Here is a 41,317-nt window from a genome sequence, read left to right as displayed (position 1 = left end):
GGGGAACGTGTCCCGCCCGCGCCAGGTGCACGAGCCGTGGGTACGGGGGGAACCCCGGCTCAGTGCGACGGCCGATGACCAGTCGGCTCACTCAGTACTGCGTCCCGGGCTCCGAAAACGTCACACCTTGCGCGAAGAAATTTTCGCGAACCACGAAACCGCAGGTCAGAGGTGTTTGTCCGAGGCCGGCTTCGGGGCTGGAACGGACACGGCGGCGTCACCGTGCCGGGCCGTGGCACCGGCACCGCCCTTGCCGGGGTGACCGCCGCCACCCTTGCCCGGATGACCGGGGCGACCCCGGCCGGGGTGGCCGTCGTCGTCGCCCGCGCCCTTGTCCTGGCCCCCGCCCTTGCCCCCGCCGCCGGTCTTCGCGCCGCCCCGGCCGGTGCCCTCGGCCTTCCCGCTGTCGCCGCTTTTCGAGCCGTCGGCCAGGTCGGCGACGGACAGGACGACCTTGCAGTACCGGCTCACCCGTGCGCTGCCGCCCGCGAGGTTCTCCAGCGCGCGCCGGCGGCCGGCCTCCAGTTGCCTGCCGTCCCGGAGGTCCCGGCAGGCAGCGGCCGCGTCCTTCCACCGGCGCCCTGGGGTGCCGGAGGGCTCACCGGTGCCCGGGGCGTGGCTCCCGCCCGTGCGGTCGTGCGGTCCCGCGGCCTCGCTGGAGCCGCCGCCCGGGTGCGCGCCCTGGCTGCCGCCCGGCGCGCCCGGACCCTGAGTCGTGCGCGAGGTGCCCGGATCCGGGACCGGGGCGAAGGGCGACGCGGAGGTCGCGTCGGCGGAGACGGAGACGGCGGGGCCGTGCTTCTCGGGCCCGAACGGCGTACGCAGCATCCCGCTCCCGGCGGCCATGGCGACACCCCCGAGCGTGCCCGCGGCCACCACGGCGGCGAGCGCCAGGCGCACCGGGCGGCCCCAGCGGGGCCGGCGGGCCGGGGTTCCGGTACGGCCCGGGGTGCCGATGCGGATGAGGCCCGCGTCGGCGCCGGGCACGGGCCGGCGGGAGATGGCGCCGGCGGTGGTGGGGGCGGTCCGTTCGGCCCCGGCGGCCTCGCGGACCTTGCGGAACGCGGCCAGGGCGGCCTGTTCGCCGGGGAGCTCACCGGTGGCGGGAGCCGCCTCCGCGGCCAGCGCGCCGAGTGCCCGGGAGAGACGTTCGGCCTGGTCACGGGCGGAGGCGTCGACGGCTTCCAGGGACTCACCGCGCAGCAGGCGTTCCGCGGTCTCACGGTTCAGCCACTTGTCCTGCTCGTCGGCCATCACATGTCCTTCTGCGTCCGCGCACGCGTATGCGTCACAGTTGCGGACGACACCGCGCGGCCGCGCGGTTCTCGCTGGGGCGGGAGCGCGTCGAGCACGCCCGCCGATTCCGGATCCTCGCCGAGCAGCTCCGCGAGCCGCTTCAGGCCGCGGTGCGCCGCGGTGCGCACGGCACCGGCGCGTTTGCCGAGGGTCTCGGCGGCGCTCTTCGCGTCGAGGCCGACGACGACCCGCAGGACGACCGCCTCGGCCTGGTCCTGCGGGAGCCGTGCGATGAGGGAGAGGGTGCTGTCGGTGGCCAGGGCCTCGATGGCCTCGCCGGCCGTGTCGGCCTCGGCGGCCCGGCCGGTCAGCTCCGTCTCGTCGCCGCCTATGGCGGGGCGGCGGCCGCGCATGCGTATGTGGTCCAGAGCCCGGTTACGGGCGATCCGCGCGGCCCAGCCGCGGAAACGGTCGGCGTCCCCGCTGAACCGGTCCAGGTCGCGGGCGATCTGCAGCCAGGCCTCGGACGCGACGTCCTCGGCGTCCGGATCCCCGACCAGTGTCCGTACGTATCCGAGCAGCCGTGGCTGCACGGAGCGGTACACCGTACGGAACGCGGTCTCGTCTCCGTCCTGTGCCGCACGCACCGCGGCGGTCAGTTCCGCGTCGTCCCCCAGCACCGTACTCCCTTTACGCCTTGTTGCCGGTCGGCGCGAAAGGCACGTTACGGCGTGAAACCGCTCCTCGTCCATGTCGATAGAAGATGCAACTAACTCGTGACCGAGTGCGGATGTGCGCAGGGTGAGGGTGGACGGGGGCGGGGTGTGACAGAAAACCCACTCCCGGCGCTGTAGGAAGTACGGGCCGCGCGCGGTCCGTTCGCGCGACGGCCGGGGCCTCTCCTGTGGGGGGTGGCGGCCCCGGCCGTTCGCTCCGGCACACCTCGTGACCCACGGCGACGCGGGCTGTGCCCAGGCCGGGATCACGCGCTTCCGGCGCGTCGAAGACGGGGCCGGTGGGCGACCTCTGTGCCGTTCTGCTTCTTCCCGGCGGTCTTGCGTACCGAATCGTCGCCGTCGTCGGCGCTTTCGCCGCTCTTCTTCCCCTGGCTCCCCGGACTCCCGTGTTTCTGGGGAGCAGGGGCCACCTGGGCCGCGCAGTAGGCCCCGACCTCGTCCTCGCCGCCCGCCGCCGTGACGAGCCGCTGCCAGGCCGTCGAGTCCAGGGCACCGCCCCGTTCCCCGGCCCGCTCGTAGGTACGGCAGTGGGCCACGGTGTCCCGGGCGGTGGCCGGACGGTCCGGCCGGCCGGGCGGGCCTGCGGACCGCAGGCCGGGGGACCCGGCGGGAGCGGACGGGCCGTGCGAGGTGCTCGTCGTCGGGCGCGGCGACCGCGGGGTGTCCGGGCGGGAGTCCGTGCCGGACCCGGCGGAGCCGATCGCCGCGAAGGCGACACCGCCCAGCGCGAGGCTCGCGAGCGCCACCGAGAGCGTGGCCCTCACCGAGAGCCGCCACCCGCGGCGCGGCGCGGCGGGCCGCCAGTCGTCCCGGCGCCGGGTACGCGGACGGGGCAGCCCCGTCTCGCGGGCGGCGCGGAAGGCGGCCACGGCCCGGCGCTCGGCCTCGGGGTCCGTGCCGCCGGCGCGCAGGACGGCACCGAGCCGTGCCCCGAATCCGGAGTCGGCGAGATGCCCCTCGTCGCGCCGGGGTACGGAGAGGGTGCCGCCGGGGTCCGCGCGCCGGCGCCCGAAGGACCCGTAGCCGTCGTGCCGTTCACCCATGCCTGTTTCCGTCCTCGTCCGGCGCGCCGGAGACCGGCGGCCCCCCGTGGCACGCACGGGCCCCAGGGCCGACGGCTCTCACGTATCCGTACGGCTCACGAACAACGCCGTTCACATCGACCCACCCAGGGTCCGGGGGCCGTCGTCCGTCACTCCCGCGCCGGTCGCACCCCCGGTGCCCAGGTGCCGGGCGAGACGCTTCAGCCCGCGGTGCGCGGCCGTGCGGACGGCGCCGGGGCGCTTGCCGAGGACGCGCGCGGCGGCCGGGCCGTCGAGGCCGACGACCACCCGCAGCAGCACCGCCTCGGCCTGGTCGCGCGGCAGTCCGCGCACCAGCTCCAGCGCCTGTTGCGTGGACAGCGACTCCAGGGCCTCGTCGTGGGTGCTGTGCCGGCCGGGCAGCTCCAGCGCGTCCTGTTCCAGCGGCGTGGCCCGGGGCCGTACCCGTCGCCGGCGCAGCTGGTCGAGGGCGCGGTACCGGGCGATGGTCGCGGTCCAGCCGCGGAAGCCGGCGCCGTCGCCCTTGAACCGGCCGAGGTCGCGGGCTATCTCCAGCCAGGCGTCGGCGGCCACGTCCTCCGCGTCCTCGCCGACGAGGCCGCGGAGATAGCCCAGCAGGCCGGGCTGCACGATCCGGTAGGCCACCGCGAAGGCGGTCTCGTCGCCCTGCTGGGCGCGCGCGACGGCCTCGCCCAGCTCCCCGTCCCGCGGCTGCGGGCGCCGGGGTTGCCCTCCTTGGCCCAAGACATCCTCGTTCGTGCCGAGCTCATGGCCACTGCGTGGCTCGTCCCTCACGGTCCGACACGCTCAGGCCGTGTCTCCGCCCTCCACGATGATCAGCGCCGCGCCGCACAGAAATGTCACAGCGTCCGTGGCACCGGCCGGCCCTCGGTACGCCGACCGGCGCGGCCCCGGGCGCGCATCGACGCCGTGACGCTCCCCGGCCGGGGCCCGCCGCGCGTGCGGGCCCCGGCCGGTCAGCGGGAGCCGGTCGCGTCCCGGCACAGCAGGCGCAGCGAGCCGCTGCCGCCGTAGACGCGGCGGGCCTCGTCGAGGGGGTCCCAGAGCCTGCCGTCAGGGGTCCGCACCCAGTGGTCGCCGCCGGCCGCCCACCACTCGGCGCCGGTCTGGCGGACGATCACCTCACCGGCGTAGGCACCGAAGCCGCGCAGCACGCTCTCGACGGCGGCGTACGGAGGGCCCTCGCGGCTTATCTCCTCGATCATCCGGTCGACCCGCCACAGGCTCTGCGCCGAGTAGTCGAGCCGTACCCGGGCGCCCTCGCGCATCGTCGCCACGGTGTCCGCGGCCCACCGCGCGGGCTTCGCCGCTGCGTGCGGCCTGGTCTCCTGCTGTGCTGTCACGTACTGGGCTGTCACATAGGGAAAAGCGATCCGTCCGGCATCGGCGTCACCGGGTCCGGAGGCGTTTCGCCAACCGTCGCGGAACCGGCCCAGGCCCCCCGCAGGATGCTTACACGACTCACGCAGCCAGGGCGTTTGAGCGCCCGTGCGCAGGGTCGCACCGGACCGTGCGCGCCCGCGGGTCCGCGGTGGCCGCCCGCGTGGTTCCCCGCGCCGCCCGCGGGGCGCTCACGCCCCGGTGCGGGCCCGCCGCGACACCACGGCCCGCAGTACCCGGCGCCCCTCGATCGACAGGTCCAGCGCGCGGCGCAGGCCATGCGGTCCGTGCTCGGCGAGAAGTTCCAGCACCGCCGTCTGCCGGCGCAGCTCCGCCGCGACCAGCGGAGGCAGGTCGGCCGTGTCTCCGGCGCGCCCGGCATCCAGCCCGTCCCCCGCCGCCGTACCGTCCGCCGCCGGATCCAGCAGCCGGTGTATCCGCAGGGAGGCGACCGAGCACGCGTCGGCCCAGGGCCGCACCGCGTCGGTGGTGCGCTCGGCCGGAGCCGCCTGCAGCATCCGGCGGACCAGCCGCGCGACCTCGTCGTCGCCGGCCTCCTCCACGCCGAGCGCCTCCCGGGCCTTCTCCAGGTTCGTATCCCAGCCGGAACCGTCGGCGAGGCTCGCCCACAGGGGCCGCAGCAGCTCGTCGTCGGCGCCGAGCAGAGGCAGGCACCGGTCCAGACAAGCCAGCCCGCTGGCGGCCAGTCCGCGTTCGTCGGCCTGTGCGATCAGTTCCACCAGGCTCATGAAATGTCTCCCTTGCCAGGGCGCCGCCCCATACGGAGCCCGCACTTCCCCTTACTGCGTGCAACGGCGCGGGAGTGTCACAGCAGATGTCCTCAGCCGAGCCGGTCCGCGAGACCGCGGAAGTCGGTCCACGACAGCGCGGGCCTGCCGGGGTCCCACAGCTTCTGCGCGGTGGCCCGCAGCGGCATCCGGATCCCGGCCGCGACCTGCGCCTGCGTCTGCGCGTTCGGGAAGTCGGACCACACCGCGAACGAGCCGCCGAGGATCTGCCCGTCGTAGCTCGCCGGTACCGCGGTCGTACCGCGCAGCACCCGCGGGTTCCACTGCTCGTAGATCCGCTGCCCGGTCGGGTAGACGAAGGTCTGCGGCTGGCCGAGGACGTAGTAGAGGAACTCGTCGTTGTAGTTGAGCACCTTCCGCCCCGCGCTCAGGTACTCCACGGGCTGCCGGGCGCCGATCTCCTTGCCGGTCCAGTAGGCGACCTGGAGGTCCTTCGCGGCCTGTACGGAGGCCTGGCGGTAGAAGCCGTCGTTCCAGGCCCGCATGGTCCTGCCGTGGGCGCGGACGGTGGCGGCGCGGTCGTTCAGCCAGCCGGTGGCGAGGTCGGCGACGGTGCCGCCGGAGCCGTACTTCTGCCGGGCGGCGGCGGCCAGCTGCGGATAGGAGGCCTGCGCGTTCTTCACGGTCAGCGCCTGGTACTCGTCGCCGCCGAGGTGCCACTGGTCACCGGGGAACAGCCCCGCGTACTCGTTCAGCAGATCGTCGACGATCTTCGCGGAAGCCGGCTTGGAGATGTCGATCGCGCCCCTGGTGGCGACCCCGCTCGCGTTGCGCAGCTGCAGGTCGGGGTGGGCGGCGAGGACGGCGCCCAGGTGCCCGGGCGAGTCGATCTCGGGAACGACGGTGACGTGCCGGCTGTTCGCCAGGTCCACGATCCGCTTGACCTGCGCCTTGGTCAGATGGTCCGGGGAGACGATCTCGGGATGGCTGCTGGACTCGATGCGGAAGGCCTGGTCGTCGGAGAAGTGCAGCCCCAGCTCGTTGAACTTCAGGTCCCCCAGCTCCCGTATTCGGTCCTCGATCCAGGACTCCGAGTACGGTTTGCGCGCGATGTCCAGCATGAACCCGCGCCTCGGCTTGGCGGGCTCGTCCCGCACGACCCCCTCCGGCGCCGTACCGCCGCCGTGGACCTCCTGCTTCAGCGTGCGGGTGCCGTAGAAGACACCGGCCTCACCGGGACCGCTGATGTCCACCCGCCCGTCGCGGACGGTCATCGTGTACGACTCCTGGTTCCCGCCCCCGCCGCCGAGCGCGAGCCGGACGTCGCCCGCCCGCACGTCGTCCTTCTGGCCCGCGTAGCCGATCCCCAGCTCCCCGGCTATCAGCCGCCCCTCGTCGGCCAGCGCCCCGTCGCTGATCACCACCCGGTCCGCCTTCCGCGGCTGCCAGCCGGGCCCGCGCGCCGGAGTGTGCGAGCGCACCGCGGGTATCGTGCGCGGCGCCTGCGACAGCGGATAGGACCGGCTGGGCCGCGGACTCGCCGAGGGGGTGGCCGCTGGCCTGGAGGCGCTGCCGGCCACCCGGCCGGACGACGACTGCTGCTGCCGCGCACCCCCTTCCGGCTGCCCGCCGCCCCCGCTGGAGGCCCACACGCCGACGCCCGTGCCGAGCGCGACGGTCCCGAGGAACGCGGCGGCCACCACGGCCCGATTACGTATCACCTGCTGCGCCGAGGCACGGCGCCTGTGCTGGGTCACCCTGCCAACGTACGACCGATCGGGGCTTCCTTCGTCATCGAGGTGTCCTGAAACTCTCCCGTCCGGGTGAATTTCAGGCATCGCAGGGACACACAGTGACCACTCTCGATAACCTGACGACACACCTTTCACAGCATCCCCTGCCACGCCACATGTGACGCGAGGACCCACGCTGCCCGCCCACCGTCTGCCCTGTCTCCCCAGGCCCCTCGACGCCTTCAACGCCGCCCCCGGCGACGAGGCCCGCGCCCTCCTGCTGCACTGCCTGGGCAGCCTGCGCTGGTCCCATCGCATCGCGGACCACCGCCCCTACCCCGACCTGGACTCCCTCCTGGCGGCGGCGGACGAGGCGGCGTACGACCTGTCGCCGGCGGATCTGGCAGAGGCCCTGGCGGGCGAGTCGCTTCCCGACCTGCCCGAGGGCATGTACTCGGCGGCCCACATGGCGCTGAGCGCGGCCCACGCGGCGTACGAGGCCCGATTCGGACATGCGTTCGTCATCTACCTGGGCGACACCCACCCGGACGAGGCCATCGACCGCATCCTGGAGGCGATTCGATCACGATTGACGAACGATCCGGAGGAGGAGCGGGTGATCGCGGCAGAGGAACTCCGGCGCCTCGCCCGAGGCAGGCTGCACACCTGCCTCGGGGGCGCGGGGAACTGCGCGACCAGCTACAACGCACCCGCACACGGCACATAACCGCTCACACCACCCCGGCAGCCGTACGGCCCCTAACCCATCCGGTGCCAGTTTGATCACACCGGGAGGCCCCCCGTAAGGCACAGCGCAGCGTCTCGCTACGATGCTGGGGGCCGGTGGACCGTACCCGGCCGGGCCCGACCGACACCGAAGCCGGCGCGGCCCTAGTCCCCGCTCCCGGAGGGTTCTTCCGTGCCGGCTGGAACGCTGTACCGCGGCCGGGAAGGAATGTGGTCCTGGGTGGCTCACCGAGTCACCGGCGTCCTCATCTTCTTCTTCCTGTTCGTTCACGTGCTGGACACCGCTCTCGTGCGTGTCTCCCCCGAGGACTACGACAAGGTCGTAGCCACGTACAAGACGCCGATCGTCGCGCTGCTGGAGTACGGCCTCGTCGCCGCCATCCTCTTCCACGCGCTCAACGGCCTGCGCGTCATCGCCGTCGACTTCTGGTCGAAGGGCCCGCGCTACCAGAAGCAGATGTTCTGGACCGTGATGGGCGTCTGGATCGTGCTGATGCTCGGCGCCGTCTACCCGGTCCTCGGCCACGCCGCCCGCGTTCTCTTTGGGAGCTGACGCCGATGTCCACCACTGAAACCACCGCGTCCGGCGTCGGCCCCGTCGAGGGCCCCGCGGTCTACGACGTCGACAACCCGGCCCCGCTGATCGAGGCGCCGCGCAAGCGCACCAAGAAGTCCCCGAAGTCGACCCGGGGCAACTTCGAGCTGGCGGCCTGGCTGTTCATGCGCCTGTCCGGCATCGTGCTGGTCGTCCTGGTCCTCGGCCACCTGCTGATCCAGCTCGTGCTGGACGGCGGTGTCTCCAAGATCGGCTTCGCCTTCGTGGCCGGCCGCTGGGCCTCCCCGTGGTGGCAGGTCTGGGACCTGCTGATGCTGTGGCTCGCGATGCTGCACGGCGCCAACGGCCTGCGCACGGTCATCAACGACTACGCGGAGCGCGCCGCCTCCCGCATGTGGCTGAAGGCCCTGCTGTACACCGCCACGGTGTGGACCATCCTGCTGGGCACGCTGGTGATCTTCACCTTCGACCCGAACATCCGCTAGGCACGGGGCTGCGAGAATCATGAAGATCCACAAGTACGACACCGTCATCGTCGGCGCCGGTGGCGCGGGCATGCGCGCCGCCATCGAGGCGACGAAGCGCAGCCGCACCGCCGTGCTGACCAAGCTGTACCCCACCCGCTCCCACACGGGCGCCGCGCAGGGCGGCATGGCCGCCGCGCTGGCCAACGTGGAGGAGGACAACTGGGAGTGGCACACCTTCGACACGGTCAAGGGCGGTGACTACCTGGTCGACCAGGACGCCGCCGAGATCCTGGCGAAGGAGGCCATCGACGCCGTCCTCGACCTGGAGAAGATGGGCCTGCCGTTCAACCGCACCAAGGACGGCACGATCGACCAGCGCCGCTTCGGCGGTCACAGCCGCAACCACGGCGAGGCCCCGGTCCGCCGGTCCTGCTACGCCGCGGACCGCACCGGCCACATGATCCTCCAGACGCTGTACCAGAACTGCGTCAAGGAGGGCGTGGAGTTCTTCAACGAGTTCTACGTCCTGGACCAGCTGATCACCGAGGTCGACGGCGTCAAGCACTCGGCCGGTGTCGTCGCCTACGAGCTGGCCACCGGTGAGATCCACATCTTCCAGGCGAAGGCCGTCATCTACGCCTCCGGCGGCACCGGCAAGTTCTTCAAGGTGACCTCCAACGCGCACACCCTCACCGGTGACGGCCAGGCCGCCGTCTACCGCCGGGGTCTGCCGCTGGAGGACATGGAGTTCTTCCAGTTCCACCCGACCGGCATCTGGCGCATGGGCATCCTGCTCACCGAGGGTGCCCGCGGCGAGGGCGGCATCCTGCGCAACAAGGACGGCGAGCGCTTCATGGAGAAGTACGCTCCCGTCATGAAGGACCTGGCGTCCCGTGACGTCGTGTCCCGCTCCATCTACACCGAGATCCGCGAGGGCCGCGGCTGCGGCCCCGAGGGCGACCACGTCTACCTCGACCTCACCCACCTGCCGCCGGAGCAGCTGGACGCCAAGCTGCCGGACATCACCGAGTTCGCGCGGACCTACCTCGGTATCGAGCCGTACACGGACCCGATCCCGATCCAGCCGACCGCGCACTACGCGATGGGCGGTATCCCGACGAACGTCGAGGGTGAGGTCCTGGCGGACAACACCACCGTCGTCCCGGGTCTGTACGCGGCCGGCGAGGTCGCCTGTGTCTCCGTGCACGGCGCCAACCGCCTCGGCACCAACTCGCTGCTGGACATCAACGTCTTCGGCCGCCGCGCGGGCATCGCCGCCGCCGAGTACTCGGCCAAGGCCGACTTCGTCGAGCTGCCGGAGAACCCGGAGTCCCTGGTCGTCGAGCAGATCGAGCGGCTGCGCACCTCCACCGGCAACGAGCGGGTGGCCACCCTGCGTCGTGAGCTGCAGGAGACCATGGACGCCAACGTCATGGTGTTCCGCACCGAGCAGACGATCAAGACGGCGGTCGAGAAGATCGCCGAGCTGCGCGAGCGCTACAAGAACGTGGCGATCCAGGACAAGGGCAAGCGGTTCAACACGGACCTCCTCGAGGCGATCGAGCTGGGCAACCTGCTCGACCTGGCCGAGGTCATGGCGGTGTCCGCCCTGGCCCGCAAGGAGTCCCGCGGCGGTCACTACCGCGAGGACTACCCGAACCGCGACGACGTCAACTTCATGCGCCACACCATGGCGTACCGCGAGGTCGGCGCCGACGGCTCGGAAACCGTCCGTCTCGACTACAAGCCGGTCGTCCAGACCCGCTACCAGCCGATGGAGCGTAAGTACTGATGGCAACCCCCGTTCTGGACAAGGATGAGGCGGCCGGCCGGCCCGAGCCCGGATTCGCCGACTCCCCCTACATCACGGTCACCTTCCGGGTCCGCCGGTTCAACCCGGAGGTCTCGGCGGAGGCGGCCTGGGAAGACTTCCAGCTGGAGATCGACCCGAAGGAGCGTGTCCTCGACGGCCTCCACAAGATCAAGTGGGACGTCGACGGCACCCTCACCTTCCGCCGCTCGTGCGCGCACGGCATCTGCGGCTCGGACGCGATGCGGATCAACGGCAAGAACCGCCTTGCCTGCAAGACGCTGATCAAGGACATCAACCCCGAGAAGCCGATCACGATCGAGCCCATCAAGGGCCTGACGGTCCTGAAGGACCTGGTCGTGGACATGGAGCCGTTCTTCCAGGCGTACCGGGACGTCATGCCGTTCCTGGTCACCAAGGACACGAACGAGCCGACGCGGGAGCGGCTGCAGTCCGCCGAGGACCGCGAGCGCTTCGACGACACCACCAAGTGCATCCTGTGCGCCGCGTGCACGTCGTCCTGCCCGGTGTTCTGGAACGACGGCCAGTACTTCGGCCCGGCCGCGATCGTGAACGCCCACCGCTTCATCTTCGACAGCCGTGACGAGGCGGGCGAGCAGCGCCTGGAGATCCTCAACGACCGTGACGGCGTGTGGCGTTGCCGTACGACCTTCAACTGCACGGACGCCTGCCCGCGCGGTATCGAGGTCACCAAGGCGATCCAGGAAGTGAAGCGCGCGCTGATCACGCGTCGCTACTGATCCGCCGTTCGCCTGCGGCACCTCGGGCCCCGTCTCCGGTCGCGCACCGGGGCGGGGCCCTCGCCGTACAACTCTCCCGTACCGCCGTGTGTCTCCTGTGTGTACGCGATCAAGGAGATACATGCGCACGTACCGAAGGCTCGCCGTGGCGACGGCCACGGCTCTCTCACTGACCGGCGGGGCGCTCGCGCTCACGGCCGGTTCGGCGGCGGCTGCTCCCGCCAAGTACGCCGACGACTTCAACGGCGACGGCTACCGGGACTACGCGTCCGGCTGGGGCGGTGAGGTCACCGTCACCTACGGCACGGCGACCGGGCCGGGTCCGAAGACGGTCCGGTTCACGCAGGACAGCCCCAACATCCCGGGCAAGGCCGGCGACGCCGGGGGGTACGCCGACGGGTTCGGCGACCAGGTGGCGAACGCCGACTTCAACCTCGACGGATACGCCGACCTCGCCGTCGCCGACCGCAGCGAGAAGGTCGGCACGAAGGCCGGGGCGGGCGCGGTCACCATCCTGTGGGGCGCCAGGGCGGGCCTCGGTGCGAAGGCCACGCGCATCCCGGCCAGGTCCACGACCGCGTTCGGTGCGGCCCTCGCCTCCGGTGACTTCAACGGCGACGGAAAGCCGGACCTGGCCGTCACCGACGTCACGGGCACCCTCTTCGTGTACCGGGGCGGCTTCTCGCAGTCCGGTACGACGGGCGGCGTCACCGGGCTGGAGGTCAGCCCCAGCGGCGCCGAGGTGCTGGAGCCGACCGCGATCGTCGCCGGCAAGGTGAACCAGGACAAGGCCACCGATCTCTATGTGATCGGCCAGGGTTACAAGAACGGCAGGATGACCCAGGCCGCCTGGTTCGTGCAGGGCGGCTCCACCATCAAGCGCGGCACGTACACGACGTACAACGCCTCGCAGGCGGACTTCTCCTCGACCGGGGTGATCGCCGACTTCGACAAGAACGGCTACGGGGACCTGGCCGTCAGCGACAAGCCGTACAACAAGGGCGCCGGGTCCGTGCTGGTGCTGCGTGGCGGTGCGAGCGGCCCGACCACCTCCTACCGCCTGTCCCAGTCCACCCCCGGCGTGGCGACCGCGGCCACCGCGAACGACTGGTTCGGCTACTCCCTCTCCGCCGGCGACACCAACCGCGACGGCTACCCGGACCTCGCTGTCGGCGTGCCCGAGGAGGAGGCCGGCTCGGTCCACAACGCGGGTGGTGTGCACGTCCTGCGGGGCGGCAGGAGTGGTCTGACCGGTACCGGCTCGCAGTGGTTCACCCGGGCCTCGGCGGGCGTGCCGGGCAGCGCCGCGGAGGACGAGCGGGTCGGTCTGTTCGTCCGGCTGCGCGACTTCGACCGGGACGGCGACGCGGACCTGCTGGTGTCCGGCGACCTCTACCGCGCCGGCCTGCTGCTGCGCGCGACCGCGTCCGGCATCACCACCAGCGGCGCGTCGCAGACCGACCTGGACCCGGACTTCCCGCAGTAGACACGGCTGCCGGGTCCACCGCAGAGCCCCATCGGAGTCGCTCCGGTGGGGCTCCTCGCATCCGGGCACCCGGACTCTTAATCTGACGACATGTCAGACGAAGAGTCGTACGAACTGCTCGGCTTCGACAACGTGCTGCTCCCCGTCGGCGACCTCGGCGACGCCGTGGACTTCTACGAGCGGGCCGGGTTCGCCGTGGGGTTCCGGTTCGAGGAGGCCGGAATCGCACTGATGAGGGTCGGCGGGGAGACACCCGGGATCCTGCTGCGCGCCGAGGAGGCCCTGGGACACCGGACGCCGCCGTGGCCCTCGCCGCGGATCTGGCTGGAGGTGCCGGACGCGCGGGCGGCGGCACGGCGGCTGGCCGCGGCCGGTATCGCCCCGCTGGACGAGGTGTTCCGGGTGGCCACCGGCTGGACCGTGGAGATCGCCGACCCCTGGGGCAACGTCCTCGGGTTCACGGACTACACCAAGCGCCCGGAACTGGGCCGCCGTTACTGAGTCCCGCTCGGCTCCACCCTTGAGTTGAACATGTTCAAAAACAGGTCTACAGTCATCCCTGTCAGCGTTTTGAACGCGTTCAAGAAGGGGTGGGGCATGGACCGCACCGTCATCGCCTACGTCATCTACCTGGTCGTCAGCATCGGGCTGACCGTCTGGGTGGCCCGCACGCTCAGCCGTAACGGCCGGGTCTTCCTCGCTGACGTACTGCGCGACGAAAAGCTGGCGGAAGCCGTCAACCACCTCCTGGTCGTCGGCTTCTACCTGGTCAACCTCGGCTTCGTGGCGCTGTACCTGAGCGGGGACAAGACGATCGAGGACACCCGCGGCGTCTTCGAGGCCCTGTCGACCAAGCTGGGCGTGGTCCTGCTGGTCCTCGGCGTCATGCACCTGGGCAACGTGTACGTCCTCAACCGCATCCGCCGGCGCGGGGTCATGGAGCGCGAGCAGCTGCCTCCGGTCACCCTGCAGGAGTGGATCGCCCCCACGGCCGGGGCGTGACCGCCGTGACCGGCACGACCACCGCACAGGACCGGGGCGTCACGGGGGGCGTCCCGGTCCGCGGGCTGACCGTCCTGTACGACGCCGAGTGCGGCCTGTGCACCCATCTGCGCGACTGGCTGGCACGGCAGCCGCAGCTGGTGCCGCTGGAACTGCTGCCGGCGGCCTCGGACCGGGCCCGGGCCCGCTTCCCCGGACTCCACCACCCGGCCGCCCTCGACGAGGTCACCGTCGTCGGCGACTCCGGCCAGGTCTACCGGGGCGCCCGCGCCTGGATCGTCGTCCTGTGGGCCCTGCGCGAGCACCGCCCCCTCGCCCACCGGCTGAGCACCCCGGCCGGCGTCCGGCTCGCCCGCGGGGCCGTGCTCGCGGCGGCGAAGTGGCGCGCCTCGCAGGGAGGTGGCTCGCAGTGGGGCGGGCAGACGTACCGGAGGGCGGACGGCTGGGCGTACCACCCGAGCACGGGGTGGACCCACCACCCGCCGCCCTGCTCCGACGGTTCCTGCGCCACCGGCTAGCGCTTGCGGCGCACTCGTTAGGCTCTTGTACCGTGCCCGCGAAGAACGACGGTCCCCAGACGGCCGGCTCCCCCAGCAGCAAGTCCGAGCAGACCCGCGCGCTGATCCTGGAGACCGCGATGCGGTTGTTCCAGGAGCGCGGGTACGACAAGACCACCATGCGGGCCATCGCCAAGGAGGCCGGGGTCTCCGTCGGCAACGCCTACTACTACTTCGAGGGCAAGGAACACCTGATCCAGGGCTTCTACGACCGGATCGCCGCCGAGCACCAGGCGGCGGTCCGCGAGATCCTGGACCGGGAGACCGACCTGGAGGCGCGGCTCGCCGGCGTGCTGACCCGCTGGCTCGACATCGCCCGGCCGTACCACGAGTTCGCGGTGCAGTTCTTCAAGAACGCCGCCGACCCCGACAGCCCGCTCAGCCCCTTCTCACCGGAGAGCGAGCACGCCCGGGAGCAGGCCATCAGCGTCCACCGGGAGGTGCTGGCCGGCTCCAAGTCCAAGGTCGCCCCCGAACTGCGGGACATCCTCCCGGAGTTGCTGTGGCTCTCCCAGATGGGGCTGGTCCTGTACTGGATCTTCGACCGTACCGAGGGCCGCGAGCGCAGCTACCGGCTGGCCCGCCGCGGCGCCCGGCTGACGGCCCGCGGAGTGGCGCTCGCCCGCTTCCGTGTGCTGCGCCCCCTGGTCCTGGAGGTCCATGAACTGTTCACGGACTTCCTGCCCGGCATGACGAAGGCGCTGCCGGACCCGCGGACCAAAGGGCGCGAGGACGAGGGGTGACCCCGGTGTGAGCCCGGTCAGATCCAGTTCAGGCGCCACAGGCGGAACACGCCCGTGCCGTCGTCCAGGTACTGGCTGCCGCCCACGTCCTCGGTGCCGACCACGTACTCCTTGTGCTGCCACAGCGGGATCAGCGGGACGTCCTGGGCGACGTCCGCCTGGATGTCCTTGAAGTCGCTCGCGGCCCGGCTGCGGTCGGCGTACTGCTGGCTGTCCAGGATGAGATGGTCGACCAGCTTGTTGCTGTACCCGGTGCTCATGGTGGAGCCGGTGCCGACGAGCGCGGCGCCGAAGGTGTCCGGGTCCGGATAGTCGGCCACCCAGCCGACCGCCCACGCGTCCATCCTCCCGGCGGCCCAGCGCTTCTGGAAGTCGGTCCACTCGTACCCCTGGACGTCCACCTTGAACAGGCCGCCCGCCTCCAGCTGCTTCTTCAGCGCCGCGGCCTCCTCCTCGCCCGCGCCCCGGTTCCTGCCGTAGCCGAGGGTGAAGCGCACCGGCAGGCTCACCCCGGCCTGGGTGAGCAGTTCACGCGCCTTCTGCACGCTCTGCTTCGGGTAGTCGTCGAAGAAGGAGGTGGTGTGGCCGGTGATGCCGGTCGGGATCAGCGAGTACAGCGGGTCGACCGTGCCCTCGTAGACCGTCGCGGCCAGCTTCTCGCGGTCGACCAGCCAGGCCATCGCGCGGCGCACCCGTACGTCGTGCAGCGGGGAGGTCGCGCGGGTGTTGAGGTACAGGTTGCGGGTCTCGGAACTGTCGGACTCGGTGACGCGCTGCTTGGGGTCGCTCGGGTTGAGCCGGGAGAGCACGTGCGGCGGCAGGTCCCGGGTGGCGACGTCCACCTCACCCGCCTTCCAGGCGCTGTCGAGTTTCGCCGAGTCGGCGTAGTAGCGCAGCTCGATCGGGCGGCCGGTGCCGCCGAGACAGCCCTTGTACCGCCCGTTCGGCCTCAGGTCGGCCTGCCGGCCCTTGGTGTACGAGGCCAGGGTGTACGGGCCCGTGCCGTCGACCCCGGTGCCGGTGCGCAGGGAGTCGGCCGGGTAGCTGTCCTTGTCCACGATCGACCCGGCGCCCGTGGCGACCTTCAGCGGGAAGGTGGCGTCGGCGGACGTCAGGTGGAAGGTGACGGTCGTCGCGTCGTCGGCGGTCACCGAGGCGAGGGTGGAGAACAGCGACGACGGTCCGACATCGGAGTTGATCTTCTTGACGCGGTCGAAGGAGTACTTCACGTCCTCGGCCGTCATCGCGCGCCCGCTCGGGAAGGTGATCCCGGGCCGCAGTGAGCACTGGTACGTCCGCAGGCCGCTGCCCTGGAAGGCACAGCTCTTCGCCGCGTCCGGGACCGGCTCGACATCGCCCGGCTCGAACGTCAGCAGCGACTGGAAGACATTGCTGAACAGCGCCCAGGAACCGGCGTCGTAGGCACCGGCCGGGTCGAGGTCCGTGACGGCGTCGGTCGTACCGACCGCGATGGTCCTGTCCTCGTCCTGCGACGGCAGCAGCTGCCAGCCGCCGATTCCCACGACCGCGAGCACGATCAGTGCCACGAGAACGCGCATGCGAACAGATCGCATGGTGGTGCCCTCCCCAGGCCCTTCACAAGGCCCTACCCCTGGCCAGCACGATTGCGCCACTCCCCTAAGTGACGCGGCTCACCTAACCACACCTGTTTCAACCGGGGGAAGGGCTTTCTGACCAGATGTGCAAGAACTTACCGAGGCGTTGTTTCCGCCTGGTTTCACAGGGCCTTCACAGGCGTGGGAGCGGTCCCGCCGGCCGGGCGCTATGACGTCCGGCGCAGTGCGCGCAGGCCGCGCAACCCGATGACTCCGACGACCGTCCCCAATACGAAGGAAACGACCGCCAGCAGCAGGTGCACCCAGAAGTACGCGGTCGGGTGGCCGTCGTCGAAGGCGAGCCCGCTGCTGTCCTTGACCAGGTTCTTGACGAAAGTGACCCAGATGACCCAGGACCACACCCCGAAAGCGAGCAGGAACCAGGAGACCGGGCGGCTGAGCTTCATGGCACCAGTATCACCGCCCGCCGTCCGGTTCCCCGTCGGGGGTGACCTGGGTCATGGGACTTCACGGCCGACAAAAGGTACGTTCTCGACCGTGCCCGCACCGAAGAAGACCGGCCGGCGTTCCCTGCTGGTCACCTCCGCCACACTGCTGTCCCTGTCCGCCACCGCCCCCGCCGCTCTCGCCGCCCCGACCCCGTCGACGAGTCCGTCGGCGACACCCCCGGCCCGCATGTCCACCGTGGGCGGGGAGCGGCTCGGGCAGCCCGGCACGCAGGTGAACCTGGCCCCGGGTGTCCCCGTACTGCCGAAGGACCTCACCGCCCGCTCCTGGATCGTCTCCGACGCCGAGTCCGGCGAGGTGCTCGCCGCGCACAACGCGCACTGGCGGCTGCCCCCGGCCAGCACGCTGAAGATGCTGTTCGCGGACACCCTGCTGCCCAGGTTTCCCAGGACCATGGAGCACAAGGTGGCGCCGGCCGACCTCGCGGGCGTGGGCGTCGGCTCCAGCGTGGTCGGCATAGAGGAGAACCACACCTACACCGTCCACGACCTGTGGCTCGGTGTCTTCCTGCGCTCGGGCAACGACGCCGTGCACGTGCTGTCCGCGATGAACGACGGCGTCGCGCAGACCGTCAGGGACATGCAGAACCACGCCGACGAGCTCCAGGCCCTGGACACACACGTCGTCTCCCCGGACGGCTACGACGAGCCGGGACAGCTGTCGTCGGCGTACGACCTGACGCTGTTCGCCCGGTCCGGGCTGCAGAAGAAGGACTTCCGCGACTACTGCTCGACCGTCAGCGCGAAGTTCGAGTCCCGTGAGATCCGCAACACCAACCGGCTGCTGAGCGGCGACACCGACGTGCCCGTCTACCAGGGCATCGCCGGCGTGAAGAACGGCAACACCACCAACGCGGGCGCCACGTTCACCGGCGTCGCCGAGCGGAACGGCAAGGTGCTGCTGGTCACGGTGATGAATCCGCAGAAGCACGAGCACAACGAGGTCTACAAGGAAGCCGCACGTCTGTTCGACTGGGGCTTCCAGGCGGCGGGCAAGGTCAACGCGGTGGGTGAGCTGGTGCCGCCGAAGGCCGCCGTGCCGAGCCCCGCGCCGTCCGGCGCCTCCGCCGGACCGTCCACGGGGACCGGCGGCTCCGGCACCAGGCCGGTGGCCGGTGCCAGCGCGGGCTCCCGCGGCGTCGGCACCGCCGTGGCCCTCACGGGCGGAGCGCTGGTGCTGCTCGCGGGCGCGGCGTTCCTGATCAACCGCCGGTGGCCACTGCCGGACCTGATGCGCCGCCGCACCCGTCCGTGACCTCGGCGGGTTCGGCCTCCGCACTCCGCGTCGCCGTCCAGGAGGCGCAGAACAGGACGAGTCTCGCGGTGAAGTTGATCCACAGCAGCAGCGCCACGGGCACGCCGAACGCGCCGTACATGCTCTTCGCGGCCACCCCCTGGATATAGCCGCTGAGCAGAAGCTTCAGCAGCTCGAAGCCGACCGCGCCGAGCAGCGCGGCCACCAGCAGGCGGCGGCGCGGCGGCTCGACCCCGGGCAGCAGGGTCAGGACGTAGAGCAGGACCAGGAAGTCGGCCAGCGCGGCGACGGCGAACGCCGCGATCCGCAGCAGCACACTTCCCCAGCCGTGCTCGGCCAGGCCGAGCTGGCGCGAGACCAGGCCGACGGCGGCCGAGGCGAGGGTGGACGCGGCGAGGGTGACGAGCAGGGCGCCGCCGAGGCCGAGGAGGATGCCGGCGTCCTTGACCTTGGCCATCACCGGGTTCTGCTGCTGGTCCGGCAGCTCCCACACCGCGCGCAGGCAGTCCCGCACCCGCCCGACCCAGCCGATGCCGGTGAAGAGCAGCACGGCGCCCGCGATGACGCCGACGGTGCCGGCGTTGTGGACGAGCGAGGTGAGGTCCAGCTGGTCCGAGACGACACCGGGGAACTGCTCGGCGATCTGGGTCTGGACGGTCCGCTGCCGCTCCGGGCTGAGCGTAGCGGCGCTGATCGCGGCGGCCAGGGTCAGCAGCGGGAACAGCGCCACGAAGCTGACGAACGTCATGGCGGCGGCCAGGCGCGACCACTTCACCCGGTCCAGCCGTTCGTAGCAGCGCCACGCGTGCGTGGCCGTCAGGCGCGTGACGACCGGCCCGATGCCGGGGAGTCTCTTCAGCCAGTCCATGATCCGTCCCTGCCCCCGCCGGCACGCTCGTATGACATCCCACTAATCCCCCATTGTGTGGAGCGGGCGAATGTTCCGTAACTAACTACCGATACCGGGGCGATACGGTCACCGACATGCCTGGAGACACGGTTTCCGTCATCCGTCCGCGGACGTACGAGGAGGCCGCGGCAGCCGTCCGCGCCTGCGGGGCGGGCGGCGCCGTCGCCCGCGGCGGTCCGCAACGGGCGTACGGGGACGCGGCGCGCAACGCCGGCGGCACCGTCCTCGACACGACCGGCCTCGACCGCGTCCACGTCGTCGACGCCGACGAGGGCATCGTCCTGTGCGGCGCCGGTGTCCCGCTGCACCGCCTGACCGAACTCCTGCTCCCCCTCGGCTGGTTCCTGCCGGTCGCCCCCGCCGTCGGCCCCGTGACCGTCGGCGGGGCGATCGGCGCCGACATCCACGGCGCCGGCCACCACGTCTCCGGGTCCTTCTCCCGCCATGTGCTCTCCCTGGAGCTGCTCACCGCCGACGGCGAGGTCCACGCGGTCACACCGGGCACCGAGCTGTTCGAGGCGACCGCCGGCGGCATGGGCCTGACCGGGGTGATCCTCACGGCCACGATCCGGCTGCTGCCGGTGCAGACGGCGTACCTGACGGTCGCCACCGAACGCGCCACCGACCTCGACGACCTGATGACCCGCCTGACCGCCGACGGCCACCGCACGCGCTACCGCGCCGCCCGGATCGACCTCATGGCCCGGGGCGCGGCCACCGGACGCGCCGTCCTCACCCGCGCCGACCACACGCCGCTCGACGGCCTCCGCACGGGCACGCGCGCGTGGCGGCATCCGCTGTCCCACCGCCCCCGTCTCCTCCCGACCGCCCCCGGCCTCGTCCACTCCCTCGTCCCCGCCCTTGCCCCCGCCCTCGCCCCCGGCGGCCTCCTCGGCCGCACCGCCGCCGGCCTGCTGGGCGGGATCCGGTACCGTACGGCGCCACCACGCGCGCGTACCGGCCAACTGCGGCGCCTGTCCGCCGCGTTCGGCCCCGCGGACACCCTCGCGTACGGCGCGTTCGGGAATCGCCCGCACGGCCGCGCCGGCTGTGTGCGCTACGAGTTCGCCGTCGGCCACGGCCGGCAGGAAACCCTGCACCGGATCGTGCGGCGCCTCGCCGCGCACCGCTGCCCGTCCTTCCACGCCGTCCTCCAGCCCCTCGGGGACGCGGACGCCGGCTGGCTCTCCTTCCCGCTGCCCGGCTGGGCCCTCGCCCTGGACGTCCCGGCCGCGCTGCCCGGACTCGCGGCCCTCCTCGCCGGCCTCGACGAGGAGATCGCCGCGGCCGGCGGCCGCATCCGCCTCGCCGGGGACGCGCGGCTCCGCCCCGGCCTGCTCACCACCATGTACCCGCGCGCGGCCGACTTCCGCGCCCTGCGCACCCGGCTGGACCCGCGCGGAGTGTTCGTCTCCGACCTCGCCCGCCGGCTCGGCCTCTAGGCCCTGCCGTCACACTCCCGTCTGCCCCGCGACGCCATGCACGCACCTGACGCCGCAGGGCCGCCCTCCGGGCGACGACGGGAGTGTGACGACAGGGCCCAGGGCCCCCCGCCTCCCGATCCCCAGGAGCTGACATGAAGGACGCCCTCGGTCTCCCCCGGTCCCTGCTCGTCCTCGGCGGCACGTCCGGGATCGCGCTGGCCACCGCGCGCCGGCTGATCGCCCGCCGCGCCCGCACGGTGTGGCTGGCGGGCCGTCCCTCGCCGGCCCTGGACCAGGCCGCCGAGGGCCTGCGCGCGCTCGGCGCGGACGTCCGCACCGTCGCCTTCGACGCCCTCGACCCCGAGTCCCACGAGACAGTCGTCGGCAAGGTCTTCGCCGAGGGCGACATCGACCTGGTACTGCTCGCCTTCGGCATCGCCGGCGACCAGGCCCACGACGAACGCGACCCGGTACGCGCCGTCCGGGTCGCGCAGACCAACTACACCGGAGCCGTCTGTGCCGGTCTGGCCGCCGCCCGCGCACTGCAGGGCCAGGGCCACGGCTCCCTCGTGGTCCTGACCTCGGCCGCCGGCGAGCGGGCCCGCCGCGCCGACTTCATCTACGGCTCCAGCAAGGCCGGCCTCGACACCTTCACCCAGGGCCTCGGCGACGCGCTGCACGGCACGGGGGTGCACGTGATGGCCGTACGGCCCGGAGATGTCCGAACGGGCGAGGGACTCCTCACGACGACGCCGGAGGCGGTGGCCACGGCCATCGAACTGGGCCTGCGCAGACGGTCGGAGGTGGTGTGGGTACCGGGGACGCTGCGGCTGGTGATGTCGGTGCTGCGGCACACGCCGAGGGCGCTTTTCAGAAGACTGGCGCTGTAGCGCCCCGAAGGGGCGCGGGTACTACGACACCGCGCTGCGCCCCACCCCGCGCAGCGCCTGCGTCGGCACCACGGACCCCCCGAACGTGTACTCCCGCAGCTTCCGCCAAACCCCGTCCGCACCCTGCTCGTACAGAGCAAAACCCGTACACGGCCACTGTGCGTCGAAGCCGGCCAGATCCTCGAAGGCCCGGTCCATCGCCGCCTCGTCGATCCCGTGCGCGACGGTGACGTGCGGGTGGTACGGGAACTGCAGCTCGCGCGCCACCGGCCCGGACGCCTCCCGCACCCGCTGCTGCAGCAGGGTGCAGTCCTCGGCGCCCTGGACGACACGGACGTAGACCACCGGGGACAGCGGACGGAACGTGCCGGTGCCGGACAGCCGCATCGGGAACGGACGGCCCGCCGCGGCCACTTCGGTGAGGTGCGCCTCGACGGCGGGCAGTTCCGCCTCGTCGACCTCCGTCGGCGGCAGCAGGGTGACGTGTGTGGGGATGCCGTGAGCCGCGGCGTCGCCGAAGCCCGCGCGCCGCTCCTGGAGCAGGCTGCCGTAGGGCTCCGGGACCGCGATCGACACGCCGATCGTTACGGTCCCCACGTCGTCTCCTGTCGTCGTGCCCGTGTTCCTGTGTCTGTTTTCTGCTCAGCCGTCGGATTCTTCTCTGCCGTCGGCTATCGACTGTACGGCCACGACTGTCCTGTGGGCAGGCGCAGCGGAAGTGATGTGCAGCGCTCTGCCCGGTCGGACGGGTGTGCGGTCGTACGCCTGGGTGCGCCCGGCGCTCGTCAGTGCTTCGCCGGCAGGAAACCCACCCGCTCGTAGGCCTGCGCGAGGGTCTCCGCGGCGACCGCGCGCGCCTTCTCCGCACCCTTGGCCAGGACCGAGTCGAGGGTCTCGGAGTCGTCCAGGTACTGCTGGGTGCGCTCGCGGAACGGCGTCACGAACTCGACCATGATCTCGGCGAGGTCGGTCTTGAGGGCGCCGTACATCTTGCCCTCGTAGTCCTGCTCCAGCTCGGCGACCGACTTGCCGGTGAGGGTCGAGTAGATGGTGAGGAGGTTGCTGACGCCCGGCTTGCTCTCCACGTCGTAGCGGATCACGGTGTCGGTGTCGGTGACCGCGCTCTTGACCTTCTTGGCCGTGGTCTTCGGCTCGTCGAGCAGGTTGATCAGGCCCTTCGGCGTGGACGCCGACTTGCTCATCTTGATCGACGGGTCCTGGAGGTCGTAGATCTTCGCCGTCTCCTTGAGGATGTACGGCGACGGGACCACGAAGGTCTCACCGAAGCGGCCGTTGAAGCGCTCGGCCAGGTCGCGGGTCAGCTCGATGTGCTGGCGCTGGTCCTCGCCGACCGGCACCTCGTTCGCCTGGTACAGGAGGATGTCGGCGACCTGCAGGACCGGGTACGTGAACAGGCCGACGGAGGCGCGGTCGGCCCCCTGCTTGGCGGACTTGTCCTTGAACTGGGTCATGCGGCTCGCCTCGCCGAAACCGGTGAGGCAGTTCATGATCCACGCGAGCTGGGCGTGCTCGGGCACGTGGCTCTGGACGAACAGGGTGCAGCGGTCCGGGTCCAGACCGGCGGCCAGCAGCTGGGCCGCGGCGAGCCGGGTGTTGGCACGCAGCTCCCCGGGGTCCTGCGGGACCGTGATCGCGTGCAGGTCGACGACCATGTAGAACGCGTCGTGGGACTCCTGCAGGGCCACCCACTGACGGACGGCACCGAGGTAGTTGCCGAGGTGGAACGAGCCGGCGGTGGGCTGGATACCGGAGAGCACGCGGGGTCGGTCAGTCGCCATGCTTTTTATTGTCTCAGAGAGCTCGGGGGGGTCGGTGCGTGGGGAACTGCGGACCGTGGTGGGCTGGTCGCGCAGTTCCCCGCGCCCCTAGGCAGGTCTAACCAAGGTCGATTTCAGGGTAGAGCGGGAACGCCGCCACCAGGTCCGTTGCCCGCTGGGCGATCTCCTCCGCGACCTTCTCGTCCAGGACGTGGGCCGCCTTGGAGGGGGCGCCCGACTTGGTGGTGCCCGGCTCCGTCGTCGTCAGGACTCGGTCGATCAGGCCCGCCACCTCGTCCATCTCCGCCGTGCCGAGGCCACGGGTGGTGAGCGCGGGGGTGCCGATACGGATGCCGGAGGTGTACCAGGCGCCGTTGGGGTCGGCCGGGATGGCGTTGCGGTTGGTGACGATGCCGGAGTCCAGGAGGGCCGATTCCGCCTGGCGGCCGGTGAGGCCGTAGGAGGTGGCGACGTCGATCAGGTTGAGGTGGTTGTCCGTGCCGCCGGTGACCAGGGTCGCGCCCCGGCGCATCAGGCCCTCGGCCAGCGCGCGGGAGTTGTCGACGATGCGCTGGGCGTAGTCCTGGAAGGCGGGCCGCCGCGCCTCGGCGAGGGCGACGGCCTTGGCGGCCATGACGTGCGGCAGCGGGCCGCCGAGGACCATCGGGCAGCCGCGGTCGACCTGGTCCTTGAGGGAGTCGTCGCACAGGACCATGCCGCCGCGCGGGCCGCGCAGCGACTTGTGGGTGGTGGTGGTGACGATCTGGGCGTGCGGGACCGGGTCGAAGTCGCCGGTGAGGACCTTGCCGGCGACGAGGCCCGCGAAGTGGGCCATGTCGACCATCAGGGTCGCCCCGACCTCGTCGGCGATCTCGCGCATGATCCGGAAGTTCACCAGCCGGGGGTACGCCGAGTAGCCGGCGACGATGATCAGCGGCTTGAACTCGCGGGCCTGGGCGCGCAGGGCCTCGTAGTCGATGAGGCCGGTGGCCGGGTCGGTGCCGTAGGAGCGCTGGTCGAACATCTTGCCGGAGATGTTCGGGCGGAAGCCGTGGGTGAGGTGGCCGCCGGCGTCCAGGGACATGCCGAGCATGCGCTGGTTGCCGAAGGCCTGGCGCAGCTCGGCCCAGTCGGCCTCGGTCAGGTCGTTGACCTGGCGGGCGCCGGCCTTCTCCAGGAAGGGGACCTCGACCCGGTCGGCGAGGACGGCCCAGAAGGCGACGAGGTTGGCGTCGATACCGGAGTGCGGCTGGACGTAGGCGTGGCGGGCGCCGAAGAGTTCACGGGCGTGCTCGGCGGCCAGCGACTCCACGGTGTCGACGTTGCGGCAGCCGGCGTAGAAGCGGCGGCCGACGGTGCCCTCGGCGTACTTGTCGCTGAACCAGTTGCCCATCGCCAGGAGGGTGGCCGGGGAGGCGTAGTTCTCGGAGGCGATCAGCTTGAGCATCTCGCGCTGGTCGTGCACCTCCTGGCCGATGGCGTCGGCGACACGCGGTTCGACGGCGCGGATCACGTCGAGGGCGGCACGGAAGGCGGTGGACTCGGTGGAGAGGGGCTGCTGCTCTGGCATGAGGACCTCCGGACGGCGTGCGTACAGCGTTCACGTTCGGCCCAGGCGCACGGCACTCTTTCCCGCTCGGGCCGCTCCCCGATGGTCCGTCCCATCCCAGCGCGCCAGTCACGGCCCGCTGGTCAGCCTACCGGGCACGCCGAAGAGCGGAGATCCCGCGTCCACCATGCGAGCGACGATAGGAAGGGGGGCACCCTCAGCACCCGGCACCGTCTGGAGATCCCGTGACCACTACGGAGACACTCATCGCCGCCGCCGACGCGCACAGCGCGCACACCTACCACCCCCTGCCCGTGGTCGTCGCCTCCGCGGACGGTGCCTGGATGACGGATGTGGAGGGGCGGCGCTATCTGGACCTGCTGGCCGGCTACTCGGCGCTCAACTTCGGCCATCGCAACCAGCGGCTGATCGAGGCGGCGAAGGCCCAGCTGGAGCGCGTGACCCTGACGTCCCGCGCCTTCCTGCACGACCGGTTCGCGGCGTTCTGCCGGGAGCTGGCCGAGCTGTGCGGGATGGAGATGGTGCTGCCGATGAACACCGGCGTGGAGGCGGTGGAGAGCGCGGTGAAGACGGCCCGCAAGTGGGGGTACCGGGTGAAGGGGGTGCCCGCGGAGATGGCGAAGATCGTGGTCGCGGGCGGCAACTTCCACGGGCGGACCACGACGGTCATCAGCTTCTCGACCGACCCGGAGACCCGGGCCGACTTCGGGCCGTACACGCCGGGCTTCCAGATCGTGCCGTACGGCGATCTGACGGCGATGCGGGAGGCGTTGACGGAGAACACCGTCGCGGTGCTGCTGGAGCCGATCCAGGGCGAGAACGGGGTGATCGTGCCACCGGCGGGCTATCTCGCGGCCGTCCGGGAGCTGACGCGCGAGCGGAACGTGCTCTTCGTCGCGGACGAGATCCAGTCGGGTCTGGGCCGGACCGGGCGGACCTTCGCGTGTGAGCACGAGGGGGTGGTGCCGGACGTGTACGTACTGGGCAAGGCGCTGGGCGGCGGGATCCTGCCGGTGTCGGCGGTGGTGTCGAGCGCGGAGGTGCTCGGGGTGTTCCGGCCGGGCGAGCACGGGTCGACGTTCGGCGGGAATCCGCTGGCCTGTGCGGTGGCGCTGGAGGTGATCGCGATGCTGCGGACGGGCGAGTTCCAGGCGCGGGCGGCCCTGCTGGGCGAGCGGATGCACCGGGCGCTGGCGGCGCTGCCGGCCACGGGCGCGGTGACGGCGGTGCGCGGGCGCGGGCTGTGGGCGGGCGTGGACATCGCGCCGAGGGTCGGTACCGGCCGGGAGGTGTCGGAGCGGCTGGTGGAGCGCGGGGTGCTGGTGAAGGACACCCACGGCCACACGGTGCGGATCGCTCCGCCGCTGGTGATCGGCGAGGAGGACCTGGACTGGGGGCTGGAGCAGTTCAGGGCGGTGCTGGGCGGCTGAAGGCCCGCGCATCCGCCGGGAGGGGGCCCGGGGCCGGCGAGGTGCCGTGCCGGGCGTCGCGGACCGGGCTGATCCGAACGGAGCCCCCTGGGCCCTGTCGTCACACTCCCGTCGTCGCCCGGAGGGCGGATCTGCGGCGTCAGGTGCGTGCTCTCGCCGTGCCGGGCGCGGAGCCTCGTACTGGATGTCCTTGGGTCCGCGCCCGGTGCGGCGAGTGGGGGCACCTCCCACGCCCTTGAGGCAGTGGGGGAGCGTGCATGGCGTCGCGGGGCAGACGGGAGTGTGACGACAGGGCCTAGAGGATCACATGGGGCAGGAAGCGGGCGTACGCGTCGGTGATCAGGCCGGAGGACTCGCGGATGCCGAGGCCGGCCGGCTCGTGCTGGACGACCCAGGCGCCGAGGACGACGTGGTTGCCGTCGAAGGCGGGCAGCGGGGCGAGCTGCTGGTAGCAGCAGGGCTCCTCGCGGAGGAGGGCCGGGGTGCCCGGCTGGTGCACGGTGACGCCCTCGCCCTCGCGGCCGAGGAGGGGCTTGGCGACGTAGCCGGGTGAGGAGGCCAGCTCGCGGGGGCCGTCGAGGTAGGCGGGCAGGAGGTTGGGGTGGCCGGGGTACAGCTCCCACAGGACGGCCAGCAGGGCCTTGTTGCTGAGCAGCATCTTCCAGGCGGGTTCGATCCACAGAGTGCTGCCGGTACCGCCGCCGTTGTCGAGGGTGTCCAGGACGTGCCCGCCGAAGGTGTCGGTGGTGAGCCACTCCCAGGGGTAGAGCTTGAAGATGCCGCGGATGAACCGGAGCTGGTTGTCGACGAAGCGGCCGGAGAGGCTGTCCCAGCCGATCTCCTCCATGGACAGCCAGTCGGTGTCGAGGCCTGCCTGTTCGGCGGTCTCCTTGAGATAGGCGACCGTCATCAGGTCCTCGCCGAGTTCGTCGGCCGAGGAGTGCGCGAAGTGCAGGGGGCTGCCGGGCGGGAGCAGCGCGGCCTGTGTCCGCCAGGCCTCGACGAGGCGTTCGTGCAGGGAGTTCCACTGGTCGGCGCCGGGGAAACGATCCTCCATCCAGAACCACTGGGGCGAGGCCGCCTCGACCAGTGAGGTCGGGGTGTCGGCGTTGTACTCCAGGAGCTTGGCCGGGCCGGTGCCGTCGTAGCGCAGGTCGAACCGGCCGTACAGGGACGGGAGTTCGGCGCGGCGCCGCCAGGCCTCGGTGACCGCGGCGGCCAGGCGCGGGTCGGTGATGCCGAGGTCGGCGAACCGGTCCCGCGCGACGATGTGCTCGGCCGCCGCGAGGCACATGCGGTGCAGTTCCCCGACGGTCTCCTCCAGCGCCTCGATCTCGTCCAGGGTGAAGACGTAGTAGGCGCTCTCGTCCCAGTAGGGGCGCAGGGAACCGTCGGGGTGGCGGGTGAGGGGGTAGACGAGTCCCTGTGCCTCGACGGTCTGCTGCCAGCCTGGGCGGGGGGTGGTGGCGAGGCGTTCCATACGGCGGTCTCCGGTCTCCTGTCCGGTCAGCCGCCGGAGCTGCCGTGGCCGCCGCCGAAGCCGCCGCGGTGGACTCCGGTGCCGCCGCTGGAGGAGCCGCCGGAGCCGGAGCCCTTGCGGGGCCTGGTGAAGGAACCGCCGTCCACCCAGGAGCCCTTCTTCGTGCCGCCGTAGTACCAGGCGCCGTTCACGGACACCTTGGTCGACTTGCAGTTCCGGTCGGAGACGATCTTGTACCCCTTGGCGAGGTGGTAGCTGCCGCGGTCGACGCAGCGCTTGTCCGGTTCGGACGAGCAGGCGGTCAGGGCGGCGGCCAGCAGACCCACTCCGCCGAGGACGACCGTGCCGGAGCGCAGCCGGCGGTGCGCGTTCTCCATCGTGGTGTCTCCCCCGTGTGCTCGTGTGATGGTCGGTTCAGACTAGAGAACGGTAAGAGGGGGGACCGCAGTGGGTGTCCTGGTCGGCCCTCTCCTAGAGTCCCTTTGTGTTCTTTGGAATGGTGTGCGCCCTTGGCGCGGCGGTCTGCTTCGGCACCGCGACGGTGTTGCAGGCAGTGGCCACGCGAGAGGCCGGTACAGGTGGGGGTGGCGAGGCGGCACTGCTGCTGCGGGCACTCAGGCAGTGGCGGTATCTGGCCGGACTGGCGCTGGACGGGCTCGGCTTCGTGTTCCAGATCGCCGCGCTGCGGTCCCTTCCGATCTACGCGGTCAGCGCGGCCCTGGCATCGAGTCTGGCGGTGACCGCGGTGGTGGCGGCGCGTCTTCTGCGGGTGCGGCTGAGCGGCACCGAGTGGAGCGCGGTGGCCGTGGTGTGCGCCGGGCTGGCGATGCTGGGGCTGGCGTCCGGGCCGGAGGGCGAGGAGGGCGGTTCGGACGCGTTGCGGTACACGATGCTCGCCGTGGCGGCCGGGATGCTGCTGCTCGCTCTCGCCGGCGGCCGGCTGAGCGGGCCGGGGCGGTCACTGGTACTCGGCCTCGGGGCCGGACTCGGGTTCGGGGTGGTGGAGGTCTCGGTCCGCCTGATCGACAGCGTGGCCCCGACGGACCTGCTCACCAACCCGGCGTCCTACGCCCTGCTGGTCGGCGGAGGCGCCGCCTTCATCCTGCTGACCTCGGCCCTCCAGCGGGGGTCCGTGACGACGGCCACCGCCGGCCTGGTGATCGGCGAGACGATCGGCCCGGCGGCGGTGGGCGTGGTGTGGCTCGGCGACCGCACGCGGGAGGGGCTGGCCTGGCTGGCGGTGCTCGGGTTCGCCGTGGCTGTGGCGGGGGCACTGCTGCTGGCGAGGTTCGGTGAGGCGCCGGCGGTGGCCGAGGAGGGCTGAGGCCGCCTCGTGCAACGGCGTCGGGTTCGCGGAGTCCCGCAGGGGTGACGAAGGAACCCGCGGGAGGCGAAAGGCCCCCACCCGGGGAATTCCTGCGGGTGGGGGCCTCCTGGTACCGGGCCGGTGGACCTCCCCCGCCAACTCGCCCCGCACACGGGACCGTTACAAGGTGCCGCACCCGCCGGTCGTAGAGTCACGGGCATGCGCCCGGTCGACGACCCCTCCTACCGGAACAACCCGCAGCTGAACGCCTGGCTGGACACCGCGCGGGCCGACTTCACGGCCCTCGCCGAACAGACCGGCGGCCGGTGGGACTTCTCCCCCGCCTCCCTGCCCCGCCTCGAACGCCTCGTCAGGGAGCGCTGCACCACCTGGGAAGAGCAGTACGCCGACCGGCGGGGCCCGTTCCTGCGGGCGGTCGCCTGGTATCTCGGCGAGGTCCTCGTACGGCACCACGACGCGGTCTGGGTGTGGCCGCCCGGCACCCCCTGCCCCAGCCGGGAACGATCGTGCCCCGCCCTGACCTACCCGTACGACCGGCTCACCGAGCGCGAGACCGAGGCCGTCGCCGCGTCGGAGGAGGAAGGCGAGTCCCTTCTCCCGGCCGTCGACCCGCACCAGGTCGTCGGCGCCCTCTACCGGGCGAAGGACTCCCGTCTGGACGTCGCCCTGGAGCACTTCGAGGGATGGCGCGACGACCTCGCACCCTGGCTGCCGTCGGACACGTGAACGGGACGCGACGGGCGCCGGTGTCCTACGGCAGCACCCTGCACAGCGCGTCCAAGGCCCCCGCCCACGCGCTGTCCGGCGGTGTCGCGTAGCCCACGACCAGGGCGTCCAGGGGGTCGGCGACGGCCTGCGGATGGCGGTGCAGGGACAGGCCGTGGAGGGCGAGGCCCTGCCAGGCCGCGGCCTGGATCACCGACTGTTCCATGCCCGTGGGCAACCGCAGCAGCGCGTGGAGACCGGCGGCGATACCGGTGACCGTCACCTCGGGCGCGCGGGCGGTCACGGACGCCGCGAGGGCGTCGCGGCGGCGCCGGTAGCGCAGGCGGGAGGAGCGGACGTGCCGGTCGTACGCGCCGCTGGTGAGGAACTCGGCGAGAGTGAGCTGTTCGAGCGCCCCCACGGTGTCGACACCGCCCTTGACCGAGGCCGCCTCCTGTGCGAGGGCCGGGGGCAGCACCACCCAGCCCAGCCGCAGTCCGGGGGCCAGGGACTTGCTGGCGGTGCCGAAGTAGATCACACGGTCGGGGTCGAGGCCCTGGAGGGCGCCGACGGGCTGGCGGTCGTAACGGAACTCGCCGTCGTAGTCGTCCTCCAGGACCACGGCGTCGCCGCGGCGCGCCCAGTCGATCACGGCGGCCCGCCGTTCGGGGTGCAGGGGCGTGCCCATGGGGAACTGGTGGGCGGGGGTCAGGAGCACCGCGCCGGCGTCGTCCGGCACCCGGGGGTTCGTGCCGAGTTCGTCGTAGGGAAGGGCGGGGGTGGCGAGGCCGGACTGCTGGAGCAGCCGCCGGTGGGCGTCGAGGCCGTACGACTCGACCGCCACCGTGCGCACCCCGCGCGCCGCGAGGACCGTGCCGACGACGCGCAGGGCGTGCGCGAAGCCGGAGGTGATCAGCACGGTCTCCGGATCGGCGCGGACGCCCCGCACCCGTGCGAGGTATCCGGCGAGCGCGGTGCGCAGTTCGGGCCGGCCGCGCGGATCGCCGTAGCCGAGGGCGTGGTACGGGGCGGTGGTGAGGGCGCGGCGGGCGGCCTTGAGCCACTCGGTGCGCGGGAAGGCGGCGAGGTCGGGGGTGCCGGGGAGGAGGCTGTACGCCGGACGGGCGGGGTCCGGGTGGCGGGGCCCCGCGCCCCTGCCGGTGGGCGGGGTCGCCGCCAGCTCCGCGACCCGGGTGCCGGAGCCCTGCCGGGCGGTGAGCCAGCCCTCCGCCACCAGGTCCGCGTAGGCCTCGGCGACGGTGTTGCGGGCGATTCCCAGGTCGGCGGCGAGAGAGCGGGAGGAGGGCAGCCGGGTGCCGGCGGCGAGGCGGCCGGTGCGGACGGCGTCCCGCAGGGCGTCGGTCAGGCCCCGGCGCAGACCGCCCGCGCCGGTCGGTTCGAGATGCAGGTCGACACCCAAAGTGGCCCATGATTCCACCATGGGAATGGACCATACTCCTGGGCTGCCTCGCTCCTAGGGTCGAGGGCATGAGCACAGACGTCAGCACCCGCAAGACCGATGAGTACGCACCTGAGCACACCCCCCGCATGCACTGGGCCCAGCACGCCCCCGAGGTCTACAAGGCGATGATCCGGCTCGACGCGGCGGCCAGGCAGGGTCTGGACCCCACGTTGTACGAGCTGGTGAAGATCCGCGCCTCGCAGCTCAACCACTGCGCGCTCTGCCTCGACATGCACACCAAGGACGCGCTGGCGGCCGGCGAGAGCGTCCAGCGGATCGTGCAGCTCAGCGCCTGGGAGGAGTCGAAGCACTTCTACACCGCCAAGGAGCTGGCGGCGATCGAGCTGACCGAGGCGGTCACCGTGCTCACGGACGGCTTCGTGCCGGACGAGGTGTACGAGCGGGCCGCCGAGCACTTCGAGGAGGCCGAACTGGCGCAGCTGATCGCCGGGATCGCGGTGATCAACGCCTGGAACCGGTTCGGGGTGACCACCCGCGCGGTGCCCGGCCACTACCAGGCGGGGCAGCACAAGTGAGCCGTACCCAGCTGCTGGACCCGGAGGTCGGCCGGGCGATGTCCGCGCTCAGCGCGGCCGCGAAGAAGGGGCTCGGTGATCCGGTACTCGCCGAGCTGGTCATGATCCGCGCCTCGCAGATCAACCACTGCGCCTTCTGTCTCGACATGCATCTGAAGGCGGCCCGGAAGAACGGGGAGTCGCAGGACCGTGTCCAGCTCCTCGACGCCTGGGAGGAGGCCGGGGACCTCTACAGCGAACGGGAGCGGGCCGCGCTGGCGCTGACCGAGGCGGTCACCGTGCTGACGGAGGGCTTCGTCCCGGACGAGGTGTACGAGGGCGCCGCCAAGGTCTTCGACGCGTCCGAACTCGCTCATCTCATCGCCCTGATCAGCGTCATCAACGGCTGGAACCGGATCATGGTCAGCCGTCGTGTCCCTCCGGGGGGATACCGGCCGTGAGCAAGCCTGGAGGTCACCGATCGTGAGCAAGGTGGACGTGTTCCGCGCACTGCATCTGCGGCGCGCCCAGGACGATCCGCTCGTCCTGCCGGGACCGTGGGACGCGGCGAGCGCGCGCGTCTTCGTGGAGGCCGGGTTCCCGGCACTGGCCACGCCGAGCGCCGGGGTGGCCGCCTCGCTCGGCTACGCGGACGGGGCCACCCCGGCCGACGAGATGTTCGCCGCGGTCGCCCGGATCACACGGGCGGTGGACGTGCCGGTGTCGGCGGACGTCGAGGGCGGGTACGGGCTCGCGCCGAAGGAGCTGGTGGAACGGCTGCTGGAGGCGGGCGCCGTCGGCTGCAACCTCGAGGACTCCGTGGACGGTGTCCTCAGGGACCCGCGCGAGCAGGCCGAGTTCCTCGCCGAGGTGCGCTCGGCCGCCGGGGACCGGCTGTTCCTCAACGCCCGCGTCGACACCTTCGTCCACGGGGACAAGGATCCCGAACGGGCCATCGAGCGGGCCGCGTTGTACGTGGCGGCGGGTGCGGAGTGCATCTACCCGATCCTCGCCCCGACGGACGTGATGCCCCTGCTGCGGGCCGGGACCCAGGGCCCGCTGAACGCGTTCGCCCGCCTGGACGCGGGCAGCCCCTCGCCCGCCGCGCTCGGCGAACTCGGGGCCGACCGGATCACGTTCGGACCGGGACTGCAGCGCAGGGCGACCGCCGCGCTGACGGAGATCGCCGACTCCCTTGTCGGTTGAGGGCGTTCAGGACAGCCACCGTTTCCACACGGAGGGGTGGCTGTCCACCCACTTCTTCGCCGCGTCCTGGGGCGACAGCTTCTGGTCGGCGATCATCAGGGACACCTCGTTCTGGTCCTCGGTCGTCCACCGGAACTTCTTCAGGAAGGCCGCCGCCTTGCCGCCGGACCTGGCGAAGTCCGCGTTGAGGTACTTCTGCAGCGGGGTGTGCGGGTAGGAGCAGGCGACCTTCGCCGCGTCCGCGTCGCAGCCGTCCTTGTACGGCGGCAGCTTCACCTCCGTCAGGGGGACCTTCTTGAACAGCCACTGGGGTGCGTACCAGTAGGTCAGGAAGGGCTTCTTCTCCTTGGCGAACTGCTTCATCTGGGTGATCTGCGCCGCCTCGGAACCGGCGAAGACGACCTGGTAGTCCAGCTTCAGGTTGTTCACCAGGGCCTTGTCGTTGGTGACGTACGACGGCGAGCCGTCCATCAGCTGGCCCTTGCCGCCGCTCTCCGCGGTGCGGAAGAGGGAGGCGTACTTGTTGAGGTTCCGCCAGTCCGTGATGTCCGGGTGCTGCTTGGCCAGGTACGTCGGCACGAACCAGCCGATGTGACCGGTCACGCCGAGGTCGCCGCCGTGGGCGATGGTCTTCTTGTCCTCGACGTACCGCTTCTCCTGGTCCGGGTGGCCCCAGTCCTCCAGGATGGCGTCGACCCGGCCCTGGCTGAGCGCGTCCCAGGCGGGCACCTCGTCGACCTGGACGGTGTCCACGCGGTAGCCCAGTTCGTGTTCCAGCAGGTACTGGGCGACGGCCACGTTGGACTGGGCGCCCACCCAGGACTGCACGGACAGGGTGACCGTCTTCGAGCCCCGGGCGTTGGCGAACGGGCTGGCCTGCTTGGTCATGTCGGCGGCGCCGCAGCCCGTGAGAAGCGCCAGCGAGCCCGCCACGGCGGTCGCGGTCAGGACAGTCGTACGACGTCGCATGTCAGGCTCCCTTCCTCGCACGTCGTTCCGTCGGCTGGGTCACCCGGTCGAGCATCAGGCCCAGGCAGACGATCGCGGCACCGGCCACCAGACCGGTCGCCAGGTCGCCCTGGGCGAGTCCGAAGGCCACGTTGTAGCCGAGGGCGCCGCCGCCGACCAGGCCGCCGATGATGACGACGGCGAGGACCAGGACCACGCCCTGGTTGACGGCGAGCAGCAGCGACCGCTTGGCGAGCGGGAGCTGTACCTGCCACAGCTGCTGGCGTCCGGTCGCGCCGAGCGAGCGCGCCGACTCCAGCGCGGCCGGGTCGACCTGGCGCAGCCCCTGCGCGGTGATCCGGACGACGGCCGGGAGGGCGTAGACGACGGCCGCGGCGACGGCGGGGGCCCGTCCCACGCCGAACAGGGCGACGACCGGTATCAGGTACACGAACTGCGGCATGGTCTGGAACACGTCCATGACCGGGCGCAGGGCGCGTTCGACGCGGTCGCTGCGGGCGGCGGCGATACCGGTCGCGAACCCGAGGACCAGGGTGACGGCGACCGCGGCCAGGACCTGGGAGAGCGTGTCGAGGGCCGGTCCCCACACCCCGAGCACACCGATCGCGGCCATGGCGAGTACGGCGGTCAGGGCGGTGCGCCAGGTGCCGATCGACCAGGCCAGGGCGGCGACGATCAGCAGCACCGACCACCAGGGCAGCCACTGCAGGCCGCCGCGGACGGGGTCCAGGATCCAGGTGGTGAAGTGGCCCGCCCAGTCGGCCGTACCGCCGATGACCGGGACGCCGGAGTAGAGGTGGCCGGTCATCCAGTCGACGGCGTGGTCGACCGGTTCGGCGATGTTCACGGTCCAGCCGGTGGGCCAGTCGAGGCGGCCGAGGAGACGGGCGGCCAGGGCGACGGCCACGGTGACGGCGAGGGCGTAGGGCCAGCCGACGGCGCGGGTGCGGGTGCCCCCGGTGTCGCCGGTCGCCGCGCCGGACCCGGCGGCCGCGGTCACCCGGTCCAGCACGATCGCCAGCAGCACGATCGGGATGCCGGCGGCGAGGGCCTGGCCCACGTCGACCGAGGCGAGCGCCTGGTAGACGCGGTCGCCGAGGCCGCCGGCGCCGATGACCGCGGCGATGACGGCCATGGACAGCGCCATCATGATCGTCTGGTTGAGGCCGAGGAGGAGTTCTCCGCGTGCCAGCGGGATGCGGGCGGTCAGCAGCCGCTGGCGGCGGGTCGCGCCGAGCGACTCCACGGCCTCCAGGACCTCGGGGTCGGCGCCGCGCAGGCCGAGCGCGGTGAGACGGGCCATCGGCGGGGCGGCGTACACGACGGTGGCAAGCACGGCCGCGGGGACGCCGATGCCGAAGACCAGGACGACGGGGAGGAGGTAGGCGAAGGCCGGGAGCACCTGCATCGTGTCCAGGACCGGGCGCAGGGCGCGGTCCAGGCGGTCGGAGAGACCGGCGGCGAGACCGAGCAGCGCGCCGACGACCACCGAGGCGAGGACCGCCACGACCATCAGCGCGAGGGTCTGCATGGTCGGGACCCACATGCCCAGCGCTCCGCAGGCCAGAAGGGCGACGGCCGTGCCGGCGGCCAGGCGGGGGCCGGCGACGCGCCAGGCGACCAGGGCGCCGAACGCCGTGACGCCGGTCCAGCCCGCGGCGAGCAGGGTGACGTAGACGGCTCGTACGGAGAGGACGACCGCGTTGCTGACGTAGCCGAAGAAGTAGAGGAACAGGGGGTGGCTGTCCCGGTTGTCGATGACCCAGTTACTGGCCGTGGCGAGGGGTTTGTCGAGGCTGACGGTCAGCTCGTGCGGCCAGGCGGCGCCGGGCCAGTGGGTGGCGGCCCAGGGGGCCAGGACCGCGGCGAGGAGGGCGAGCAGGAGGAGTTTGCCCGCGGCTCGGCTCTTGAGGAGGGCGGGTTTGCCGGTACTGGAGGTCGGGAGACTGAGCGTTGCCATCAGACGGCCTCCGGACTGGCGGGGGCGTCCTCCGGGCTGGTGCCGGTCTCCTCCGGGCTGGTGCGGGGGGCGGGTGGGGTCGCTTGCCGGCGCTTGCCGGGTGCCGCCCCGGCGGCACGATGGCCCGCAGCTACGGCGGCGTCGTTGGCGTCCGCGGCGGCTTCGGCGGCCGTGGCCGCGCCGGTGTCGGCGGCCGTGGCCGGGCCGGTGACGCCGGCCACCACGTCCAGCAGCTGCTCGTGGGCCACGACGCCCAGGCACCTGCCCTCGTCCATCACCCGCGCGGGCTCGCCCGCCCGGGCCACCGCCTCGATCGCCTCGGCGACCGTGGCCTCCGGGCGGACCGCCGGGCCGGTTCCCGTCTCGTCCGCGGAGGCGGGACGCATGGCCGTGCGGCAGGTCATCACCTGTTCGCGGGGCACGTCCCGGACGAACTCGCGGACGTAGTCGTCGGCCGGGGAGCCGACGATCTCCTCCGGGGTGCCGAGCTGGACCACCCGGCCGTCGCGCATCAGGGCGATGCGGTCGCCGAGTTTCAGGGCCTCGGTGAGGTCGTGGGTGATGAAGACCATCGTGCGGCCCTCTTCGCGGTGCAGGCGGGCCACCTCGTCCTGCATGTCGCGCCGGATGAGCGGGTCCAGGGCACTGAACGGCTCGTCGAAGAGGAGGACCTCGGGGTCGACGGCCAGGGCCCGGGCCAGGCCCACGCGCTGGCGCTGGCCGCCCGACAGCTGGCCGGGACGGCGGTGCTCCATGCCCTCCAGGCCGACCTTGGCGACGATCTCCGCGGCCCGCTCGCGCCGTTCGGCCTTGCCGACGCCCTGGATCTCCAGACCGTAGGCCGCGTTGTCCAGGACCGTGCGGTGCGGGAGCAGGCCGAAGTGCTGGAAGACCATGGCGGCCCGGTGCCGGCGCAGTTCGCGCAGGCGTGCCTTGTCCATCGCGCGGACGTCCTCGCCGTCGATGGCGATGGTGCCGGCGGTGGGTTCGATGAGGCGGGTGAGGCAGCGGACCAGGGTGGACTTGCCGGAGCCGGACAGGCCCATGACCACGAAGACCTCGCCCTTGCGGACGTCGAAGGAGACGTCCCGGACGGCCGCCGTGCAGCCCGTGCGGGCGCGCAGGTCGGCCGGGTCCAGCGTGCTGAGCTCCGGGTCGGCGGGGATCCGCTCCGGCTTGGGGCCGAAGACCTTCCACAGGCCGGACACCGAGAAGACGGGCTCGGTCGTGGTGGGCGGCTTACGGGTGGGGACTGTGAGCGCCATCAGGCGTCACCTCCGATCAGTTCGACGGCCTTCTCCCCGACCATGAGGACCCCGATCATCGGGTTCACGGCGGGCATGGTCGGGAACACGGACGCGTCGGCGATGCGGATGCCGTCGAGACCGCGGATCTTCAACTCGGGGTCGACCACGGCGAGTTCGTCGTCCGTGGCGCCCATCTTGCAGGTGCCGGCCGGGTGGTAGACGGTGTGCGCGGCCTTGCGGGCGTACTCGCTCAGCTCGGCGTCGCCGAGGACCTCGGGGCCGGGGCAGACCTCGCGCTTGAGCCAGCCGGCGAGCGGCTCGGTCTTCGCGATCTCGCGGGCGATGCGGATGCCGTCGACGAGGGTCCGGCCGTCGTGGTCGTCCTCGTCGGTGAAGTACCGGAAGTCCAGGGCGGGCTTCACGGACGGGTCGGCGCTGGTCAGGTACAGCCGGCCGCGGCTCTTCGGCTTGGGGATGTTCGGGGTCATGGACACCCCGAACTCCGGCCGCTCGTAGCCCAGTCGCTCGGGATTGTCCGTGAACGGGATCTGGTAGAAGTGGAACATCAGGTCCGGGCCCGGGTTCTCGGGGTCGCGGCGCACGAACAGACCGGCGTCGGAGTCCATCGCGGAGTTCTCCGGGATCGGGCCGTGGGTCTCCCAGACGATGACCGACTCGGGGTGGTCGAGCAGGTTCTCGCCGACGCCGGGCAGGTCGTGCACGACGGGGATGCCGAGGGCCTCCAGGTCCCCCCGCGGGCCGATGCCCGAGTGCAGCAGCAGGCGCGGGGAGTCGACGGCGCCCGCGCACAGCACGACCTCGCTGCGGGCGCGGATCAGCAGTTCCTCGCCGTCCTTGGTGCGCACGTGGACGCCCTCGGCGCGGGTGCCGTTCAGCTCCAGCCGGTACGCCCAGGTCTCCAGCAGGATGGTCAGGTTGGGCCGCTCGTCCATCACCGGGTGCAGGTACGCCACCGACGCCGAGGACCGCTTGTTGGTCTCGGGGTGGTAGGCGAGGTCGAAGAAGCCGACGCCCTCGGTGAACGGCTTGCGGTTGAAGCCCTCGACGCGGGGTACCCCGAGGGCCGACTGGGCGGCGTCGACGAAGTCGCGGGCGATGGCGTTCCGGTCCTTCTCGTCGACGGAGACGATGTTGTTCTTCAGGCGGGCGAAGTAGGCCTCCATGGGGACGGCGCCCCAGCCCTTGGCGCCGGCCTCCTCCCACTCGTCCCAGTCGGAGGGCAGCGGCTTGAAGGAGATGAGGGTGTTGTGCGAGGAGCAGCCGCCGAGGACGCGGGCGCGGCTGTGCCGGATGTGGGAGTTGCCGCGCGGCTGCTCGACCGTCGGGTAGTCGTAGTCGAGTTCGCCGCCGAGCAGGCCCATCCAGCGGCGCAGGGTGAGGACGTCGTCGCGGCCCACGTCGCTCGGGCCGCCCTCGATGACGGCGACGGTGACGTCGGGGTTCTCGGTGAGGCGGGAGGCGATGACGGAGCCTGCGGTGCCGCCGCCGATGACGACGTAGTCGTAGACGTGGGGGGTGTGGGACATCGGGGTACTACTCCAGGGGTGTGGAAACCACGGCGTGGGGACGGGCGTGGACGAAGGCGGGGTTCGGCCGGCGCGAGGGACGCGGCTCAGCCGGCGAACCAGCGCACCGGCCGGGGCGCGAGGTTCTGGTAGACGTGCTTGGTCTCGCGGTACTCGGCGAGCCCCGCGGGCCCCAGTTCGCGGCCGGTGCCGCTCTTGCCGAAGCCGCCCCACTCCGCCTGCGGCAGGTAGGGGTGGAAGTCGTTGATCCAGACGGTGCCGTGGCGCAGCCGGCCGGCTACGCGGCGGGCCCGGCCGGGGTCGGTGGTCCACACGGCGCCGGCGAGGCCGTACTCGGTGTCGTTGGCGAGGAACACCGCCTCCTCCTCCGTGCGGAAGGTCTCGACGGTGAGGACCGGGCCGAACACCTCCTCGCGCACGACGGTCATCTCGCGGTGGCAGGCGTCGAGGACGGTGGGCTCGTAGAAGTAGCCGGACTCGGGGCGCCGGGGTGACGGCTCGGGCCGCTTGCCGCCGCAGCGCAGTACGGCGCCCTCGTCGAGGGCGGTGGCGACGTACGCCTCGACCTTGGCGCGCTGCTGCTCGGAGACGAGCGGGCCGCACTCGACGCCGTCCTCGGTGCCCCGGCCGAGCCTGATCCGCTGCGCCCGGCGGGCGAGTTCGGCGACGAAGCGCTCCCGGACCGACTCCTCGACGATGAGCCGGGCGCCGGCCGAGCAGACCTGGCCGCTGTGGATGAAGGCGGCGTTGAGGGCCTGGTCGACGGCGGTGTCGAAACCCTCCTCGGTGGCGCAGGCGTCGGCGAAGACGACGTTGGGGTTCTTGCCGCCGAGTTCGAGGGCGACCTTCTTGACGGTCGGGGCGGCGGCCTGGGCCACCTTGGTGCCGCTGACCAGGCCACCGGTGAAGGAGACCAGGTCGACGCCGGGGTGTTCGGCGAGCCGGGCGCCGACGGTGTGGCCGGGGCCGGTGACGATGTTGGCCACCCCGGCGGGCAGGCCCGCCTCGGCCAGCAGCTCGATCAGCGCGATGGTGGTCATCGGGGTGATCTCACTGGGCTTGATCACGAAGGTGTTGCCGGCGGCGAGCGCCGGGGCGATCTTCCAGCTGGCCTGGAGGAGGGGGTAGTTCCAGGGGGTGATCAGCGCGCAGACACCGACCGGTTCGTGGACGACGACGCTGTGGATGTCGGGCGAGCCGGCGTCGACCACCCGGCCCGGGGCCTCGGCGGCGACCAGGCCGGCGAAGTAGCGGAAGGCGTCGGCGACACAGTCGATGTCGACCCGGCCCTCCTCGACGGTCTTGCCCGCGTCCCGGCTCTCCAGCAGGCCCAGTTCCTCGCGGTCGCGTACGAGGAGGTCGGCGACTCGGCGCAGCAGCGCGGCGCGGTCGGCGACGGGGGTGCCGGGCCAGGGGCCGTGGTCGAAGGCCTGCCGCGCGGCGCTCACCGCACGCTCGGCATCCTTCTCGTCGCCCTCGGCGACCACGGCGAACGGCCGGGCGTCCGCGGGGTCGAGGATCTCGCGCGTCGCGCCGGAGATCGCTTCCAGCCACTCGCCTCCCGCGTGGATGGTCGCCTGGGCCTGTCGTTCGGTTCTGTCCGCCATGATCGGTATTGCCTTCCGTTCCTGTTCAGCACCCCTGTGTCACAGACGTGTCACGGTCGGGGACCGTCACCGCCTGCCCCGGGCCTCCGCTCGCATGCGCAATCGATGGCCGAAAGTGCGCCGCATCACTGAAAAGACGGCTGAAAAACGGACGAATCCCACGGTGAGGGTCGCACGCGGGGATCAGGGAGCCATGGACCTCCCCAATGTCCTTTGACTAAAGTCAAAGAATGACCGAGCCGACGTCGGCGGAGGAGGTCGCGGCCTTCCGCCGTTTCAACCGCTGTTTCACGCGCCGTGTCGGCGCGCTGGACGATCACTACCTGGGCCAGGACCGGCCGCTCGGCGAAGCCCGGCTGCTGTTCGAGATCGGCGAGGGCGCCTCCCTGCGGGAGCTGCGGAGCAGGCTCGGGCTGGACGCCGGGTACCTCAGCCGGATGGTGAAGGCGCTGCAGGCGCAGGGGATGGTCCGGGTCGCCGTGCCGCCGCACGACAACCGGCTGCGGACGGTGGAGCTGACCCCGGCCGGCCGCGCCGAGGTCGCTGAGCAGAACCGGCGGGCCGACACTCTCGTCGCCGGCCTCCTCGACGGGCTCACCCCCGGCCAGCGGGCCGAGCTGACCGGTGCGCTGGCCACCGCGCAGCGTCTGCTGCGGCTGACCGCGATCACGGTGGAGGTCGTCGACGCGGGCTCGCCCGACGCCCGGCAGTGCCTGCAGGCGTACGCGGCCGACATCGGCGCGCGCTTCCCGGAGGGCTTCGACCCGGGCTCCCTGGTCCGCCCCGAGGAGGTGAACGGGGACGCCGGCGCCTTCCTGGTCGCGTACGAGGAGGGCCGGCCGGTGGGCTGCGGGGCCCTGAGGCGGCTGGAGCCGGGGACGGGCGAGATCCGGCATGTGTGGGTGCGCCCGGAGGCCCGGCGGC

Annotated in this window: 41 protein-coding genes and 1 riboswitch (1 of these 42 running past the window's edge); of the genes, 20 read left to right on the top strand and 21 right to left on the bottom strand. The window is 72.0% G+C overall.

Features of this window, described 5'->3' with window-relative positions:
- Positions 1 to 165: 165 nt before the first annotated feature.
- From ACWC94_RS17705 to ACWC94_RS17675, 7 genes are all read right to left on the bottom strand, one after another.
- Positions 166 to 1,254 (bottom strand): hypothetical protein, encoded by a 1,089-nt coding sequence (locus ACWC94_RS17705; RefSeq protein WP_450797465.1) that lies wholly within the window; start codon positions 1,252 to 1,254, stop codon positions 166 to 168.
- Positions 1,254 to 1,916 (bottom strand): RNA polymerase sigma factor, encoded by a 663-nt coding sequence (locus tag ACWC94_RS17700; RefSeq protein WP_450797464.1) that lies wholly within the window; start codon positions 1,914 to 1,916, stop codon positions 1,254 to 1,256. Before ACWC94_RS17700 ends, ACWC94_RS17705 begins: the two co-directional genes overlap by 1 nt.
- A gap of 302 nt (positions 1,917 to 2,218) precedes the next feature.
- Positions 2,219 to 3,016 (bottom strand): hypothetical protein, encoded by a 798-nt coding sequence (locus ACWC94_RS17695; protein WP_450797463.1) that lies wholly within the window; start codon positions 3,014 to 3,016, stop codon positions 2,219 to 2,221.
- A gap of 111 nt (positions 3,017 to 3,127) precedes the next feature.
- Positions 3,128 to 3,760, bottom strand: a complete 633-nt coding sequence (locus tag ACWC94_RS17690) for an RNA polymerase sigma factor (RefSeq protein WP_450797461.1) — start codon at positions 3,758 to 3,760, stop codon at positions 3,128 to 3,130.
- 233 nt (positions 3,761 to 3,993) lie between these two features.
- Positions 3,994 to 4,380: a hypothetical protein gene (locus tag ACWC94_RS17685; RefSeq protein ID WP_450797460.1), complete on the bottom strand. Its 387-nt coding sequence runs from the start codon at positions 4,378 to 4,380 to the stop codon at positions 3,994 to 3,996.
- Positions 4,381 to 4,608: 228 nt separating this feature from the next.
- Entirely contained in the window at positions 4,609 to 5,166 is a 558-nt protein-coding gene (locus tag ACWC94_RS17680) for a hypothetical protein (protein ID WP_450797459.1), read from the bottom strand.
- A gap of 92 nt (positions 5,167 to 5,258) precedes the next feature.
- On the bottom strand, positions 5,259 to 6,923 hold the full coding sequence (locus ACWC94_RS17675) for a beta-N-acetylhexosaminidase (protein ID WP_450797458.1): 1,665 nt from the start codon (positions 6,921 to 6,923) through the stop codon (positions 5,259 to 5,261).
- 154 nt (positions 6,924 to 7,077) lie between these two features.
- Here ACWC94_RS17675 and ACWC94_RS17670 point away from each other — a divergent pair, with 154 nt between their 5' ends.
- The 10 genes from ACWC94_RS17670 (at position 7,078) to ACWC94_RS17625 (ending at position 15,028) form a co-directional block, all read left to right on the top strand.
- Positions 7,078 to 7,626: a 2-oxo-4-hydroxy-4-carboxy-5-ureidoimidazoline decarboxylase gene (locus ACWC94_RS17670; protein ID WP_450797457.1), complete on the top strand. Its 549-nt coding sequence runs from the start codon at positions 7,078 to 7,080 to the stop codon at positions 7,624 to 7,626.
- Positions 7,627 to 7,818: 192 nt separating this feature from the next.
- Positions 7,819 to 8,199, top strand: a complete 381-nt coding sequence (sdhC, locus tag ACWC94_RS17665; protein ID WP_037685290.1) for a succinate dehydrogenase, cytochrome b556 subunit — start codon at positions 7,819 to 7,821, stop codon at positions 8,197 to 8,199.
- A gap of 5 nt (positions 8,200 to 8,204) precedes the next feature.
- The gene (locus tag ACWC94_RS17660; protein WP_450797456.1) at positions 8,205 to 8,687 is read left to right on the top strand and encodes a succinate dehydrogenase hydrophobic membrane anchor subunit; all 483 of its coding nucleotides are present in this window, start codon (positions 8,205 to 8,207) and stop codon (positions 8,685 to 8,687) included.
- Positions 8,688 to 8,706: 19 nt separating this feature from the next.
- Positions 8,707 to 10,461 carry a succinate dehydrogenase flavoprotein subunit gene (sdhA, locus tag ACWC94_RS17655; protein ID WP_450797455.1) on the top strand — a complete coding sequence of 585 codons (1,755 nt, stop codon included), beginning with the start codon at positions 8,707 to 8,709 and terminating at the stop codon, positions 10,459 to 10,461.
- A complete protein-coding gene (locus tag ACWC94_RS17650; protein WP_450797454.1) occupies positions 10,461 to 11,240 on the top strand; it encodes a succinate dehydrogenase iron-sulfur subunit in 780 nt (259 codons plus the stop codon). The genes sdhA and ACWC94_RS17650 overlap by 1 nt, the downstream gene beginning before the upstream one ends.
- 121 nt (positions 11,241 to 11,361) lie before the next feature.
- On the top strand, positions 11,362 to 12,726 hold the full coding sequence (locus ACWC94_RS17645) for an FG-GAP and VCBS repeat-containing protein (protein ID WP_450797452.1): 1,365 nt from the start codon (positions 11,362 to 11,364) through the stop codon (positions 12,724 to 12,726).
- A 90-nt stretch (positions 12,727 to 12,816) separates the two neighbouring features.
- Entirely contained in the window at positions 12,817 to 13,227 is a 411-nt protein-coding gene (locus ACWC94_RS17640; RefSeq protein WP_450797451.1) for a VOC family protein, read from the top strand.
- A gap of 96 nt (positions 13,228 to 13,323) precedes the next feature.
- Positions 13,324 to 13,728: a hypothetical protein gene (locus ACWC94_RS17635; RefSeq protein WP_450797450.1), complete on the top strand. Its 405-nt coding sequence runs from the start codon at positions 13,324 to 13,326 to the stop codon at positions 13,726 to 13,728.
- Between the two features lie 5 nt (positions 13,729 to 13,733).
- On the top strand, positions 13,734 to 14,246 hold the full coding sequence (locus ACWC94_RS17630; protein WP_450797480.1) for a thiol-disulfide oxidoreductase DCC family protein: 513 nt from the start codon (positions 13,734 to 13,736) through the stop codon (positions 14,244 to 14,246).
- Between the two features lie 32 nt (positions 14,247 to 14,278).
- The gene (locus ACWC94_RS17625; protein WP_450797449.1) at positions 14,279 to 15,028 is read left to right on the top strand and encodes a TetR family transcriptional regulator; all 750 of its coding nucleotides are present in this window, start codon (positions 14,279 to 14,281) and stop codon (positions 15,026 to 15,028) included.
- Positions 15,029 to 15,045: 17 nt separating this feature from the next.
- Here ACWC94_RS17625 and ACWC94_RS17620 read toward each other — a convergent pair whose 3' ends face one another.
- Positions 15,046 to 16,602: an ABC transporter substrate-binding protein gene (locus tag ACWC94_RS17620; RefSeq protein ID WP_450797448.1), complete on the bottom strand. Its 1,557-nt coding sequence runs from the start codon at positions 16,600 to 16,602 to the stop codon at positions 15,046 to 15,048.
- Between the two features lie 209 nt (positions 16,603 to 16,811).
- Complete coding sequence (locus ACWC94_RS17615; RefSeq protein WP_404049563.1) at positions 16,812 to 17,051, bottom strand: SCO4848 family membrane protein; 240 nt, start codon at positions 17,049 to 17,051, stop codon at positions 16,812 to 16,814.
- A 91-nt stretch (positions 17,052 to 17,142) separates the two neighbouring features.
- Here ACWC94_RS17615 and ACWC94_RS17610 point away from each other — a divergent pair, with 91 nt between their 5' ends.
- Complete coding sequence (locus tag ACWC94_RS17610) at positions 17,143 to 18,366, top strand: D-alanyl-D-alanine carboxypeptidase family protein (RefSeq protein ID WP_450797446.1); 1,224 nt, start codon at positions 17,143 to 17,145, stop codon at positions 18,364 to 18,366.
- Here ACWC94_RS17610 and ACWC94_RS17605 read toward each other — a convergent pair.
- Positions 18,314 to 19,234, bottom strand: coding sequence for a YihY/virulence factor BrkB family protein (locus tag ACWC94_RS17605; RefSeq protein WP_450797444.1), 921 nt, complete (start codon positions 19,232 to 19,234; stop codon positions 18,314 to 18,316). The two genes, ACWC94_RS17610 and ACWC94_RS17605, sit on opposite strands and share 53 nt — an antisense overlap.
- A 116-nt stretch (positions 19,235 to 19,350) precedes the next feature.
- On the opposite strand from ACWC94_RS17605, the gene ACWC94_RS17600 reads away from it, so the two are divergent.
- Positions 19,351 to 20,718, top strand: a complete 1,368-nt coding sequence (locus ACWC94_RS17600; RefSeq protein WP_450797443.1) for an FAD-binding protein — start codon at positions 19,351 to 19,353, stop codon at positions 20,716 to 20,718.
- Between the two features lie 134 nt (positions 20,719 to 20,852).
- On the top strand, positions 20,853 to 21,590 hold the full coding sequence (locus ACWC94_RS17595) for an SDR family NAD(P)-dependent oxidoreductase (protein ID WP_450797441.1): 738 nt from the start codon (positions 20,853 to 20,855) through the stop codon (positions 21,588 to 21,590).
- Between the two features lie 21 nt (positions 21,591 to 21,611).
- Here ACWC94_RS17595 and ACWC94_RS17590 read toward each other — a convergent pair whose 3' ends face one another.
- From ACWC94_RS17590 to ACWC94_RS17580, 3 genes are all read right to left on the bottom strand, one after another.
- Complete coding sequence (locus tag ACWC94_RS17590; protein WP_450797439.1) at positions 21,612 to 22,187, bottom strand: 2'-5' RNA ligase family protein; 576 nt, start codon at positions 22,185 to 22,187, stop codon at positions 21,612 to 21,614.
- 188 nt (positions 22,188 to 22,375) lie between these two features.
- A complete protein-coding gene (gene trpS / locus ACWC94_RS17585) occupies positions 22,376 to 23,389 on the bottom strand; it encodes a tryptophan--tRNA ligase (RefSeq protein WP_450797437.1) in 1,014 nt (337 codons plus the stop codon).
- A 97-nt stretch (positions 23,390 to 23,486) separates the two neighbouring features.
- The gene (locus tag ACWC94_RS17580) at positions 23,487 to 24,938 is read right to left on the bottom strand and encodes a glycine hydroxymethyltransferase (protein WP_450797436.1); all 1,452 of its coding nucleotides are present in this window, start codon (positions 24,936 to 24,938) and stop codon (positions 23,487 to 23,489) included.
- A 32-nt stretch (positions 24,939 to 24,970) separates the two neighbouring features.
- A riboswitch (ZMP/ZTP riboswitch) is annotated at positions 24,971 to 25,060 on the bottom strand.
- Positions 25,061 to 25,162: 102 nt separating this feature from the next.
- On the opposite strand from ACWC94_RS17580, the gene rocD reads away from it, so the two are divergent.
- On the top strand, positions 25,163 to 26,368 hold the full coding sequence (rocD, locus tag ACWC94_RS17575) for an ornithine--oxo-acid transaminase (protein ID WP_450797435.1): 1,206 nt from the start codon (positions 25,163 to 25,165) through the stop codon (positions 26,366 to 26,368).
- A 295-nt stretch (positions 26,369 to 26,663) separates the two neighbouring features.
- Here rocD and ACWC94_RS17570 read toward each other — a convergent pair whose 3' ends face one another.
- Together ACWC94_RS17570 and ACWC94_RS17565 are read right to left on the bottom strand one after the other, a co-directional pair.
- Complete coding sequence (locus ACWC94_RS17570; RefSeq protein WP_450797434.1) at positions 26,664 to 27,848, bottom strand: glutathionylspermidine synthase family protein; 1,185 nt, start codon at positions 27,846 to 27,848, stop codon at positions 26,664 to 26,666.
- 26 nt (positions 27,849 to 27,874) lie between these two features.
- Positions 27,875 to 28,225, bottom strand: coding sequence for a hypothetical protein (locus ACWC94_RS17565; RefSeq protein ID WP_450797433.1), 351 nt, complete (start codon positions 28,223 to 28,225; stop codon positions 27,875 to 27,877).
- Between the two features lie 119 nt (positions 28,226 to 28,344).
- On the opposite strand from ACWC94_RS17565, the gene ACWC94_RS17560 reads away from it, so the two are divergent.
- Positions 28,345 to 29,172, top strand: a complete 828-nt coding sequence (locus ACWC94_RS17560; RefSeq protein ID WP_450797479.1) for a DMT family transporter — start codon at positions 28,345 to 28,347, stop codon at positions 29,170 to 29,172.
- A gap of 201 nt (positions 29,173 to 29,373) precedes the next feature.
- Positions 29,374 to 29,901 carry a hypothetical protein gene (locus ACWC94_RS17555; RefSeq protein WP_450797432.1) on the top strand — a complete coding sequence of 176 codons (528 nt, stop codon included), beginning with the start codon at positions 29,374 to 29,376 and terminating at the stop codon, positions 29,899 to 29,901.
- A gap of 25 nt (positions 29,902 to 29,926) precedes the next feature.
- Here ACWC94_RS17555 and pdxR read toward each other — a convergent pair whose 3' ends face one another.
- Positions 29,927 to 31,321: a MocR-like pyridoxine biosynthesis transcription factor PdxR gene (gene pdxR, locus ACWC94_RS17550; protein WP_450797430.1), complete on the bottom strand. Its 1,395-nt coding sequence runs from the start codon at positions 31,319 to 31,321 to the stop codon at positions 29,927 to 29,929.
- 47 nt (positions 31,322 to 31,368) lie between these two features.
- On the opposite strand from pdxR, the gene ACWC94_RS17545 reads away from it, so the two are divergent.
- From ACWC94_RS17545 to ACWC94_RS17535, 3 genes are read left to right on the top strand one after another with little or no spacing between them, the layout of a single operon-like run.
- Entirely contained in the window at positions 31,369 to 31,878 is a 510-nt protein-coding gene (locus ACWC94_RS17545; RefSeq protein WP_450797429.1) for a carboxymuconolactone decarboxylase family protein, read from the top strand.
- Positions 31,875 to 32,318: a carboxymuconolactone decarboxylase family protein gene (locus ACWC94_RS17540; RefSeq protein WP_450797427.1), complete on the top strand. Its 444-nt coding sequence runs from the start codon at positions 31,875 to 31,877 to the stop codon at positions 32,316 to 32,318. The genes ACWC94_RS17545 and ACWC94_RS17540 overlap by 4 nt, the downstream gene beginning before the upstream one ends.
- A 22-nt stretch (positions 32,319 to 32,340) precedes the next feature.
- Entirely contained in the window at positions 32,341 to 33,063 is a 723-nt protein-coding gene (locus ACWC94_RS17535) for an isocitrate lyase/PEP mutase family protein (RefSeq protein ID WP_450797425.1), read from the top strand.
- Positions 33,064 to 33,069: 6 nt separating this feature from the next.
- Here the strand turns inward: ACWC94_RS17535 and ACWC94_RS17530 are convergent, their stop codons facing one another.
- From ACWC94_RS17530 to ACWC94_RS17510, 5 genes are all read right to left on the bottom strand, one after another.
- Positions 33,070 to 34,032, bottom strand: a complete 963-nt coding sequence (locus ACWC94_RS17530; RefSeq protein WP_450797424.1) for an ABC transporter substrate-binding protein — start codon at positions 34,030 to 34,032, stop codon at positions 33,070 to 33,072.
- A gap of 1 nt (position 34,033) precedes the next feature.
- Positions 34,034 to 35,992: an ABC transporter permease gene (locus ACWC94_RS17525; protein ID WP_450797422.1), complete on the bottom strand. Its 1,959-nt coding sequence runs from the start codon at positions 35,990 to 35,992 to the stop codon at positions 34,034 to 34,036.
- Positions 35,992 to 37,257 (bottom strand): quaternary amine ABC transporter ATP-binding protein, encoded by a 1,266-nt coding sequence (locus ACWC94_RS17520; protein WP_450797420.1) that lies wholly within the window; start codon positions 37,255 to 37,257, stop codon positions 35,992 to 35,994. The genes ACWC94_RS17525 and ACWC94_RS17520 overlap by 1 nt, the downstream gene beginning before the upstream one ends.
- Positions 37,257 to 38,786: a GMC family oxidoreductase gene (locus ACWC94_RS17515; RefSeq protein WP_450797418.1), complete on the bottom strand. Its 1,530-nt coding sequence runs from the start codon at positions 38,784 to 38,786 to the stop codon at positions 37,257 to 37,259. The genes ACWC94_RS17520 and ACWC94_RS17515 overlap by 1 nt, the downstream gene beginning before the upstream one ends.
- Positions 38,787 to 38,872: 86 nt before the next feature.
- The gene (locus tag ACWC94_RS17510; RefSeq protein ID WP_450797416.1) at positions 38,873 to 40,393 is read right to left on the bottom strand and encodes an aldehyde dehydrogenase family protein; all 1,521 of its coding nucleotides are present in this window, start codon (positions 40,391 to 40,393) and stop codon (positions 38,873 to 38,875) included.
- A 230-nt stretch (positions 40,394 to 40,623) separates the two neighbouring features.
- Between ACWC94_RS17510 and ACWC94_RS17505 the strand changes: the two genes are divergently transcribed.
- Positions 40,624 to 41,317, top strand: partial view of a GNAT family N-acetyltransferase gene (locus ACWC94_RS17505; protein WP_450797414.1) — the 5' portion only. Its footprint extends 197 nt past the window's final position; only the first 694 of its 891 coding nucleotides appear in the window; its start codon is at positions 40,624 to 40,626; its stop codon lies beyond the right edge, outside the window.

It is taken from the genome of Streptomyces sp. NPDC001135 (genome assembly GCF_053598395.1).
The sequence above is the reverse complement of the archived record's forward strand: the minus strand, read 5'-3'. Positions and strand labels throughout refer to the sequence as shown.

Coding starts and splice junctions, on each gene's coding strand:
- ACWC94_RS17705 (WP_450797465.1), bottom strand. CDS start 1,254: ATGGCCGACGAGCAGGACAAGTGGCTGAACCGTGAGACCGCGGAACGC.
- ACWC94_RS17695 (WP_450797463.1), bottom strand. CDS start 3,016: ATGGGTGAACGGCACGACGGCTACGGGTCCTTCGGGCGCCGGCGCGCG.
- ACWC94_RS17680 (WP_450797459.1), bottom strand. CDS start 5,166: ATGAGCCTGGTGGAACTGATCGCACAGGCCGACGAACGCGGACTGGCC.
- ACWC94_RS17660 (WP_450797456.1), top strand. CDS start 8,205: ATGTCCACCACTGAAACCACCGCGTCCGGCGTCGGCCCCGTCGAGGGC.
- sdhA (WP_450797455.1), top strand. CDS start 8,707: ATGAAGATCCACAAGTACGACACCGTCATCGTCGGCGCCGGTGGCGCG.
- ACWC94_RS17650 (WP_450797454.1), top strand. CDS start 10,461: ATGGCAACCCCCGTTCTGGACAAGGATGAGGCGGCCGGCCGGCCCGAG.
- ACWC94_RS17645 (WP_450797452.1), top strand. CDS start 11,362: ATGCGCACGTACCGAAGGCTCGCCGTGGCGACGGCCACGGCTCTCTCA.
- ACWC94_RS17640 (WP_450797451.1), top strand. CDS start 12,817: ATGTCAGACGAAGAGTCGTACGAACTGCTCGGCTTCGACAACGTGCTG.
- ACWC94_RS17635 (WP_450797450.1), top strand. CDS start 13,324: ATGGACCGCACCGTCATCGCCTACGTCATCTACCTGGTCGTCAGCATC.
- ACWC94_RS17620 (WP_450797448.1), bottom strand. CDS start 16,602: ATGCGATCTGTTCGCATGCGCGTTCTCGTGGCACTGATCGTGCTCGCG.
- ACWC94_RS17615 (WP_404049563.1), bottom strand. CDS start 17,051: ATGAAGCTCAGCCGCCCGGTCTCCTGGTTCCTGCTCGCTTTCGGGGTG.
- ACWC94_RS17605 (WP_450797444.1), bottom strand. CDS start 19,234: ATGGACTGGCTGAAGAGACTCCCCGGCATCGGGCCGGTCGTCACGCGC.
- ACWC94_RS17600 (WP_450797443.1), top strand. CDS start 19,351: ATGCCTGGAGACACGGTTTCCGTCATCCGTCCGCGGACGTACGAGGAG.
- ACWC94_RS17595 (WP_450797441.1), top strand. CDS start 20,853: ATGAAGGACGCCCTCGGTCTCCCCCGGTCCCTGCTCGTCCTCGGCGGC.
- trpS (WP_450797437.1), bottom strand. CDS start 23,389: ATGGCGACTGACCGACCCCGCGTGCTCTCCGGTATCCAGCCCACCGCC.
- ACWC94_RS17580 (WP_450797436.1), bottom strand. CDS start 24,938: ATGCCAGAGCAGCAGCCCCTCTCCACCGAGTCCACCGCCTTCCGTGCC.
- ACWC94_RS17570 (WP_450797434.1), bottom strand. CDS start 27,848: ATGGAACGCCTCGCCACCACCCCCCGCCCAGGCTGGCAGCAGACCGTC.
- ACWC94_RS17565 (WP_450797433.1), bottom strand. CDS start 28,225: ATGGAGAACGCGCACCGCCGGCTGCGCTCCGGCACGGTCGTCCTCGGC.
- ACWC94_RS17560 (WP_450797479.1), top strand. CDS start 28,345: ATGGTGTGCGCCCTTGGCGCGGCGGTCTGCTTCGGCACCGCGACGGTG.
- ACWC94_RS17555 (WP_450797432.1), top strand. CDS start 29,374: ATGCGCCCGGTCGACGACCCCTCCTACCGGAACAACCCGCAGCTGAAC.
- pdxR (WP_450797430.1), bottom strand. CDS start 31,321: ATGGTGGAATCATGGGCCACTTTGGGTGTCGACCTGCATCTCGAACCG.
- ACWC94_RS17545 (WP_450797429.1), top strand. CDS start 31,369: ATGAGCACAGACGTCAGCACCCGCAAGACCGATGAGTACGCACCTGAG.
- ACWC94_RS17530 (WP_450797424.1), bottom strand. CDS start 34,032: ATGCGACGTCGTACGACTGTCCTGACCGCGACCGCCGTGGCGGGCTCG.
- ACWC94_RS17525 (WP_450797422.1), bottom strand. CDS start 35,992: ATGGCAACGCTCAGTCTCCCGACCTCCAGTACCGGCAAACCCGCCCTC.
- ACWC94_RS17520 (WP_450797420.1), bottom strand. CDS start 37,257: ATGGCGCTCACAGTCCCCACCCGTAAGCCGCCCACCACGACCGAGCCC.
- ACWC94_RS17515 (WP_450797418.1), bottom strand. CDS start 38,786: ATGTCCCACACCCCCCACGTCTACGACTACGTCGTCATCGGCGGCGGC.
- ACWC94_RS17510 (WP_450797416.1), bottom strand. CDS start 40,393: ATGGCGGACAGAACCGAACGACAGGCCCAGGCGACCATCCACGCGGGA.